This is a genomic window from Clostridioides sp. ES-S-0005-03, assembly GCF_020658455.1.
GTDB lineage: Bacteria > Bacillota > Clostridia > Peptostreptococcales > Peptostreptococcaceae > Clostridioides.
Map to the genome: position 1 here is coordinate 1 of NZ_JACVWI010000010.1, position 55,636 is coordinate 55,636.

Consider the following 55,636-nt stretch of genomic DNA (forward strand, 5'->3'; position numbering starts at 1 on the left):
TTCTTGACAAAGAGTTACTAAAAAATAGAAAGGTGATATTTTTATGTTAGAAAAACTAAACGAAAACGCAAGTTTAAGTGAACTTATAACAACCTTCGGGGATGTAAAAAACGAATTACAAATTGGTAAAAACAATATAGCTAGTACATTAGGTAATCCTTTTGCTGGAACAGATAAATTAGATGTAACTAGAACAAAAATAGTAACATTAAAAAATGCCTTTGCAACGAATTTGATAAATAAAAATGTTTCTGCTGCCGGAAGCGAGAGTATGCAAAATTTAATTAATAAAGTGTCAAGCATAAAAAATATAATAAAAACAGCAAAGAGCGAAAATAATTATGTTTCTATGGGGTCAAGTTATGTCTTGCCATATGGTCAAACGGAAGATTCAGTAAAGCGTGTCTCTCTTGAGATTAATTCGTTATCTTTTAGACCTAATTTAGTTTTTATGACTACAAAAGATAGTTATAGCAACTACACAACTATTGCTTTTGACTCTACCATGAATGTAATGCCTAATTTAATATTATGTATTAGTGAAGAGTACAGACCTAGCATTAGACAATATATTGGTAGATTTCAAAATCGCATATTTGACACAGATACTTATTCTAATTCTGTCAGTACTGGTTTTTTTACAAATGGTTTTAGAGTACCAATTTATTTAAAAGATACTGGTATATATGCAACTGTTAGTTGGTTCGCTATAAAGTACGAATAAAAAAGGAGGTCTAAAAATGGAAATAGGAAGAAGAATAATCTTTGACCAAGACGGAGAAATAATTGCAATCTTTGGAGAAATGGAAGGAGATATTATACCAAGAAAGACTATAACAAAACTAGACTATATTGATATTCCTTATAAAGCAATAGATGATGATTGCTATATAGAAAAAATAGATACAAATAATAATGTACCAATCATAAAAAAACTAAAAGTAGAATTAACAGAAGAACAACAGAGAATGCAAGAGTTAGAAAATCAATTATTGATTGCAGAAAATGAAAAAGTAGGAGGATTGTTGTAATGAATATAAACAATGTTGTAGTAAGAATATTAGCAGAGAGGATATTAAACAAAGGGATGAACCCGTTGAAAAATCGAGTTTTTAAGCTGGATGATGTAACTAACACAGAGTACAGAAAAGCTGTAGAGGATTATATAATTAGAGAAAGTGGAGTAGTAGAAGGAGAAGAACCAACAGTATAGGAGGTTCTTTTTTTTATTGGAAAGAGGTGATTTAATTTGATATACAAAGATTTACTTAAAAATCTTGATTATATAGAAAATTTAAAAGAAGTTGAAAATTTAAAATGTACTACTAATACAGGTGAATATACAATAGAAAATAGTAAGAAAGGTTATATAACTAACTTAAATATAGAAGGAAAAACACTAGTTAATTTAGCTAATCCAAACAACATAGTTATAGCAGAAGGTTTGCGATATTTAAATCCATTTAAGTACATTGAAAAAGGAAAAGAATATACATTTGTTAATTTAAGTAATAAAGAAATATACTATTTTCACAATAATGTAATTAAGTTTCAGATGAATCCTAATAGTAGAACTTTATACACTATAGACATAGATATAACTGATACTAATTGTCTTTGTATTGCTCATAGTATAAAAGGATGGGGAGAAACTGATATAGATAAACAAGAGTTTACTAAGTCAGTGATAATTTTAGAAGGTGATTATACAAGTGTAGATATTAATTATTTTGAAGGGCTACAAAGTGTTGGCCAAGGAGATAATATAGAAATTATATCTTGTAAAGAAGATATGAGTTTGTTTGATAAAAAAGTAATTCCATATACACTTAGAGGATTACCAGATGGTACAAGAGATGGAATAGTTTATAAAGATGGTTGTTATAAGCTAATACAGAGATGTGAAGAAATTACATTAGATGGTCAAAGTTTCTGGACTGAATTTACAACTAATTCAAATGATACAACTTTATTATTTAAAAATCCTATAGGTACAAGTCAATCCAATAACACAAATTTATATTGTGATATGTTTAAACCAGCGATAATATTTGATAAAACTAATACAATTGAAGGAATTTATGAAACATCAAATAATATTTGGATACGAATTTTTAAAAGCAGATTATCAGCTCCAGATTTAAATGGATTTAATTCGTGGTTAAATAATAATAAAGTTACTTTAATAAGAGCTTTGAGAGAGGATAAAGAGATAGATATTTCTTCAATAAATTTAGAACAATATGACAATCAAGCTAAATTTAGTTGTAATTCTAATGTTATTTCTAGTATTAGTTTTGAATGTACTCAAAATTTAGGGAGTCAAATAGAAGCTATTAAAAGTAGTATAAAAAATATAAATCATATCCAGTCTAGTCCTAGAATTATAGATTTATCTAATAATCTTCTTAATGGATGGAAGAGAACTGTTTCAGATAATAGTGGTTTTATAATAAGTAAGAATGGTAATCAAGTTAGTTTTCATATGCGAATAACTGGTGGAGTAACAACAGAAAGTACTGCATTATTAAAGCTTCCTGATGGATTTACACCTAAGACTTTCTATGTTTTTCCTATATTCACAACCCAGAATAATCAGTTGGTTCAAGGTTTTATGTATTTTAATTTTGCAAATGGATACCTTCAAATTACCCAATTAGGAAGCAATGTAGATGTATATAGTTATGGAACTTATTTTATTAAATAAGAAAGGAAACAAGATATGTTAAATTTAGAAGAAAAGAAAGAGATTTTAGTATTATATGGTTTTAAAAATGATTTAGATAACATAGATGATTACTTTGTTACAGATGATAAACAGTTATTTACTCCAGCAATAGAAAATGGAGAATTAATCAAAACAGGGGAACATATTTATTATGAGTGGCTAGAATTGCAAAATAATCCACCTAAACCAGAACCAAGCATAGAGGAAATAAATGCGGATAAAATTACAATTTTAATAGAAAATCAAAAACAACAAGATAGTTTATTAGTAGATAATGCTTATAGAATTGCTATGTTAGAACTTAACACAAACAATGTGTTATAAAATTATAAAAACTTGGAGGAAAGAATATGTATAATATTTTAAAAAGAATGATTGAACAAAAAAACTTTGAGACTAAAGAAGAGTTACAAACTAAGCTAGATGTATTCTATGCAATGAATAGAATAAAAGAAAGTGAATATACAGAGTTAACAAATTTATTAATTAAAGAAGAAACACCAGTAGAACCAACAGTATAGGTTCTTTTTTTATGTTTAAATTTAGAGAGTTTATTAAGTTAACTCTCTTTTAAAATTGAAAGGAGTGGTGATTTTGAATATAAAAACATTAACAGTCCATGCAGGACACAACCCAGATGGTAAGGTGGGTTCTGGAGCAGTAAAGTACATAAAAGAATCTACAGAGGCAAGAAATGTGCTAAAAGAGTTAATACCTTTAGTAAAAAAAGAATGTACGGTATATGATACTACTTGTAACAATGGAACTTCTCAAAGTGATATATTAAATAAAATTATAGATAAATGTAATTCATATAATAGTAATCTAAATGTAAGTATCCATTTTAACTCAGGTGGTGGTCGAGGTGTAGAAGTTTTAGTATATAACTTAAATGATAAAGAAACAGTTGAAATAGCATCAAGAATTTGTGAGAAAATAACAAAAACTTACCATGCTAAAGGGGATAAATCTTTTAAAAACAGAGGTGTTAAAGAAAAGAAAACTCTAGCATTTTTAAGAAGAACAAAGGCAAAGTCAATTTTAGTTGAATGTTGCTTTGTAGACACAGATGATACTAAAAATTATAATGCTAAAGATATGGCTACAGATATTGCTGAAGGTATATTTAATAAGTCTATAAATCAAACGCAGGAGGAAAAAATGAAATATACAATAGTTTATGAAGGTGAAGTTGATAAAGCTATAGCGAATGTAATGGCCATAAATTATAAATCTGATGAAGTCTATGTATGTGAGTTAAAAAATTACATACCTGGTCATTGTCAAAACCTTTATGTAATAGGGTCAGCAAGTGAAAAAATTAAGACTAGTGAAAGATTCGCTAAGTTACAAGGCGATGATAGATGGGCGACACTTCATAAAGTATTAGATTTTATAGGGAAGTAGGAGGTAATGAATTGAATATATTAGATAAACCAACCGCAACATTAGAACAGGTCTTTGTATATTTAGATACATTAAATAATAACTCTAATCCACCACACTATTTATGTAAGGCTATAGTACCAATAATATATAAAGAAGCAGAGAAAAAAGGTGTAAATCCAGTTATTGCAATTGCTCAAGCATTTGTAGAAACTGGATATTTTAATTTTGGTAGAGTTTTAAATCCTTCATATTGCAATGTATGTGGACTTAAAGGTAATAAAGGTGGTGGAGATTTAGACCCATCAGCTCATACAAGATTTAGTTGTTGGGAAGATGGAGTATCGGCATTTATAGACCATCTAGCTTTATATGCTGGAGCTAAAGGTTATCCAAAATATAGCGAATTAGTTGGTAAGGTTGAATATAAAGTCAATGGAACTACATTAGACACTAGACATTTTCCATATTTGCATGGAGAGGCTAAGACAGTTGAGAGTTTATCTGGTAAATGGTGTCCAGATATGAGCTATGGCCAAAACATAATAAATATATGCAATAAGATAAGTTCAATGAAAATAGAAAATAATGACATGAAATTAGAGCAAGTAAAAATTAAAGTAAAAGAATTAAATGAAATTCTTGGATAGGAGGAAATCATATGGATATAATGCAATTTATACCTGAAAATTTAATAATGTTAATAGGTGGACTTTACATATTAGGAACTTTTATAAAAGAATCAGATATTAAAAATAAATATATACCTTTTATATTATTAGTTATAGCAATGATAAGTAGTTGTTTATTTATGAAAGAGTTGTCAATAGAAGCTATCTTTGAAGGTATCTTATGTTGGGGAGCATCTGTTGGGATAAATCAAATACAAGTGCAAAACAGAAAGGAAAAGTAGATGTTATCTAAAGAAATGATTGAATTATTAAGCCAATATGGATATACGGCTATACTATTAACGATAGTAATGTTATGGTTTGGCAGATATTTAGAAAAGAATAGACAACTAGAGCAAGAAGATAGAGTAAAGGAAAGAGCTTATTTTTCTAGAGAGATTAGAGAGCAAAGAAAGCTTTTCGGAGATACAATAGATAAATTTGATGATAAATTAGACAAGTTTGCAGAAGCATTAAATACTAACAATAGTAGACTTGAAAGAGTAGAAACAGATATAACAGAAATAAAAGACAAATTAGAGACTAGAGATTAATTTCTTTAGTCTCTTTAAAGGAAGTGAAATATTGGCAATATTTGAAAAGAGAAGTAAAAGAATTAAAGTAGAAGGAAATATAAATAAAGATAATGAAAAGTTAATTAAAGGATTTCTTCAAGCTAAAAAGATAGCTGGTTTAAGTGAGAAAACTGTATATGTATATAAATGTGACTTATATACTTGGGCTAAATATCTGCATGATGAAATGGATGATTTATTAATCAAAGATTGTACCGAAGACGATATAATGGAATACATTTCATTTAGGATGGAGGACAATCATGTCAATAGAATCAAAGTAATATTCTCAGGAATTTCATCTCTATATGACCATCTTAGAAGGAAAAGAATCGTTACAGAGAATCCAGTATCTCTAATTGAAAGGCCTAAAAAGGGTTTACCTGTTGTAGAAAAACATTTCTTGAATATAGAACAGGCTAAAGAGCTGCAAGATAAATTGTCAAAACAAGATGATTTCCAATTAGAAGTTTATATAAACTTTGCTCTCTCAACCGCGGGTAGAGTTACGGCTACAAGTAATCTAAGATGGGATAACATAGACTTTGATAATAGAGTGTGTGAGGATATTAAAGAAAAGGGTGGGAAGATAGTAGATTTTTACTTTAGTGAGAAAGTAAAAGATTTATTATTAAGACTTAAAGAAGTTAGAGAAAAAGAAGATATAGTAAATGATTATGTTTTCTTAGTTAAATATGATAAAGAATATCATAAGGCTACGTCTAATGTATTAAGAAGCTGGGCTAAAAAAGCTGGTAAATTGATAGATATAGATAATTTAGCCCCCCATTCATTAAGAAGAAGTTTCGCAACTATAGCTAAAGCTAATAATCTACCACTTGAGGATATATCAACAATCCTGAACCATCAATCTACTGAAGTAACCAAGCTTTATATAAAAGAAGATAAAGGTAAGATTTCTAAATCTAAAGATACAGTAGGACTATAATTATAAATAAGGAAGTGATATTATGGCGTGTAAAAAAGGTAAGAAAAAGAGATAGATAATAAGCCCTCTAGGGATTACTCTTAATTGAGTTTTCTTTAGAGGGCTTTATTTTTTTTGTCTATGTATAATACTATATTTTATTTTATTGAAGGTAAGATATTTTCCATATATACGTTAGATTGTGTGTAGTTCTTAAAGATATTTTCTTCTGCTAATGCATGATTATACCATTTTTTAAGATAGTCAATTTTATTAATTTTCCATGATGGTGTGCTGAAGTTATAACCTAAAAGTTCTGTTATAGCTGTAAAATAATCTTGAATAGATGTTCTCCAATACATATTTGCTAAAATTGCACTTTCAAGCTCATATGAGCTATAAACATTATTATTTAAGGAATTCCAATATTTAATTGTTCTTATTGCAGGTTTTAACTTATTGTTTGATTCCACGTTTAATCTAGTCAATTTATTGTTAATATCATCTGGACATGTATCTATCCAGTCATTATAATCAGAGGCTTTTGCAGGTATTCTATAGTGATTTTCTTGCCAAAGATACATATTATTAGAATATGCTGGAACTAATTCAAATTTTATATGATTCAGCTCTAAGACTATTGTTGGATTAGACTGATATATTTCAGACCTAGAGTAATATGTTTCCACAAAGCCTCTAAGTTTATTTAGCAAAGTCTGTGGTGCATATAAAAAACTATTAGAAAAAACTATCATGTAATCTACATCTGAATTCTCATTTACTTTTCTGGGTAGCATAGTCCCCCTGGTATAAGAGCCAAAACAAAACGTTTCTACAATATTATTTCCAAAATATGATTTCAACCTACTCTTAATAACTTCTATTGATTTTTTTATACTTTCCTTTTCACTATCTCTTATTATTAATTCATGAGATAATTTTTCTAAATGACTATTTACGCTCAAATATTAGACACCTCTTTTATATTATATCTTTTTTTTATTTCATTCCATTCTACTGTTAATTTAGGGTTCATTTTTTTATATACTTTAGAATTTAAAAATATCTTTGAACTAGATATATTCGTTTCATAGCTTATTAAAGCTTTTATTATTTTAGACTCTACCTTGTTATTTTTTTTTGCAACTAAACCAGTCTCAAACATATCTGTTATGCTATCAAATACTGACTCTACATTTTTTAAATATCCAGAAGTATTTATTAAATCTAATATAAAATATTTTGAGAAAAATAATTGCAATATTGGCAAAGCAAAATTACTATTTGAAAACCCTATAAATGAAAATATAACTATTATCGTACATGGTATTACATTTTTTATTATTATAAATTTTCTAGTATAAGCTAAAATTTCTTTAGAGAAAAAAGCATTTTGATATACATTGACAAGGGCTTTATATAATCCATAATTTATTTCATCATTATCATAATACTCTATTGAGTTATGTGTAGAATATTTACAATCAAATGAGTTGTCAATAAAATCATTCCTTCTCTTAGATTCTCCTTTTTCTTGATAATTACAAATAGAAATATCAAGTATGTTTAGTATTATAAGAGAGATAATACTAAAACAGGTTATTAAGTTATTATTATTTTGAAAGGTGAATATTATTGATAAAATAAAAAATATCCAAAATAAAATTGTATTACAGCTTTTCAAATTAATAGCTATTTCAAAATATTTTGTTTGAGGAGAATACCTACTCAAATCACAACCTCCTTATAAAAATAGTAATCTTGTTCTACTTAAATAATATCCTTATTTTTACAAAATATCAACTTATAAATTATAATATAACAAAGTATATAGAGAGTTGACAACTAAAACAATGTACACTACCATTCATATTATGGAGATATTTTACAATATAAAATATAGAAAAACTTTAATAGGGGGGGTATGTATTATGAGAGTTTATTTAGACTTTCAAATATGGGATTATATTAATAAAAATAAATATATTAGAGAATTTTTTAATGAACAAAAAGAATGGGACTACTTGATTAGTGTAGCTCATCTTGAAGAACTATATAAAGCTCAACGAGGAGAATGTGGTGATAAGATAGGTCTAACGTATGAACTGAAAAATACGATTAAGAAAATAGCTATGGATGGTGTTATTAAACCAACAGAAAAGGGAGTAAAGTATATACCTAAATGTTTTGAAAAAACATATAGTGATATTATAAAATGTGATACTCAAGAATCTGTTTTAAAGAAATCTTTAATTAGAAGAGATATGGATAAAGAGGCATACAACCCAACAGATTTGTTTAAAGGAATAAAGTGCAATAAAAATGATGAATATAAATTAGTATGGGAAACAATAAGGGTTAAGAATGAAATAGCTGAGTTGAAAAATGATTATAAAAGACTAATTATTGAATTAAGTCGTGCTAATAATTCCCTTAGAAAAACTATGGAAAATTTATATGGAAAGTATAATTCTGATTGTATGATAAATAAATTAATAATCAGTTCAAAAATAGAAATTAAACCAGCTATTTATCCTGAAATAAGAGATGATTATCATACACTGGAGTATGTAATAGAGCGATTGTATCTATTGCTAACAAAGTGTGGTTTTAAAAGAGATAATTCTGATAAACATGCAAATTCGGGAACATATGATATTCAACATTCTATTTGTGCAACTTTGTGTGATATTTTTATTACTAATGATAATAAATTTGCAGATAAATTTAAAGCAATAGCTTATTATTTGGGGATACCTATTAATATAAAAACATGGAATGAGGATATATTACCACAAATTAATCTCAATAAGAATAATATATTTTAATTAAACCCTAAATAAACTTTTAAGGAATAGTATATAGAAATCTATTATAACTACTCTTTCTCATATTATGTAATTAGAAATAAGTTATTTTGTGCATTACGATTTGTTATATTTAATGATATAATAAGATTAAGTATGCCAATGTTGAAAGGAATGATATTATGAAAGAACATGAATTAGAGATAAATATCTCAATACCAATTTCTCTAGTTATTCTTTATTTAGCTATAGTCTCTATAGTAATGCTAGGTATGTCATCTTTGAATAATTTTACTAATATATCATCTATACCTATAAATGCTTTAGGTTCGACAGTTGGATTTGTTATGTTCCAGCTTTTAGTTAGTTTCTTCAAAAATAGAAAATCTATAGATTAAAATATTATTTACATTAAATTTTGTTTTAATATTTTTAATTTGTGGTATAATAAAAACAAGGAAACATATTTTACTTAACTTTGAGTGATGTTTCCTTCAACAAATTATTTTGAAGATTTATTTTTCTGGAACTTTATATTAAGTTCCCAACCACTCTTAGCTGCCGACTTTGAGTGGTTTTTTAATCTATCATAAATCCAACAAGCTATTAAACCTGCTATAACATTCATCATTAGATTCACCATAAGTTTTCACCTCCTCTCTAAAAGAAAGTTAAGGCGACTTTATGGAAATACCACTCTTAGATTTTCAAATATGTATTCCTTGCTATGTTTATTATATCATAAATATTAGAAATATAGAATTTCAAATATCATCTAAAATCCGACCATATATATTTAGATAAAAGTTTAATATAATCATGGTATCAATCTATACTTTGTCTGCATACAATATTGTTGAAATTCCTCTTCAAATTGTTTTTTTAATGCTTTTTCTTCAACATGTATTCTAATACTATAACATATTAGGCATATAATTAATACAGTAATGAAACTTAAAACATGTCAATATGTAAAACCTACTCCAAGTAAACTCATAATGCTTCCTGTATATGCATGGTTTCTGACAATATGATATAGTCCAGTTTTACATCTGTTGTCTGTACTGATAGTGTAAAAGCTGATTTTAAAGTTAAAACTACCCTGTAACGAATAACTATCCCTAAAATAATAAATGTTATTCCAATATAAAAAATGAAATGTGGGAATAATAAATTTCTCAATGTTTCTGGAATACTATTATCTCTAAAATACACACTAGGCATTCTACTGAACCACCAACCGAAGATAATTAACCAGAATGTGCCTTTGTCAGAACGGTTTGCTGATTTATCCTTATTACTCTTAAACATAAAAAAGTAAATAACAAATTTAGAGATAAATAATAATGCAATTGCACAATATGCAACATGATATTCTGTAATATTTGCAAAAAGATTAGGATTGTCAATTCTCATTTTTCTACACTTCCCTTCTATATTAATTAGAAACCCATTTAATTTTCTTTGAAACTAAATTTTATAAATTAAATGGATTATATTATAACTAATTAAGTATAAAGCTTACTCTTCTATCCAAAAATATTAATTTTATTTTCATGAACATCCGTTAAAATAAAAAAACAGTTATAAATTTATATTAATAATTAAGAAATACTTATAAATAATTAATCTTTATTAATGAATACTTAATAATTATTAATGAATAATTTGTTGCATGTTTTATACTATTACAATAGAATTGAGATAGATATCTAATTAAAATACTTTGGAGGTTTGATATATGAACAAAAAGTGCAAGAAAGTTATAGCTACTTCTCTAATTGGTACAACATTATTTACTACTTTGTTGCCATCAGTATCTTTTGCTGATAGCAGTTCACATCAGAAAGAAATAGAATCATACATATTAGATGAACAAAGACTAAAAGATATTGATGAGATTTCAGCATATTTTGGTTTTACTGAGCAAGAGAAAGCAGATTATATCAATGCTATTAAAGAAGTAAAGTTAGAAGCACAATCTGCACCTACTACAAGAGGAAAATTAAGTTGGGCTGTAAAAATATTAAGAGATGTTTGGACTAAAATTCCCACAAAAGTTAAAGTTGCTATAGGGGGGTATGCAACTTATAGCAAAATACTTAGTGTTTAAATACATTTACTGGTACAGTAGAATATGTATTATATAAAGGTTGTAAAAGTCTTGATATGAGTAATGACGTTGCATGGTGGGTTACTAAAGCATTCCTAGCATTTGTCTTATAAAATATAAATTAGGAGCTGATAATACTTGATTACAAGCATCGTTTTGTATATTATATGTATAATGAACATTATATGTTATACAAATAAAAAAGGAACTACTTTTTTAGCTGCTAATATAGTCATGTTGCTTTCAAATGTAGTCTTATCAATTTTAAACATAAATAAGATGCACAATAACATTATATCTGGTATTGTATTAATAGGATTTCTTCTTTCTATCATACTATTTATAGCATCATATTTTGCAAATAAAAAATCTTAGTACAAAGGTTAAGATAGAGTATACACTGTTAGGATTATAACTTATTTTTATAAAGTTATAATCCTAATATTATCTAAAACACGACGCTCTATACGCCATTTTAAGGCTTCATAAAAAGTTCCATTTATGTTTATACCTTTACATTTTATAATTAAATTTATATAAAATAAAAATATATACATTTACTGATAATAATTATTAATTAGCTTTAAATAAGTTTTCAGATATTCTATCAGAGGCTTCTTTATCCATTTCTTTAAGTACATGAGAATATACATTAAGAGTAGTATTAATATTTGAATGTCCTACCCTTTCAGATATAACCTTAATTGGTACTTTAGAATTTATAAGTAAAGTGACATGTGAATGTCTTAAGTCATGGAATCTGATATGTGGTAAATTATTGTTCTCTAAAAATTTTCTAAATTTCTTACTCATTACATCTTCAGCAATAGGATTTCCTTTTCTATCGAAAAATAGTAAGTTATATTCATTTCTAATAATACTTCTTAATAATTTTTTATTCTGCTCTAATTTATATTCTTTTAGCAAGTCAATAAGCTCTATTGGTGCAAATATTTTTCTAATTGAACTTTCTGTCTTAGGTTCTTTAAGTATAACTGAGCAATCTAATCTACTAGTTATCTTATTTATAGTTATTGTATTTTCTTCAAAATCTATATTCTCCCAAGTCAATCCTAATACTTCTGAAAGTCTCAAGCCTAGACCTGTAGCTAGGTTAATAGGCAGTTCCATATTAGTACCTTTCGCCAATTCTAATAATTTTAACATCTGCTCTTTATCATAAATATCATTTTTAAATTTTTTAACTCTAGGACTTTCTATACCATCTATAATATTTTCTTTTATTAACTTAATTCTATACGCTCTCTTTATAGCAAGTCTCAACACATTTATATGTACTTTAACTGTTTGAGGATTTAAGTTACCAGCTAAGTCATCTATATAATTTTGAATATGAATATTTCTCAATTCTTGAAGATGATATCTTCCAATAGAAGGATTAATATGATTCTTACAAATAGCAGTATAGCTTTTATATGTAGATGCTGAAATATTATCTTTATACTTGTCAAGGAAGTCTAATAAAAAATCACCTAATGTTATTTCATTTGGAATAAGAAAGCTGTCTTTGTATATACTATCTTTAACTTCAGCCAATCTTTTGTTAGCATCTCTTTTTTTATCAAATGCTCCCATATTCTTCTGCTTTCTCTTCCCTGATTCATCATCTCTAAATTCTAGGTACACTACATAGTTTTTATTTCTTTTTCTTATAAAAGCGTTCATGGCCATCCCTCCTATCTAAGTTTATATATTTATAATACCATATAGACAAGGAAAAAAATAGCCATTTTAGCTGACTTTCAACTGACTTTTTAAATTATTTTATTTATATAATTATTGAAATTGCTTAACTATAAAGAAATAAGGCATAGAATGCATCATTCTATGCCTTATACTATTAGTTTGATACTTTTTTTAAATATCAATTGTAAGGGTCTCATTTTTTGAATATGTTAAATTATAAGCACTAATTTTTACAATGGCTTAAAAACGAATATAGAAGCTCAATATTATCAGATTTAAAATATTATATTGATTATTTTAATTTGATAAATATAAATCATTACATTAATTTATATTTATATATTATTTTTTTTATATGTTTCTTGCTTTAACTTTTTATGTTATACTACTTGTATAGAATACATTTCTTAAATTATCACTCTTAAATCTATGGCTAGTCCTTTTATATAAATCATATTATCACTACAATATCATTCATAAAATCCTTTTGAATTTTAGTTAGAATTTCAAGAATATTCTAACTTTAATTAAATATACATTGAGGGGGAAAACAAATGAAAAAAACTAAATTAAAGGTATTAAGTTTAACACTAGCAACTACTTTTCTTGTATCAACAACAGTAAATTCATATGCTGTATCTGCAAAATCTTCAGATATGGATATGAACACTGTTGCAGATGTACTTACTGCATCAGAGGAATACAGTAATGCATTAAAAGATATTGGTATCTCAGTTGGTGAATTAAAAGATTTGACACCTAAAGGAAGCAATTTCATACAAAAATGTAATTCATATTTAGAAAAAAATATGGATGTCCCTAAGACTTATAGTGAAGAACCCATTAAACATACGACTAATGCAAGTCAATTATCATATGCAATGTCAGCAGCTAGAAAAAATCAAGAAGTAGGAGCACCAAAGTATAATGATGAGGTAGTATACATGTATTTATCTCACTTTGTAGATTTTGAAGGAAATAATTATGAAGAAGGTTTATGTACATATATAACTAAATATGACAGAGAAGCTTATGACAGATATTTAAGTAGAGGCTCTGCTTTTAGAAGTGCTAATTCTATGCGTTCAGTTATAACAAATTTAATAGCATTAAAAGGTGATTTACCTTCACTATATACAACGCTTACTAAGGAAAAAGCTTCAGTAGTTAAAACAATTACTGATATAAAATCATTTGAAATAGATTTACAATCTGTAAAGGCTATGGTAGAAAATGATATGTTTATATTTTTTAAAGATGCATATTCTAAACATGATACTCCTGAGGCTATAATTGAAGATGTACAAGGTAGTATGAAAATTAAATATAAGGATTATAATGAACAAATAGGATACATGGTACTTGGATTAGTATTCTCAGCATTAACATTTACTCCTCCAGTTATGACAATGTTGGCAGAAGTGAACTTATATAGCATGGTTATTAAAGATATATTTGATAAAGCTAATTATGCTGCATTACAATACTCTAGAAGTGCAAGAAAAGCAGAAAGATTTAACTTATGGATGGAAGAGAATGGAATGTATATGGAAAAAAAGGTATAAATACTTATGTATTGTGAAAACTGTGATTTAGAATTTGATGATAATACAACTATATGTCCTAAATGTAAATCAGTCTTAAAGTCTAATGAAAATATATGTCAGAAAAGTTTTGAAAATAAAGTTAATGAATTTAAATTAAAGAAAAAAATTAAACAAGGCAACATATTATCAACCATAATTCTTTCAACAGTAGCAATTCATGTACTTGTAGAGCTTTTTATTCAAATCCATATTGAGGATTATTATGATATTTATATTAAATATTCTCCTTCTGCGATATCTGTATTAGTTTTAGTTCTTTCTCTAAAGAGAGGAGAAAAAAGACACAAGTTCTTGAACAATATATTATTTATATCAATTATGATATTAATATCTATATTTGGAACTCTTTATTTTTCAGCACCTCTTGTAAATAGAATTTTTAATGGAAATTATTTATTTAAAGAGTATTGGACTATATATGGAATCGGAAATTTTATAATAATTTTAGAATGTATATTAATTATTTTTGATGATAGTTATTATTTAGCCCATATTAATAAAAAAGAAAATCCCAACAAATAATAAAATAAGGCTTTATTCTAATTAGAGTAAAGTCTTATTTTATTTCAATATATAAATGTATTATTTTCTAGTGTATTTGCATTTTGGAAATTCACTACAGCCCCAAAATTCACCATACTGTCCTTTCCTTTTTGTCAGGTTCCCTTTTTGACATCTTGGACATTTATCTTCCTCAGTAATATTTTTTAAATTTCTAACATGCTCTCCAGTATTTTGATTAATAGCTTTCATACAATCAAAAATTTTATCTCTGATTATTTTTATTTCCTCTCTATTAATAGTCATATCTTTGTATTTACTTATTGTACTTAATATTTCACTTTCATTTATGACTATAACATTATTGCCATTTATAGTTACATTTTTTAAAGTAGCTTTGTCTGAAAAAACAATTATTGAATATATATTATATTCATCTCCTATTATGTTTTCTATTGCTTTGATATGAGCATAGTTTTGTCTTACTGGATTATAGAATGTATTTTTAGCCTTTCCTACAATTTGAGTCCATACTTTATCTTTATCATTTCCATAAATATAGCCACTAAAATTTTTACATTCTATAACAAATATTCCATATACAGAAATTGCAATACTATCAATTTGTGTGGTTTTATTTGAGCCTGGTATAATAATATCTTTAATTATTATGTAATCCTTGTCTAATTTGCTAAGTATAAAATCTAATCTAAGTTCTCCAAATCCACCCTTTACTTGTATCTCAGTATCCTTCACAATATTACTAACTTCCTTTACAGTTTGACTAATTTCTTCTGACATAAATACTTTTTCAAATATTTCCTTAAACATCCTCACCATCTACCTTTCGACATATACTTTAACTATAACAGCTATATATGCCTTAAGTGATTAAACCTTACTATAATAAATTTACTATTTAAAATAAAATCAACTACCTATTAAAGTAGTTGATTAATTGCTTTATTCAGTATATGTATATTTTGATATTTCACCTGTATAAATATTTACTAAATATGGCGTATATCCACCTGCATTATGCTCTATACCATTCATATCTACATATGTATTAAATGGACGAACATATATATACATATCATCTTCCATATTTTGAGCTTCTATATGATTTGGTAAAAATCCATGCTCTTTCATAAATAAGTCTCTAACTAAATCCTCAGCATTTTTGAATGAAATCACTTTTTCCATATGTAAATCTTCATATAAAAGTTTATAATCTGATATGTCATTTTTATTTATACACAAACGTTCAGAATACTCTTGCCCAGCAGACACATAACTAAAAACATAATAATAATTACTTCCATTTTTATAATTATCATCAACTAAGTATACTCCATCATATGGTATATTGTTTATATCTCCTACTTCATAACAATTATACCAATCTTTAGCTAATTCTTTAGCTTCTTCAAGTCTAGTTTTTTTAATTACTCCAGTGTTAGAGTCTCCTATTCCATTAGTGACATTCAAACATTCTTCTAGTAACTCCTCTGTTATATCTCCAACTGTTGTAATTTTAGTGGCATTTTTTAATATTGATTTATTACTATTATTATCAACTAAAACAACTGGACTCTTTAAAGAAGATGCTAGAAGTGCATTAGTTAAGTTCCTAGAACCAGCTATGTAAAACTCTTTTATACCATTATAAAATTGATTTATTATTTTTTTATTTGTATCAAATCTGTCAGAACCTCCCAATCTTGTTGAGTTTGTATTTTTAACTAATGTATCATCCATTGTAGCTGTACCTCCAATTGCATATGATTTTACTTCATTAGTTGAAAATGGTATACTTTTTCCATCTGTTAATATTATTGCTGCCTTATCTCTTGCGGCTACAGAAGCTATACTTATTGCGTCTGCCTCTCCTTTATATGCATTTGTTAGCATTACAGTATTAATTTTTTGTTTAGAGTTTATTTCTTTTGCAACATTATAACTAGTTTTTATTCTATCATCTCCATCAATTCTTTTTACATTAAATCCTTTTGACATTAATGTATTCTCTACAGATTTATTTATTGATTTTATCCCACCTATCAAATAAACTGTTTTTACTTTACTTAATCTCTTAATTGTCTCATTTGGTATGCTACTATTTTCAGATAAAAGCAATGGTGCATTTAATGTTCCTGATAATCCACTAGCACTCAACCCATCTGCTATGGAATCACTTAAATTAACTAGTATCGCAGTGTCATAGCTTTGTTTATCTGCTATAAGACCTGCTGTTTCGTATATTGTAGATACTTCAATCTCATCTACTGAATTAAGTGCATAAGATTGTTTTGGAAAACTAACTATTAACATTGTTATAACTAATCCTAGTGATAATATTTTTTTTGGTAACTTCATTGTATATCCCCCTCATTCATTTAAAATAACCTTTACTTAAATAGTAGTACATAAATACAAAAAAGTCACCTAAATTAATAGATGACTTAATCATTTTATGCTACTTTTTCAATATATTTTTCATTAACAACATAAGTTTTAAACTTATGTACTACCATAATATCCTGCATGTTTTCTAGTGTCATTATAACTCTAACACATTTATTCCTAATTTCTTTTGGTAATTCTAAGTCATTTATTAAATTTACATAATCATCATATCTGTACATTTAATATTCCTCCCAAAGTTAGTCTAGCATATATTATAGTACTCTAACTTCATTTTTTCAATAGAAAATCTTAATCCTGTATAGATATTTTCTAAATGATATAAAGTGTGACACTTGTCATCATAGTAATAATTATATTTTTCTAGTATTATATATTTATTCACCTTTCTTTATACCAGTACTTCCAAATCCATCATTTCCTCTTTCAGAAATATTCAATTCATCTACAACTTTTAAAACAGCTCTTGGTACTTGTTGAAATACACCTTGAGCCAACTTAGTATGTTTAGGAATTAAAATGTTAAATTTTTCTTCATTGTATGTAATTATTTTAATTTCACCTCTATAGCCTGAATCCACTGTGCCAAATCTTATAGTTGGGTATACTCTATTATTTTCTTCTTCATTGAAAATAATAATATCGTTTTTTATTTTATTTCCAGTACAAGATACTTTCTCATCTTTTATATATTCTATACCATTTAAACTTATGCCACTTCTTGGTCTAACTTGCATTTCATATCCATATGGAATTTCTAGTGCTATACCTGTAGAAATTGCTACTGCTGATTTAGCATGAATTATTGTATCTTCTATCGTATATAAATCAATACCACTATCACCATTTTTTGCATAAGATGGGACTATTGAATTTTGACTTAATTTTTTTATTTTGATATTTATACTCATCAATTACTTCTCCTTTTATTTAAAATTTATTTTATTTAAATAAGCTATTCCAAGAGCTATAGCATCATATATATCGCTTGTCTTTACCTTACAATTCCTATCAATGTATTCTCCAACATCAATTATATTTTTTCTTATATATGTAGCCACTTCTTCTTTTTTAGCCTTACCATTATTCATAAGATATTTTCTAATAGAAACTGGATACATATATTCAATCTCTATATTATTTAATTTAACAGTTCTCATTATTGCTCCTAAGAGTTTTCTTAAACTAAGAATTGTTTTAGAATTTCTGGAAGTGAATTGGTCTTCAACTAAGGCTATTTGAATATTATAAGTTATAATTAACTCTTGAATAGTATTACATATATAGCACATTCGCTCATCTTCAGACTTGAATTTATCTTTTTTGGTTGTTATTTTTCCATATTCTAATACTTTTTTATTTCTATTTATAACTGCCCATCCAGTTGAGGACATGGATACATCTAAGGCTAAAACCATTCGATTCCCTCTTTCATATGTATTTTAACTTGTTCTACTGCATTAATTAGGTTAGTATTGTTTGGTATTGCAATATAATTTTCATTATTTAGAAAATCTTTAAATTTAAACTTATCATCTTTTAATCTTCTCTCAATTTCCTTAAAATTATCACCTCTACTAATAAGCCTTTTTCTTAATACAATTTCATCTGTATTTATAAAAAATGGTACTAACTTAGTTTTTGTTCCCATAAAATATTTTTCTAGTGCCTTATATCCACTTGCATCTACTATAGTCAAAGCATATTTTTTATTCTTTAATTCAGACTTATGTATACCATATAACCAAGTGCTGCCATCATGAACTATATATTTTCTCATTTCAATAAAGTTACTTTTTTCTTCCTTAAAGAAATTATTATCTACAAAATGATATGCTTTATTGATGATTTCTAAGTAATTGCGAGGAGGTCTTGTTGTATGTGATATTAGAATTGGAATATTGAATTGCTTTGAGATTTCACTTACTATACTGTCTTTGCCTGAACCTGAATATCCTAAAAATACAAACATATTTTTTAATTTTTTCATATTTATAGTTCTACCTTACATTCAAACACATTAGGATTATCAATAATCACTTGATGAAGCCCTTTACTTAATACATCTACTAAATATTCCTCATCTTCACTCTCTATACATCTATCTCTAAATATACAATGAAATAACTCATGTAAAAATGTAGCTTCTTTTACTCTTTGTGATTGTAGATTATTAGATAACTTTATTGTTTCAGTTCCATAATCTGCTAATCCATAACATAATTGATTGTTTACTAGAATAGGCTCTTCAGTCTCCTCTATTTTGTAAAACAATCCCCCTACTTTTACTTCTTTTGGTATATTCATTGAGTACTCTCCAATCTTATTAAAATTCATATTTTATTGTGATTTAGATTTTCTAAAACCTTTATTTACATTATATTTGCAACCTTTTCCATAATGAGAACATAGGGTTTTACAAAAAAACTGATTACTTTTGTCATCGTTTTTGCACCAAACACTCTCATCGTTGAAATCTAGCTGTTTTATCTGTTTAACTGTATCAGTAACAAAGGCAATTAATTGTTGTTCTAATGCTTTAGTGTATTTAATTTTCACTATAGCTCTTTCGTAATTTCTTATATTATCAATCTTATTTCTTTCAATTAATACTCCTTTTTCATTTTTAATGTACTTGCACATATCAAAAGCTACATATTCAATCATTTTATCTGGATATTTTTCTTTAAGATACATTGCGTATAAGATAAGCTGCTTTGATTTTTTAGGTAAGTCTTTTTTAGAAAATTTACTACTCGATTTGTAATCTATAACATAAACTTTATTACCTATTATATAATATAAATCTATGTATCCCCTCATTGTAATTCCATTAATATAATACTCAAAGTATTCTTCTATACAGTATTTATCACACTCAATTGGTACAAAATATTCTAGATAATGTAAGATACATTCTAAATAATTAATTCTTGAATTTGGTGTAGGAAAGTTGTAATCCATTAGATTTGCATATTCTATAACTTCATTATATTTTTGAATAGCTTCTTGATTTGTCATTTTTCTTTGTTGTAATTCTTCTAGTAATCTATGTAATTCATTACCATAATAACCATAGCAATTTTGTTCTCGATCTAAATTTTTAATATATGTAAGATAATATTGAAATGGACATGTATAGAATGTATTTAATTTACTAAAACTATATAATTCTCTAGACATCTATTTTACCTTTCTAGTTTCCTTTTCTATCTGACTTTTAATTTCTTTATATAATTCCTCAGATATGCTAGCATTTATATCTATACTTTCTTCTTTTATAGCTTCTTTGAACTTATTTATAAATTTATTAGTTATATCAAATCCTGCCAACATCATAGAAAAGAAAATCCCCACAGAAATTATTATTTTCATTACATTTTCAAATATACAATATGAACTTAAGTAATATTCAACATTTACATTTTTTGCAAAATATACATTACAAATAAAATTAAGAATTAAAAAAAGAGTTAATAAATACAATGCCCTATACTTATTATTAATCATACTATTCATTTTTATCACTTATCCTTCCAATTGACTTTAACTCCCAAGAATATATCATTATTTCAGATGCTTTATATCTCTTACTTGTATCTAATTTAATGAATAGTTCTTCTACATCCTTAATTTTTCCTGTACAACATTTCATTTTTTCATCTTCATCCAACTTATATTCTATTTCTACTAAATCACCTGTATATAATATCTCCCCATTTTTTAATAATATTTCTTGCCTAACTTCTTGTATCATATAATCATCTCCTATTAATATAATTTGCTATTTTCATTTACTAATAAAGTTATCTATATCAATCCTACTCTTTAATAATTTTTCAAATATATGTTTTCCCAAATCACTAGGACTATCTTTATACTCCAATAGATTATCTTCATCCCAAATTACACTTATTTTCATCACATCCCTAATATCTTGAACTAACTTATATATCTTAGCTCTCCATGCAATATATTCTTCATCTCCTTTAATTTTAAATTGCCTATCAAAAGCTATGATTAATTCTTCAATACCTAAATCTATTAACATCTTTTTTTGCTCTCTACTAAAATTACTTCCACATATAGCTACAGAAGGATTATTTTTATAAATAGTTGCCATCTGCAATACTGATTTTTCACCTTCAAATACTATTACTTTTTTGGAATTTTTGATAGATTCTTTATTTACACCTAGTCCATATAAATTAAGACTTAATTTATGATTATAACACTTATTGTCATACCACAATGGGATGTATTTACCAAAACTTTTAGCTTTATCTTCATCTAAATTTCTAACTCTAATACCAATTGGTCTATCTTTGTCATGCCAACAGAAATGTGGAATTACTATTTGATTTTCATATGGATTATAATGTATTTGATATGTTTTAAGAACTTCAAAAGATATGTTTTCATTTTCCCACTCTTCGATTGGGACTTGTTGAAAAGTTTTATATATATATGGCTTTTTAGGGGTAGGAAGTAATTCTATTTGTATATCTCTAATATTATCTATTTGTTTTACTTTTTTCCTTATTCTAAATCCTTTTCTTAGCATTGGTTGATTTGAAATACCAAAGAAATCTTTTATTTCGCTAACAGCATCTTTAAACTCATATTTATTTATGTGTATTAATAAATCTATTAAGCTCCCTATATGACCACAAGAACTATAGCAATGAAATGTTTTGCTTTCTGTATAATAAAATAATTTATATGAATCACCATTATGACATAAACAAGTATTAAATATTAACTGTCTATCGTTGCTTTTAGGAGATAAGTCCGAACCTAAATATTCCATAAAATTTATCACCTCTTCATTAGTCAAATCCTTTATTTCCATAGTCATCACCTAGTATGACAATTGTCCTCTATAGACTTTTTCACACCTTCCTATTTCTTCAAATCTACCAGTCTTACCATAAAATCTTAGTAGAATCACATCTCCATCTTGACCTCTTCTTGACTTATTTAAAAATAGTAATCTGTATTCTTTTTGTAAATCTTTTATATCAAACTGGATATACTCTCTTTCAGTAGTCTTTTTTAGCTTATTATATTTTAGCCTATATGGTTTTAAAAAGAATTTTTTATTGGTTGAATCTAACTCTAAATCATTAACCACTTTTCTCATAAGCATCAATAGACCACAAACATTTTTAACAGCTTTAGCTTCTGCTAAATCCGAAGCTGATAGATAGGAACTTTTATTTTCTTGAGCTGTTACTAATTGCATAGATAGAAGTGTTATTACATTGTATTTATTTCCAAAGTTGTCTAGTAACTTAGAGTTTTCTATTAACCTTCCTGTATAATTTGCATCTGATGAATTCTCTGACTTGAATGTATCAACTGCTATTACAGTAAATCCTTCATGTGCCACAAGCTCTTTACTTTTTCTTAATATTTCAGATATCTCAAACTCTTCCATATATATAAATTTTAGACTTTCTTCAAATCCTCTGTCTTTTAAGAACATTTCTATCTTTTCCATAAGCTCTTCTTCGAACTCTGTGAAGTCTCCATTGTCAATTTTATTTCTATCTAAATCATGATAATTAAATATGTTGTATGCTATAAATGACACTAACATACTTTTAAAATATTGAGATTTTTGTTCATTCGCAAATATAACTACTTTTTCACCTTGATATATCATAGCTAATATATAATTAAAGAACAATAATGTAGTTTTTCCTATTCCTGAAAATCCAGATATTATATTTATACCCCCACCTTTACCAAGGCCATTAGTTCGATTTGACAATACTGGTAAACCATATATATACTTAGATTCTTCATTCTCATTTAATCCTATTTCATTTTCATTATATTCAAAGATAATATTATAAGGTGTTCCTGCTTCAGTTTTTTGTTTTAACTTTTCTCTATCATCTTTAGTAAGTAAAAGATTTTCGACTTTCATATTATTCTTTATAGAATTTACACTACAGGAAGATATTAATCCCTCATAGAATTCTTCCACTTCTCTACAGCTTATAGATTGGAATAATTCAAATGGAGTAAACTTTTCTCCCTTATGATCCATCTCTTTTGTTATACTAAAACCCCTTTTATCTAAAGCTATTAGTAGATTGTTCTTAGCCAAATCATCAATATATGCTGATATATTAGTTTCTTTTCCATACTCCATAGCAGATGATAAACTATTCCAACCGCCATATTTTTCATATTCAGATTTGAGTTTATTTGAAGATACAAATTTAGCGATACTTGCTTCATCAAGCTCACTATGAGTTTTAGACATTGTTCTTCCTAATGAGAAAAAGAATTTTACTTTATCTATTATAAAATCACTTTCACTAATTTTATATTCACTAAAAAGAGTTAATGATTTTAACATTGTTCCTAAAACTAAAGTCTCTATAATGCCTCTATCTTTTGTTATTTTTTCATATGCACTCATTAATTCACCTCTTTAATTTTTTCAAATAAACTTTTTCTTTTATTTGTTTTTACTTTATTAAGAGTAACTAATGTGTAACCCTCATCCAATTCCTCATAATTATTTTTGTTGTCTATTTTTTCTTTAACACTTTTATTTCTGATTGTTATATCTCTAATACTTCCTTTTAATATAGTAAATACATAGCATAATTTAGGATATTCTCCTTCTACATCTTTTCTGTAATTAAGTAATTCTATGATTTCATCTTTTTTTTCAAGCATACAGTCATATAATTCTTCTCTTGTATAACCACTTTTTATTATCTCTTGTAACATCTTATTTTTTTGATTATTTATAACCGTATATCCCATAATAGAATCTATGCCAAGTTGACATTGTTTCCAGAAATATATACCCTGTTGCTCTTTTCTATATTCCTGTTCATTACAATAATATATATTTCGTTTTTTTCCTCCAGATGTAATATGTTCTACTTTATAAGCATCTTTTGTATTTAATTTCTTTTTACAAACATTACATTTACAGTTCAAACTTTCCCCTCCTTATGCTATGTATTTATTGCTACCCCATTAAGAGGTAGCATTTTTTTACTTACACTCTACTTTTCTTAACAGTTGAATTTTCTTCCTCTGATTTGCCCTTTGATTTGTTTGTTAAAGAATTTCCATCATCGTCTTCCTCGAATGATAATGCTAATACTGATTGAACTGCGTATCTTCTTAAGTAAGTTTCCAATGCTCCTCTAGCTTGTATATCATTAGTTTTAGCTGGTTTAAATGGTGCAGAATTTGACTCTATGTATTCGCCTGATGAATGCTTAAGTTTAGTTTTTATATATACTTTATCATTACCTGCATCTTCTGCTGATTGCATTAGTATTAAATCATGTTTTGCTAATAATGGATTTACTACTTTAAGAATTGTATCCAGATTTGCATATTTAGACCTAAAAAATGGATTTGTATTGTCTTTTTGAATTGACTCTATCTCTAAATGGAAAGCTATTAATGCTTTTGTTATTTCAATTTGGCTATCACTTTCTTTTAATCCTTCAATCTTATCTGAATATAAATTTGATATATTCTTTTTTATTTCCTCATTCACTACTTTTTTAATATCATCCATAATTATAGTTTCTTTATTTTCCATTTAATCTCTCCTTTTAAATAAATTATTTAATATTTATCACAATTATATTTATTAAATATTAAAAAGGTACATCATCATCACTTATTTCAACTGTCTTACCATTTTTATCAATATCTCTTTGTTTTTCTTTTTCATCTTTTTCTTTTATTTTTTCTCTCATTGCCTCTATATTTTTATCCGTGAAAGGATAGTTTTTATCACTTAATATTTCATCGCCATCTTTCAAAGGCTCATCCCCACCTTCTATTTCTAAAAATATAAATGCGCTTTTTTTAATTCTTGAACCAAACCCTGCTGATTTACTAGTAACCATAGATTTTACTGTACCTTCAAGAAGACCAACATCTCCTATTTTATATAAACTTTTAAATCCTTCTATCATATATTCATTATGTATTCTAAATATCATATTACAACCTTGCTTACCATATTTATTAATTAGACCCTTAATCTCTAAATATTTACCTAAGTCATCTTCTTTTTCTTCTATATTTTCAATTAATGTATATGCTCTCCAAACTTGACTTGCCTTTATTGGTTTTACTACTTCGCCCTTGTCATCAATTGGATTACCTTTGTCATCATATTTTTCTCTATTGCAAAAAGTTCCTGATATCTGGAATCGCTCTTTCTTTTCACCATCTTTATAATATAAGCTATTGTCTAATGAACAAACACATCTAACAATATCTCCTTTTCCATCTTCTGCTCTAGTTTTTATTTCATTAGCTATTGTCTCTATCCCTAAAAACATTTGATTTGGTGAACCATCTGACTTAAACATTGATGTAAAATAGTCTACATTCACTGATTCATTTGGTGCCGTTTCAACTTTTAAGGTAAATCTTATTGCTTCTTGGCTAGTTCCTTGATTCATTCTAGCTATATTTAAAATGTCTAAAACTTCTCCTGATACAAATACTTGATTATAATTTATTCTTTTTTCTGCCATTTACCCTTCTCCTTTATATTTAAAATTTAATTGCTAACAAAACTTGCTACATCATTAATTCTTTATATTTTGGTAATGTTTTAAAAAAATCACATAAGAATCTCCATTCTTCCATTTTATGATTCTCTCTTTGATTTATCATAGATTTGATTTGTAGATAATTTAATGTAACTCTTGCAGTTAACATTAATCCTGATGGACAATTCGATATTATTATTTTCCAGAGATTTTCTTTCGTGGCCTCGATATTTTCCCCATTCCTAAGTGTCACTTTATCAGATGCGGATAATTTTAATTCATCAAAATTATTGTAATCATAAATTAATTCATTTAAGAAATTTATTGTATTTTTATCAACATATTTGTTACACATATTATCAAGGTTAAATTTAGTTAATCTATGCATTTTACTTTGACTTGAGACATAATCGTTATGATGGTATCTGTCCCATTGTCTCCACATATATTCTGACCATTGCAAATCCATCTGTACAATAATTCCTTTAGAGAAGCAATCATGACCTGAACCTTGCTTTGACTTGCCTAATTGATTTGCTCGTTTTAAATCTTTTTCTGAAATGTTTATTTCTTTCATATCTATTACTTGTTGTTCATACATTGGGTATCCACTTGCTATTATACTTTCTTCAATTCCATATACATATACATTTGATACATTAATAATTTCTGTCACTTTTATTCCATTTACTTTCAACTTACCAACTCCTATTCTTCAATTATAATATAACCTTCTTGATAGTGTCTTCCCATATTATTTACTCTCTTATAATATTTATAATCACTCTCCCTATCTAATCTTGGTACAAATACATCTATAGCATTAGAAGTACCAAAATATCTATTAGAACCTCTATCTTTAACCACCTTTAAATTTCCATCAACTAATATTTTAGTTCCAAATTTAAGATGATTATTGGCCACAAACCCATATTGTAAATTTTCTCCTGTAGCTGTCACAGCTCCATGTTTACTATTTTCACAATTCAAAGAAGTATAGTAACTTACTTCCCATGTTATAGGAATCAATTTTTCTATTTTGATATTAAGTTCTTTTTCTAAGTTCATTTTTTTTATTTCCAACTTATATTCTTTGCTATTTCTATATTTATTCCATTCATATTCATACATTAAATTTATATTTTTTGTTATATAGGTTATAAGACTTCTTTCCATATTACTAGTATTGAACACTTCTTCATGACTATAAAAGACTTGAACACCACTAGCCACCATTAAAATACTTATTACTATCGTACTTATCCATCTCATAAACTCCTCCAAGTTATATTTAAACCATCTTCAATTGACTTAATTAGATTCTTTGAAAGCTTTGCATTATCAAATATTTTTATAGATTTCTAAAATTTATATACTTATCTTTATATCCCTTAGAATTTCTTGTATTCATTATATCTTTTATAGATTCCCTGTAAGATATATCATCTGATATTCTTATCAGACTTTCAAGAAAATACATTGAATAACTTCGTGGTATCTTTTTTTTAATAGCTAAATCAATTGCAGTTTTAGCAGCATTATAACACTTAAGATGTGTATGACCTTCTCCAAATATCTTATTAGTATTATAGACAATATATCCATTTCGGACTTTAATAATAATGTATTCATTTTTTTCATATATTTTATTTGTTTTCATTACAAATCCTCAATTTTATGCCATATCATTTCTAACTTTCCATGTTTTCTATTTAATCTTCTTCTAATTTCATATGCAGATTTAATTTCTTCTTTTACATTTTGCCACTTCTCCAAAACTTCTTTATACTCTTTATTTTCTTCTTGTAAAAAGAGTATTTCTTCATTTAATTCATCAATTTTAGTGTTTAATTCTCTATTTTTCTCTAATAAATCATAATGTCTTTGTTCATCTATAAGTATTGAAATCACTACCTTTCACTGATCTTATATATGTTGTTTTAAGATTGTAATGTATAAAACTAAGCAATATTTTATATGAGGTCTTAGAAAGGCATACATGAGGTCATATTTTTAATTTTCTAGTTTCCAATATTCTTGTATCCACCATTCAGACTCGGAATTGCTCTTAATCCACTTTCCATCTATTTTTTTACTTTTAGCTTTTTCCTTAGTTGATTTTAAATAAACTAAGTCATAAATATCAATTTTATTATCATCAAAAATAGATTTACTTACCTTAAAAATCTTTATATTGCTTGATTTTAGATTGTATAGTGTAATTTTAGGAGAATATTTAGTATCTATATCTATTACTAAACAATACCTTGGATTTGAATTGTCATCTTTTATATTACATGATCCTACAAATTCAAAATGAGCTTGTATTTTTTCACTGATTGGTATATCAGTATTTTCGATTTGGCTTTCGAGATATGAACATAATTTTTTTGTATCAACTTCTTTAAATATTTTTTCTGTTTCTTTATTAGAATATCTTCTCATAATTTCCATATTGCATGGTAAACTATCTTTTTTAAATTGTTTTTTACTATAGATTGAATTATAGATATCATAAGTCTCTAAAAGTTTGTTAGACTTTCCAAACTCCTCAAAGAAATCTAGTTTAATTAGTATAGATAATTGTTTAGAGTTTATATGCCCTTGTAAATCTATTAATAGTTCTAAAAATGAATCATATTTATTATCTTTAAGAGAATATAGGTACTCTCCTATATCAGAATTTAAAAATTTAATGGATTCAATTCCCTTGTAAATACTATTTTTATCTCTATTAAAAAAGTATTCAGATTTTGAGAATCTAAATTTAGGATTTTCTAACTTAATATCAAAATACTTTATTTCATCTGTTAATTTTCTTGTTCTTTCTGTATCTTCATTATATAAGTTGAATGCTACAGTATAATATTCTAATGGATAATGTGACTTAAGGTATGCACAATATAAGCTGTCATATGCATATGAAAGACTATGTGAAGCATTAAAGGAATACGAGGTGGCATCATTTACAACTTGCCATGTGTCCTCGAAATTATTTTCAGTTCCGACTTTTTTAATCCAGTTATTTTTTAGTTTAGTATGCAATTCTTTTAACTCTTTTTCTTTAAATTTCTTTTTTGCTACTTTCTTTATAATATCATAGCTCTCAGATTCCTCTATCCCTAACCATATTAGATACTTCATTATAGACTCTTGATACATAAGGTAATGGTAACTATCCTCTAATAATATATCTAGTTCTTTAACATTAGTTGTATATGGCTTTCTTTTAATGAAATTGTCTAATAAAGATGTGAAACCTGGTCTAATGCTCGCTACAAACGCACTTGTTTCAGCCACACTTGATATTTTGTATTTAGATGCTAGGTTTGTCGCATAGTCTGAGTCTACTTGATTTATAGTACAAGTTAATTTATTCTTGTATATCTCATAGGTTTTACTATTTAATAAACTATTCAATTCTTCAATTGTAGGAATATTAATATTTGCTAATTCACAAGTTTTTCTGATTAGTGACCATACTTTCACTGTTAAATAATCATTTTTTAAATACTTATACTTATCACAATAATATCCATCTATATTACAACATATCCCATCCTTAGTTTTTAATAGTCCTACTTCTTCATCAATTGGTTTGTCGTATATAAGCATAGAGCATGGTGAGAAAGAAACACTTTCTACTACTCCTACAAATACCTTTGATTCCTTTATTATATCTCTCCAAGAATCATCATTTATATATTTATCTAGGTTTTTAGCCACTTCATCATACTCTGATAATTTCATATCATTTGCTTTACACCATAATCTAAATGCTGATGCATCTTGTAACGGCTTATAACTTATCATCCAAGCACAATTTTCTTCTCCCAGCAAGTCTCTAGTTGCTTGTATAAATGGCTCTGCGTCTTCAGCATTTAAATCTATATCTGGTAAAGATTTCGCTGATAGTATTCTTTCAACACTCATAAATCTAGTAGGGAATAATGGTACTGGAGCATTTAATCTGTCTATTTCAGTAAGCCCTAAAAGGTTAGTTATTATAAATGAAGGTGCTGAACCTCTCCCCGTTTTAGTAAGAAGACCATTATATTCTTGTTTGGCTCTTTGAACTATTTTATAATCTATAATAAAGTAATCCTCCATATGGGTTTTCTCTATAATATCAAATTCATATCTTATAGCATCTAAGTATTCATTCCATCTATTTTCAGGTATATTTTTTCTTTTCTCTAACCATTCTTTATTTAATATCTCTTTCAGTTCTTTATTTGGATTTTTAGATATTGATGGTAACTTTATATCTTCATTTATCAGTGTAACTTCTTCACACTCATCAAATATTAGAGTATTTTTTAATGCTATTTCAATTTCTTGCTTTGTTAATACATTTTGTTTTTCATATCTTTTAAATATATCATCTGAATTTGGATAATCTAAAATAAATCCATCTTCTTCAGGATAATTTATACCTTTAGCTTTAAGAAATTTAGTTCTATATTTTGATTCTTCTGGATAAATATAATGGCTATCATTGGCATGTATTATGTCTATATTGTATTTTTTACTTAATTCTAAGACATCCACATTATGTAAAACTTGAGTTTTATGAGGATGAGATTGCACTTCAAGAAAGAAATTATCTTTGAAATGATTCTTTAGTTTTATTATTAGTTCTTCTCTATTTTCAAGTTTTAATACTCCAGCTACACATGCAGTAGTAATAACCACATCTTCTGGTTTAAATATCTCAAATAGTATCTTTTCATCTATTCTAGGTTTATAGTAATACCCATTTGTATTAGCTAAACTTAAAGCTTTATTTATTTGCTTATAGCCATTATTATTTTTAGCAATTATTATTAGATGATAATTTCCTCTATCTTTCTCATTTATATTATTTACATAGTAAAATTCTGCTCCAACAATCATTTTTAAATTGCTTTTATCACATAAAGTTTTTGCTTCATGTACATTTCCCTGATATCCATGTTCTGTTGTAAAATATGTAGTATGACCAAGCTCTATTGTCCTATCTATATATTGTTGTGGCTTGGTAATTACATCTAAGGTTCTAATATTTGAGTATATTTTATGGCTATGATAATTATTATATCTCAATTAATCACCTCTACCTCAAAGTCTCTTTTAACAAATTCTATCTCCACTTAAATATTTTAATGTTTTTTATTCTTTTTCCATTCACTAAATCTTCTATTCATTTTGAAATTTTCAAATTCATAATCTAAAAATTTCTTTTTTTTGAATTGCTCCTTTAGAAATTTATTTGTGAATTCTTTTTTAGTCAAATCAATCACCTCCAAAGAGGGAAAGATATCCCTCTTACTTATATAATACTATCTGATTTTCTTTTAATGATTTTTGAACCTCTATAACTCTTTGATTTGATGAGCCTCTATATTTTAATGAAATGTCTCTTTTTGAAATGTCAAATTTACCATCTATTAAAACATCAATATAATCTAAAAATATTTTTCTTGATAGATCTCTTAATATTTCTTCAAACAAGTAACCTGACCAAAGCCAGATATTTTTATTCGTCTCTATTTTAACTCTTTTTAAAAAATCAATTAAATCATTATCCTTTATTTGTTGCAATGGTTCTCCACCTAATATATTTAAACCTACTATATTATCATTTTTTAGATATGAAATAATCTTATCTTCCACTTTATTAGACCATACATCTCCGTAATTAAAATCTTGTAAATCTTTATTAAAACATCCCTTACAATTATGGGTACATCCAGATACAAAGAGTGTTGTTCTTACTCCTGGTGCATTTGATACATCAAACTTTCTTATTTCAGCATATTTCATATTCATAACCCTTTCTTATAAATGAAGTACTCTGTCTCCTATTTCTTGAGTACGACCTTTATTCCAAAAGTTAGTTCCTATATAACCACAAGTCCTTCTCATAACCTGCATTTCAGTCTCATCTCTATTTCCACATGATGGACAATACCAAGTTAAATTTTCATCTAGTTTTATTTCTCCAGTGTATCCACACTTATAACATATGTCTGGCTTTGTATTTATCTCTGCATATTGAATATTATGATATATGTAATTTATGATTTGTTCAACTGCTTCAAGATTTCTGCTCATATCAGGAACTTCCACATATGAAATACATCCCCCTGAACTTATACTATGAAACTGAGATTCAAATTTTAATTTACTAAAAGCATCTATTTCTTCACAAACATGAACATGATAACTATTTGTATAATATAATTTATCTGTTACATTTTTTATCTCACCAAACTTTTGTTTATCTATCCTACAAAATCTATATACTAAATTTTCTGCGGGAGACCCATATAAACCAAATCCTAATTTAGTTTCCTCTTTCCATTCCTCACATTTATTTTTCATGTATTTCATAACATCTAATGCAAATTTTTCTCCTTCTTCTTCTGTATGACTTATACCTAGCATAGCTTGAACCATTTCATATATTCCTACATATCCAAGGCTTAAAGTTGAGTATCCATTTTCTAAAAGTCTATCTATCTTCTCTCCTTTTTCAAGTCTAGCTATAGCTCCGTGTTGCCAATGTATAGGTGATACATCTGAGAGTGTTCCTTTTAGCATGTTATGTCTAGTTAAAAGAGCTTCTTTGCACAATTCTAATCTTTGGTCTAATATCTTCCAAAATAAATCCATATTCTTATCAGCTACTATTGCAATTTGAGGTAAATTTAAAGATATTACACCTTGATTGAATCTTCCATACCATTTATAATTTTCATTTTTATCTTTATATGTGCTAAGATGACTTCTACAACCCATAGGTGGGAATGTATTTCCTTCATAATTAGTACGCATAATTTTAGCTGATTGATAGTCTGGCACTAACCTTTTGGTTGTGCATTCAGCAGCTAATTTTGTGATGTAGTCATATTTGCCACCTTCTAAACAATTATCCTCATCAAGAAGATAAACTAGTTTAGGGAAAGCCTCCCCTATTTCTTGTCCTTTGTAATTTTTCATTCCTTCTAATCTTTGTTTTATCATTTCCTCACAAATAAGAGCCATCTCTTCTTCGTATTCATTTCCACTTTCTACTTCAAGATAAATTGTTGCAAATGGTGCTTGGCCATTCGTTGTCATCAAAGTTGAAAGCTGATATCTAATCGTTTGAACTCCTGCTTTTAAATCATCTAATTTTCTATCATCAGCCAATTCTTTAGCTAAATTTTCGTCTTTATATTTATCTAAATATTTCTTATAGTATTTATCATATGTTTTTCTTAGATAGGGTGCTAAATGCTTTACTGTGATACTCTGCCCACCATATTGATTACTAGCCACTTGAGCCATTATTTGAGTAGTTACAGTACAAGCAGTACTAAATGACTTTGGAGATTCTACTAATTTTTCATTTATTACTGTTCCATTATCTAACATATCTTGAATATTTATTAAGCAACAATTAAATATTGATTGTAATGTATAATCCATGTCATGCCAGTGTATAACTCCTTCATCATGAGCTTGAACTATATGAGGTGGTATCAATTTTCTTCTAGTTATATCTTTAGAAACCTCTCCAGCAATTAAATCTCTTTGAGTTGATGCGATTATTGAATTTTTATTTGAATTTTCTCTTAAAATATCCTCATTCGTCTTGCTTATTAAACCTAATATGCTTTCATCTGTTGTATTAATCTGTTTTTTGAACGATTGAACAGCTCTATAACCTTCATATGCTTTAGCTGTATCTTTTTGACCATAATGTATAAGTCTATCATATACAAAATCTTCTATTTGATGAATCGTAGGAATATTTTTCTTATTATTAAATTCAAATTCAGCATCATTTGCTATTAATTTTGAGATATCCTCTATGTAAATTCCACTTCCATTTTTCATTGCCTTTTCTATCGCAATCTGTATCTTTGTATTATCAAAAGGTACCTTGCTCCCATCCCTTTTAATTATTTCCATTAAATCACTCTCTTTCTAATATTTATTTTCAACCTTTAAATAATACCCTTTTTACATACATGTTATCAATAATATTCTGTTTCCATAAGTGGTAAATATTTGACTATATAAAAATTATATTATACTGGTAAGATTCTTTGAGTTGAAATTTGATATGTACTTGATTCTTTTCCTGTTGTAAACAATATAATCGCTAAAATAATACATAATGCTAAATAAATCACTTTTTTTATTATTTAATCCCCCTTACTTAAAAATTAATTTATAATATATCAATATACTGAACCATCTAAAAATTTATATCACTTTCCTTCAATATGTATTTATTAATTATTTTTATTATTGTAATCAGACCTTTATTAGTTATATCAATCTTAGTTGATATTGAGTTTTTATATGAAAAAATATGAAGTAAATGTTTATTTTCACTTTTATATATTGATATTTCTGTGTCATCTACATATTTTATAAATTTATTTTTATTATAATTAAATCTACATATCCTTAAATAATCATCTATTTCTTTACTGATCATAAGTTCAGATTGTTTTATACACATATCTTTAAACTCATTTTTTACTCTGTCATTTTCTTTTTTTACAATTTCTTTATATCTATTTAAATCAATTTTTTGAAAAGCTATGTCTTTTATATAGTCTTCACATTTATCTATAAACCTCTTAAATATAGCTATTTTCATTGTTCCATTCACAAATGCAACTACTTCATTTCCTTCTTCTAGTTTTTTAATCTCTGTTCTAAAAATCATTTCCTCTTCATCTACACTAGCTACTATTATCATACTCATATATACACTCTCCCTTCCATTGCAAAATCTACTTTATTTTTTAATTAACATTTTTAATGTTCCTTTATTAAACCTGGCATAATTTTATTTACAGTTTTACAAGAAATCCCTAATTTAATTGTTTTTGTAGCTATACCAATTATAAATTCTTCAAGTTCTTTATTTTTTTCTAAAAATAATTGTATTGTTTTTATATCAACATCTCTTCCAGAATTATTTTCAGATAGATAATCAATCATATCATATATGCTATATATTTTTTTACACTCAATATTCCCTATTTTTTTAGATAGTTTCTTTTTAGATAACCCAGTTAAAATACCTGTATCTAAAAGAAATTGTAAACAGGTTACAAACATACCATTATTTTTATTTTTTTCTAATATATTTATTTTTTCTTTTCTGCTTGATGTACTTTTTAGTTTTTTGAAGATGTTTTTTACAAATAATGCTTCTTGCATTTTTTCCTCCTTAAATCTACTGGGTATATTATTCGTCATATCATCTATTTTATTTACTTTTTTATTACTTGAAATTTTTATTTATACATTTCTCCACATTTTTTACATTGATAAATAAATCCTATTTTCGTACTTAATTTAAATATATCTCCACCACATTCACATTTTTTTATTCTTATCATTTTCTTCTTCATATTTATACTCCTCAAAAGAAATTGTTAGCTAAATGTTGTATCTAATAATCTTGATACTTTTTTTATTTTCCAATCTACAGGCAATATTCCATTATCAATTAATTCTGATAGTAAACAATTATATTCATCAATTTTTACCATATGTCCAATTGGGCAGTTTTTGCAGTGCTTAGACTTGATACAAACATATTTTATAGTATTTAAAGCAACTATAGTATTTTTTATATCATCTTGTGTTAATTCTATTTCTTTATTATCCATTTTTCATCATTCCTTTAAATTTACTAAATTTTAATATTTACAAGGCTTCTACTGCTTCTTGAAATTTTAAATCTAATACATATTTTAATAACTCTTTATCATATTTATAATTTAAATACTCATCTATAGAGGCTGTATAAGCATTTTCTTTTTTGTATTTTTTTATATACCATTTTTGAAATTTAATATAATCTTGCTCTGTGAGATATTCACTTGATAAGTTCAAAAGACTTCCTTTTTTATTTAATATTTCTCTGATCATATGATTCTCCTATTTTTGATATATTCATTTCATTTACTAATGAATCTTTTTATTCTGGCACTTAATCTTATTATACTTATGACATTCTATATCTTTTCTATTTGATATAATTTCCAAAGATAATTTATAAACCAAACTTTGATTTATATTTTTCAATTTTTTAAATAAAGACAACATTTTTATTAATTCTTTATGTTTTTCATCAACCATAACTCGCCTCTTTCTTGACTTTGTATATTTTTATATTTACTTTGTTATAATTACATTGTATATCTTATACTATACAATGTCAATATATTTTATACTTTGTTTACCTAATATACTGAATATATTGACTTTGTCAACATCGAATTGTATAATTTAATTAATGGAGGTGATATATTGAACACAATGATATATAATCTAAAAAAATTAAGAAAAGAATTAGGATTATCACAAAAAGAATTTGGTGATAAATTAAAATTAACATCTGCGTCAATATCAAAACTTGAAAATGGAGAGAGAAATATCACTGAAAGACATATTTACCAAATATGTGAGGTTTTTAATGTAAATGAAGATTGGTTACGAAATGGAAATGGAAAAATATTTAAAAATATAGATGATATTGAATTAGCAGCAATGATGGGTAAGACATTTTCAAGTAATGATGAATTCTTGAAAAAAGTCTTTTTAACATTTGCAGAACTTACAGATGATGAAAGAGAAGTTGTACAAAAAATAATAAATAAACTAAGTAAATAGCCCTAGAAGGGCTATTTTATTTTAGATATAAAACTTTTAATTATGAGTAAAGAAGATAAATCCATTTTTTTGAGCATCTTAAGTATTTCTTCTGTAACTTGCTTTTTCATTAAATCCCCCCATATAATAAATAAAATAATTATAAAGTTAATACTTTTTACCCAATCATCTCCTCACTCTATTCCCATTTCAGGAACATTTGTTCTTAAAAAAACTAAAATCCCTCAGCATTTAGTAAAATTGAAGTTATCTGCATCTGAAACGAATATTTCATATATGTATTTTTTTAATAAATACCTACTCTATTAAAGTAGATTGCTTGATTAAATAATAAGATTTTTTTTAGAAAAGTTCAATACTAAAATCGCAAATGATAACAAAAAATACAAAAATATTAATTTTTTTCCTATTTTCCTACATAATAATATTATAACTCTTTCTCTATAAATCATCAAGAACATACATTCGATTCTTTTAAACAAATTATTTACCAAATTCTATCTCTCAATATATTTGATAAATAAAATTTTAATTCTTTTGCTTTTCTAGGAGCTACCTTAATTTTTATATTATTTTCTGTTAAATATACAAAATTATAGTTCAAATTATTAACTTGCAACAAATTTATAAGATAGCTTTTGTGACATCTAAAAAAAATCCCTTCTTTTAGCTTTTCTTCAAATATATCAAGTTTTTCATTTATTATATATTCATCTGTTTTTGTTATAACCTTTAATTTTCTTTTAACAATCTCTGCAAATAAAATATCTCTTTCTTCTATTATTATGATTTTTTTCTTTTTTTTTATATAAATAACAGCCTCTCTTTTTCTCCAATCAATAGCAAAATCAATCATTATTTTTTCAAAATTTTTGTAGTATATTGGTTTTATTAGGTATCTAAATGCATTTATTTCATATTCTTTAACAACATCTTCATTAGATTCAGTAGTAAATATAATCTTAACATTTTTATTTCTTTTTCTAATTTCTTTTGATATTTCAAATTCATTTTTATCTTCTAAGTTTAGATCCATTAAAACTAAATCTACTTTTTTAGAATCTTTTTCTAAAAGTTCTTCTACATTTTTAAATAATAAAACTTCATATTGTTTTATTTTTATTTTCTTTAAAAAAATCTTAATAAAGTCATGAATGATATCTCTTTGCATATCATCATTTTCACAAATAATTATTACCATAATAATCACTCCTCAAAATATATATTTAATAAATATTATATATTTTTGATATCTGAGTTTTGGTAATTATTGTAATTTGTTGTATTATAAATACTTTTTTTATCATTTTATGTCTGTAGAGCTAATTTTTATATTAATATAATTTTGTTAATTCTTTACTTATAAATTGTCATTCAAATATAATTTTTAAGTTATTGTTATATCCTTAAAAAATAAATTGATAAATGAGCAAGAAAATTTAGAAGAGTAAAGTTGTTATTATATTTTTATAATTAGTTAAATAGATGTTAAATGGATACTGTTCATTGATTAAAACAGAAATTAATAATAACAATTAAAACAGAAATTTAAATCAATAATTAGAAAATAATAATAAGCTACTAATTATAGTAATTGCAATTAGTACAATAAAATATAAATTTTAATAATAATATATTGTTGATGTATTGTTGTTTTTTTAGAATAAGTTTCTTAAGAAATTGAATAATTATATATTCTTATTGGAAAATTAAGTTATTAATATGCATAAAAAACTTTCTATTGTGTATATAATTTAATTAAAATAAGCATAAAAAAATAGAGCTAATAGAGATTTTACACTCTTTATAGCTCTATTTAAGTATTTTATTATTTGAATACAAACACTAATAGGAGTAGTCAAAATCAATTTTTTTGAACTACTCCATATATTAAATTGCTATTGCTAAACTTCCATTCTTATTTATGCTCTGAACAATCAATGTTCTTATAAATGCTCCTGGATTACGTATCTCATTATAGTTTGTATCTTCTTCGTCAACTGTATATTTATTAAACATATAATCTAATGCTGCTAGTACTCTATTAATTCCATATTGTACTGCTAATCCAACTAAGTCATTTATAATAATATCTTTTTCCATTTCTAATTTATTTCTTAAATCTTCTTCAAATAAATTATATCTATCTAAATTTATCTGAGATAATACTTTACTATAATTAGAACTCAAGGAGCATCCTGTATCATCAAAGAATTTTAATATTTTTATTTTTACAGATTCTGTATATTTCTCTGAGATGCTTTCTTTCGTCTCATAACGTTTTGTATCTATTGTATCATTACTTACATTGAATAAAGTTTTAGTGCTTCTTAGAAAGGTATCTATACGCTTGTTTGATTTCTTTATGTACTCTGGAAGTATAGAGATAAGATTATCTTTTTTAAATCGTATTCTTTTACCTAATTTACTTCCTTTAGCATCAGCCCAAACTAACTTTTTAATTTCAAGTTTTAACTCATTTACATTTTCAAAACTTAATAGGTGATTTAAAGTATCTAATGACATAGTTAAGTAACCTTTTCCACCATCTTCTTTTTTAAGATGATTTTTATACTCTTCATCTATGACTATATCAAATTTACCTCTTTTTATTTCTGTAGAATAAACTAATCCAACTTGTAATAATACATTATGATTATGTCTTGCTGTAACAACAGAGGTATTGCATATATCAGCTATGTTTTGAAATGATATTGATTTTCTAACATAGTTTTTATTAGATACTATAAAATGATATGCTAGATATTGCTTTATAGCACTCTTACTTAAAGTAATATGTTTATTTACATTAGTTACAATCTCTATTGTACCGATTTCTGTTTCTTTTTCTGTAACATAAGAAAACTCTGATATAGTGTTTAATTTAGGACAATTTGAGCAGAAGTCATTTAATTTATTACTATCAAAAGAAGGATTATTTTTTATTGCACAAGAATTACAAGCAGAATAGTCTATTTTTTCTACTTTTCTTATAGAAGTTTTAAAAACATCTAAGATATCTTTTAATTTTGATTTTGATATTCTAGCAACTGGTTTTAATTCTTGCATATTATAATCCTCCTTTCTTAGTAATATTTCTATAAAATTATTATAACACATATGGTTACATGTTGTAAGAATGTGTAACATTAGTACTCATTTTTTTTGATTTTCATGATAGTATTTCTGCCGCAGTTATACTTTTGCTCTGCTTTTCTTATACTCAATCCATTATCTAAATCATTTTTTATTTTTTTTACCTGCTGATCATTAAATCTTTTGTTTCTCCTACCTTGCTGGACTACATAATAATTTTCATTTTCTAAAGTCTCATATTCAATTCCAGCTTTATCTAGCTTCTCTTTTTTCGAACTATCTACAATAAAGACTACTTTATCTTTATATTTAATACTCATATTGTGATAACTCCTTATATAAATATGTTTTATTTTTGTATTAATAAATTATCTACCAAATCAATAATTAAATTAGCATTTATTAAAAAGTCTAATCCTAATAAACCATTTACTTTTTCTTCTGGGTCAATCTCTCCAAAATCTAACTTTATATTTTCAAGAGTTATATCACCACAAGCAACCTTATTAACTAATTTCCTTACTGAATATTGAACAGTCCCACCATAACCAGAAGCCTTTACAATTGTATCATCATCATTAAATCCAATATCTGATTCCTCTAAATAAGAAGAAGATATTATAGTATGAGATGCTCCAGTATCAATGATCATATCTTTTACAAGGATACTTTTATTTTCAATTAAGATTTCTATATCTGTATATAATAGTCCATTTTTATATTTGAAATTTTTCATACTACAAACCTCTTCTTATACCAATATGTTTTATGATATCTATTACAAATTCTTTATTCTTGGTGTTATATACAATTTCTTTATCTTTACATCTGTTGAATTCTTTTAAAGCCTCTTTATTGTTAGGAATAACTTTTATAAGAGCTACTTCATCTACATACTCCTTTTCATTTTGTATATGCGATTCCAAAATTTCTAATTTTACAAATGAATTAGGATATAAGTTTCTAACCTCTGACCATTTCATAGAAATCAACTCCTTTATAGTATAAGAATATTATAATATTAGTGAGGTAAAATGTAAATGTTACCTCGTTAGTACTTATTTTGTTTTATATCTTGTATGGTTCTTGTACTACAATTCCATTTCTCAGCACATTTTCTTAAACTCATACCATTATTTAAGTCTTTTTTTATTTCACTCACATCTTCATTATTAAATCTCTTACTTCTTCTACCTTGTGTAACTACATAGTACTGCTTGTCCTTCAGGTCAATATATTTTATATTAGAGTTGTCTAATTCATTTACATTCTTTTTTTCTACAAGCACAAATTCTTTATCTTTATATTTAATACTCATAATTCTCTCCTTATATAAGATTAATTACTACGGAGTAGAGACCATTATTTTTTTATGGATTATTATTAAAAATATATTATTATAAAAATAATCTAAAAATTTTACATTTATATAAACTTATCTTAACCAAATTAAAAGTTTTTGTCTATTTGAATTACTACGGAGCGCAGACCATTATTCATATTGGAGAATAGTAATTTCAATACTTCTAAATTACTACGGAGCTGAGACCATTATTCATATTAGAGAGCAGCAATTTCAAGGGATGTAAAAGCTGAATTTTAGAATAAAAAAAATTTTTCGACATTATTCTCATACCAAAAAACAGCTTTTTTAGTGGTTTTTTGAATTACTACGGAGTACAGACCATTATTCATGTTTTTTGAAAAATACCAAAAAACAATTACTACGGAGTACAGACCATTATTCATGTTTTTAAATTTTTAAATTTGATTAATAAGAAATACATAAGATTAATTACTACGGAGTACAGACCATTATTTTTTAATCTACTATATAAGATGGTAAAGATAAAACTGTATTATTTATTAAACATTTTCTTTTTTCAACGTCTTCATAGAACCAAATATCAAAATATCCATATCCTACATCATATTTTTTTATTATAAATTGATTTTCCATAATTTCTTTAAGTCCATCTTCAATATATTTCATATTATCTTTTAGTTTATTTTTATTATTTAAATGTACATACCATTTTAGTTGTTCTATATCAAATGTATATTTTTTATCTACTATGTTTACTCCCTGACTAATTTCAAAACTTCTTCTACCTTCAAGTAAGTAAGCTAAGTTGATAGACTGTGGTAGTTTTAATTTTTTTAATTCATTTTTATACATTAATTCAGTTGAGACTCTTTCAATTTCTTCAACAAATGCTTTTGTAACTTGAACAGCATTTCTTCCATTTATTTCTTCTATATGGATTCTTGAAAATAGGTTGAAACTTGTTTGAGATTTTAAGCTACCATCTTTCTCATATGTTTCAGTATAAAAAGTATAAAATGGTAACTTCATTAATTTATCTCTTACCTTCTGATAATTTGCTTTAGCATCTGTTAATCCTAGATACTTTAATAAATCTGACAAGAAAAAGGTATATGAATTTAAATAACTATATGAATAAGCAAATCTAATTATATCTAAGTCTTGTTTATCCAAGAATAATTTACTAATAGCTTTTTTTTCTGTTGTTTGATTAGTAAGTTCTAATTTTAATCCATCAATGTTTTTAATATCACTTGAATTAGGGTCTAAATTAAATTCATAAAACATATCTATCTGTGTACCAGAGTCGTTTATAGCATCATATGGATGTGATTGATATAAATTTTCATCTTTTCTTGCTACATTTAAATGATTTATTTTTCTGCCTCTAGTGTGAGGTATAAATATGCCAGGAGCTAATTGTGATGGACTTTTAATAATTATCTTGTTAATATCAAATTCATATTCATCTTGTAAGATTTTAGTGACACATAGAATCAAATCATGTGAAAAGGCTGAATTAATTTTACTATCACTTAGTTCTTCAAGATAAATATAGTCAGATATTTTATAAGATAAATTTGAAGACCATTGTTCAAGAAAATCTTGTCTTATTTCAAGTAATTCTTCAGGACTATCTACAGCGGCAGTAATAATCCTACCAGTTTTTATAAATTCACCCTTAACAATTCCATATTCTTTTTTTAATAATTTATTTGCTGTTTTATTCATAGATTCTAATGTCATTCTCATCCATCTCTTTTTTAAGTCCCATGCATTTTTACTATGTTTTTTTCTTAATCGTTTAGCCTTGGTAGGAGTGTCCAATTCATCAATCTTATCAGCAATTGTAGAATATACAAAATCTTCAAAAATAGGCTTTACTTTTTCAGTGGGTAAATCATTACGTATTCTAAAAATTTCAAAAAACTTTTTTGTTAATAATTTAAATGTTTCTGTATCATAAATAGCATGTATAATTAAGTCTATTTTGTTTAGATTTATGTTATTCTCTTTTATATCTTTACTCATAATTTACTCCTTTTTAGCATATTTTTGCTTATAAATAGATAGAACTTCTTGTATCTTAAAGTTCAAATCATTGTATTCTTTGAACTCTTTTAAGCTTTTATTAGTCCAATAGCCAGATTTAGTATATTTTTTTTCATTTAGTTGCATTTGATGCATAATACCAGAAATTTTTAAATTAGTGAAATTTAACTGTACTTTATTATCTAAATAATCATTAATTATAAGTAATCTTTTACGAATTGTTGAATATCCCATCTCTTTTAATCCATTTCCATATCTAGCATCTGGTTTAGTTTTAATTAAGTATTCAGAATTAGAATTAAATAAATAAAATTCAGTAGCATTACTATCTTGCTCCAAATATTGTTTATACTCTTTCTGCTTTAATGTATCTTTGATAAAATTGAACAAGAACTTGTCCAATTTAAACTCTGTATCATTTAACTTTATTATTCTTTTTTCTAAATCTATGTCTTTTATTTTTATACCCCTTATGTCTTCAGCATCTTTACCAATAAGCCCACAAAAAGCTGCATAGATAATAAATTTATCTTGTGCATTAGTCAATTTACTACATACAGAAATAACTTCATTATGTGTAAGATATTTTGATAGGTCAAACTCAGCAACTAAATTTTTAGGCTTCGAAAAGTGAATGTCATAATTTAAAGTTTTAAATATTTTATTAACTTTAAAAATTATAGCCATTATAGCATTATATGTTTTATTCTCACTCATATCTTTTACAATTTTTTCTTTATCACTATCTAACATTTCAACAATATAGTCATTTTCTTTCTCAATAAGCTTTCCTTCTTTAGCAAACCAAAGTATTAATACTCTATAAACCTTTAGAACACCAATTCTTGTTTTTTCAACTTCATCTTGAAGTAATTCTGATAATACATTTTCATTTTTTAAATTATAATCCATATATTCAAACATCCCTTTTTTAGTATATATATACAGTATAACACAATACCTTCTCTGCTTTAAATAAAAAATAAAAAAATAACCTCATTATTTTGAGATTATTTATATTAAAACTATGATTTTATTGTCATTTTTATTTATCGTACTTTTTTATGTATTCTAATAAAGCCATGCTCATTAAATCAGACTTATTAAACTCTCTATATTTTTCACAAAACTTATCAAATAAATTCCAAGCGTCTTTATTTAATCTAACAGTAGTCCTTATAGCGTCTTTAGATGGTAAATCAATTTTAATTCCATCTTGTATAACTTCTATAACATTTGTATCATCTTTTTTATCAAACCAATTCAAAACATCTTGTATCTTGTCATAGTCTTTTGCTAAAGAAATTATATTATTTTTAAATTGATTGTCAATTACTATGTTGTGACTGTTGTCATCTTCTATTGTCATATTAAATATATTATCATTATTACTCTGTGGTTTATTATTTACTACCTTTGTCATACCATTGTCACCAATAAATATATACTCATCATTTATACGCTTATAACCTCTTTTAGTAAGATATTTTCTTATACTACTTTCAGACACACCAAGCTCTATGGCAACTTTAGTCAAGCTCTTACTATTATTTAACTTATTATTAATATATTTGACTATATATGTTATATCATTATTTTTCAAATCATTCCAAGTCATGTAATCACCTCAACTTAAGTATACTATATGAGATTATGATTGTCATACTATGTTAATCTTTTAATTCTATCTTTTATCTACATATATTTTTAAACTATATCATTTTTTTACAATATTATTTCTATCAAACAAGAGATAATTAAACTAAATATAACTAAAATAAGCCAACCAATAAAACTTTCTTTCTTATTATCAAACATATTCAAAAACTTTAGTGAATCTTTAAATATTGAAATAGATAATCCTATAATTACACAAATTTCTAATGCAAAAAATAATGTTTTAAACATTTTTTCTCCTTTTAAAATGGTTATTTTAATCACTATTAACTAATTTGATGATATTCTCTCCAATTAAAATTATCACCTTCTTTTTTAAGCCACCAATAGTCTTCATGTGAACAACCATGACATTTTTTACATATCTCCCAAGGGTCATAGAAATCTAATCCAAGACCTTCCAAGATACTATTCAATCCGTGTCTCTCTTCTGGCATAACTCTATCCCCTATAAAATCTCTTATATTTTTATCATTAGGCTGATAATCTAGTCTCAAATCTGTGTAATCATATAACAGTGGTGGCAAATAATTTATATTATCTACTGTATCATACAATTTAAAACTAAATTTATCTTTGCCTTCATCATAAATAAAATCACCTATAGGAATATCTTTAAACATTAGCGTATATTTGTCTAACATAATGTAATCTCTCCTTAACTAAATCAAATATCACTTCTATTCTAGTTTTTGAAATAACATCTTTATATTTTAATAATATTTTTTCTATATCTGAGTCATTAAAATCTAAATTTATTTGTGGAAGTTCTTTTATCAATTTTATTTGTGAATAATGTTTATTCATAAATGGTTTAGCTTTATCATACTTTTTTTTATTAAAAGGTTTAGTTTTTAATGTTTTTAATGTTTTTAATGTCTCGATATCTAACATAGAATATAAACTCAATCCATTATCAAATATTGGTGCAAATCTAATTTCATTCGTTTTAATATTTTTTATATATCCAAAATTATTATAATGTCTATCAATATTGTTGACAATGAAATCAAATATTAACATTTGATTTAAAAACTCTTTAAAGTTTGGGAAATCATCTATAATTGTATCATAATCCACTTTTCTATTATAATGTTTTCTCATAGTTATAAATTGTTCTTCATTGTCATTTAAAAAATTTAAACTTCTACATACCAGTATATCTTGTTCTTCAAAATCTGAATTTCCCTTTGTATGAATTTTTACTAAATCATACTGTATATTATTTACATTTAATAAACTTCCTATGTCACTACATATACATTCAGTAATAGGTTCTAATGAACTAAATTCTCCAAAAAATAAAGTCCCTATTTTATAATAATAATTTGAATTTTTCCATTTATAATAAACACCCTTAGAACTTCCAATACCTGCAAAAGTATTTAAATCTTCCGTTCTGTAAAGCATAGTTTTCACTTCCATTCATTTGTTTAATTATGGGTTAAAAGTTCCACAAATCTTTATTTTTTTCTTTGTAGTCATCTAAACTTTCAAAATATTGTTCTAAAGGTCTATAATATTCATTAGAACAACTTTTTAAAGCGTGTCTATAATCATCTACAGTATCACTTGATACTATAATTAATTTCAAATTATTCTCAAGTATTTGTTTAAGTAATATAAATCTTCCTATTCTTCCATTACCATCTTGAAAAGGATGAATGATTTCAAATCTATAATGAAATTCTACTAAATCTTTTACTGTAATATCTTTTAAATTATTATACCATTCAATAAGTTCTAACATCTTTGGTTCTACTTCAAATGGTTGGGCTAATACACTATTAGTTCCTATTATTCTATTTGGTATTTTTTTATATACACCAGATAGTCCCATATTATGGATACTTGAGTTATACATAAGTTGACCATGTAAATCTTTTATATACTTTTCTGTCAAACATTCTCCTAAAGTATCTATTACAGTTTCAAATACATAACTTGAATTTACTGTTGTTATAACATCATCTAAAGTATGGTCACCTTTTACAATGTTGTACTCAATTAAATCTTGCAAACTTTCACTTGTGAACGTACTTCCTTCTATTTTATTTGAATGAAATAAAAAATTATGCCTTAAGTCTTTATATAAAGCATTTGGTATGTTTTTAGTATATTTTAATTTTTCTATAAACTTATTTTCAATCAATATATTCATCTCCATTTTTTACTTTATTTTATATTAATAATATTAACAAAAAGTATTATCTTTTACACTATCTTTTGAACTTTATTTGTTAGTAATGATATTTAATTGAGAAAAAAATACTATTATTCTTTTCTCAATCATTCAATCACATAATGAATTAATTTTTTAGGAATTCTATACTTACGAGATATAGAGTTCCTTTTTACATTCATTAGATATTATATCTAGTAATGTTCTCACCTTATCTCATTATTTACCATATTCTTTAGAATATCTAAATTATCATATACATATATAATACCATTTAAAAATTGAGTTTGTTGTTTTATATATCTTCTTATATCTCTGCTCTTTGGATATTTAACCAATAAGTCTTTAAATTTCTCAATAATTTCATTTCTTGCATTAATGTCTTTTTCTATGTATTCTAATTGATTTAATATTGATAACTTATCACAACGATTCATTTACGCACCTCCAGTTGACAAATAATATTTCATAATAGAAAAGACACCTTAATTTTAAGATGTCTTTTTATGTACTACTATTTAATTGCCTTAAGTTTAGCTATTTCATTCCAATTTTTAGATGTGGCTACTTATACAAAGTTTATGTCACTTTTTAGAGAGTCTATTTTTTCACTAGCTTCTGTTATACCTTCCATGTTTCTAGCAACTTGGTTATAAGTTAAGTCTAGTTTATTCTTAATTTCTTCTTGTCCTTCTTTTAGGTCAATAAGTTGATTGTCAATACTGTCAAATCTACTTTGCATTTCCTGTAATAATTCTAATATTTTTTCATCCATAACGTTCGCACTCCTATCTTACAGACTTAAGTTTCGCTATGTCTGTCCAATTACTTGATGTAACTATTTCAACTTTATTTAAATCCTTTTTTATATCTGTTGTATCTTCTACTAATTTAGATGTATGTTTAATGACTGCATCTAATGTATTTCTATTAATTTTTACATCTGATTTAATTTCTGTAATATCATCTTGCATTGTATCAAGTCTGTTTTCAATACTACTAAATCTAGTATCTATATCTTTTTTCATTTCTGTAATGCTACCTTGCATTTCTTGTAATAATTCTAATATCTTTTCATCCATCACGACCACACTCCTATCTATTATTATAACATAATTTTAAGTGTTGTATTCTAACACTTACTAAAATAATCTAAGATAAAGACCTTAAATTATCTTAGTAAATATTAGATAGTTTATGACCACATAGGTGTTAAGCAGTACAAACTATAATTTTAATGCTCAATCTTTAGTACTTTTGATAATGCAGTACCTTACAACTGCTATGTCATATTAAATTGTATTGAGTGCCATTATAGAAGCAACTAAGTTGATACCTCAATTTTTTATAGGCTTTAATTGGAAACCTTTATTAATCTTATTTATTTAATATTACTTATAGCTAGAGTTTTAAGAAGGTTCTTTGCCTGTTACTTCATTTGAGAGATGGCTTTGTGTTTTCTTGCACTTCCTTGCTATGATTTAATTATATTACACTTAGAACAATGTTACAAGTAAAAATGTTCTAAAAAATATAAAAAATATTGGAATCTACTCTAAGTCAAGTAATTCCAATGGCTCTACATTTAAAAATTTTAAGATATTTTCGACTTCTGAAATGGAAAATTCCCTTTTTCCTGCTTCTTTATAACTGTATGCTCTTTGAGATATATTTATATAAGTAGCAAACTGTTGCTGACTGTATCCTTTTTCTATTCTTAATTCTTTTAATTTATCAAGTTTCATTTTATCACTCCTTTTTACTACATATATTATATAATATTTTAAGAATAGTATTTTGTCAAATTTGACAATATTGTAAGAATAAACAAATTACTATAAATTAGAATTATATATTTTAGCTTATTTTTCATATTCGATTCTAAAAACTAAATGTTATAAACAAGGCGAGTGTATTGGAACGTGCTTAGAATGGATTCAAATGGCTTGTACAATATATTGTTGTAATAAAATAGACTAGCTATAAACTAGTCCATTTTTCTATGTGGTTCTAATAATTCATTTGCATTTATATCTAAATAATATAGTATTTGTTCTAGTTCCTCTACTGAAAAATCTCTATGACCATTTTCCTTATAAGCATATGCTCTTATGCTCATACCCATTTTAGTACTTAATGTTTGTTGAGTATAACCTTTTTGTTCTCTTAACTCTTTTAACTTATTAAGTTTCATTATATCACCTCTTGTACTTTTAATATTGGGTGTGTTACAATATACCTATAATATACTACTTATAAGTATATTGTATCTTGTTATTAGTTATTAATCATGTTCATTAATATGTATAACAAGCCTATAAATGAGATTAAAGCAAAAACTATTTGTTCAGCCGATTTAATCATCTGAACTACGAGCTTTTCAAGTTGTGCGACCAACTCGATTAGCTCTTTTATTTTGTCTTTGGTTATCATTTAAGACACCCCCAATATTAAATTGTATAAGGTAGTGTTAATTACTACCTTAATTATATTATACTGTTTCAGGTAAAAATATGCAAGTAAAAAATTGCTTATTATTCGAATCCTTTAAGTTCAAGAAGTTCCTTCCAATTATTTATAATTATACTTTCTAAAATAGATAACTTATTATTGAATTTATTTGTATTACTTTCCATTTTTAATATAGCAGTTTCAACTGATTTCATGCTAATATTATCATCTGAATTACTAGTACTTTGAACAAGTTTCAATAAGTCAATTTGATTTACTATTTTATCTTGATTACTTTTTAATTCAATAATATCCGTACTTATTTTATTTTGTGAAGTTTTAATTTCTTTAATATCAGTTTTTAATTCTTCTAATAAATTGATTATACCAGTATCCATAGTTAACCCTCTTTTCTGTATATTTTAGTTATGTTTTAATATTATAACATGGATTCCTGTGGATAACTTATACAAAAAAAGAACTACTATATGTCAAGTAGTTCATTTGGGTTTATATCTAAGTAGTTACATATTTTCTCAAGTTCGCTTACTGTAAATTGATTTTCTCCTTTTTCTTTTCTGTGGTAATTTCTTAAAGATATGTCTAACATTCTAGCAATATCCTCTTGAGAATATTTTTTTTCTTTTCTTATATCAATTAATTTTTCTAATTTCATGCTATCACCTCATTAGTATTATAACAAAAAGGAGTTACTTAATGTATAAGGAACTCAATAAAGATATTAAAGATAAACAATATACATTGCTTTAAGTGCGAAATATAAGAAGAACAATAAACCTAGTATCCTTACTATTTGCAATGTAGTTTTAATATGTTGACTCATGTAATCACCTCATTTACTTTTGATATTAGGTGTGTTACAATATACCTATAAGAATGTATCTATATAGGTATATTGTATTGGTTATTAATTGTTAATTATGTATGTAAGTATTAATAGCCAACCGATACAAGAACATAAAGAAATCAAAATATGTTCAAGTGATTTAAATACTTGGACAAAGAGCTTTTCAAGTTGTGCTACCAACTCGATTAGCTCTTTTATTTTGTCTTTAGTTATTCTCATAACATCACCCCCTAATATTAAATTGTATAGATAAGGTTTAAATCTTATCTTAATTACATTATACAAATAAGTGACTTATTTGTCAAGACTTATATATCATAAAAATTAAGACTAAAATTTAGGGAAAATATTGCAATATAAAAATAGACTAGATTTATTTCAATCTAGTCTATCAATAATTAAAGTTCATTGTCTGTGAACTCATCATATTTTTTTATTGTTATAGTTTGATTGTGTTCATCATATTCAACTACAACAGTTCTATCGTCTTGGGTTAATCCCATATCACGAACCCATATTATTGGTATAGATAACTTAGTTGTTTCATAACCATTGCCACTTTTTGAAAAATTAATGTTTAATTTACGCTTTGTATTTGACACTTAATCACTTCCTTTTTTAAATTGTAAAAATATATAGCAAATAAATATTATTAAGACTACAGTAAAGATAATATTATGTTTAAATATTATTTGTATAATTAAAGTTAATATTGATATTATTAATGCCAATGATAATATATATTTTTTATTCATATTTATTTAAGAATGTAGTATAATAAAAGATGATAAAACTAGATAGAGAATTGCGAGTTCTCTATCTAGTAAAGACTAAAAGAACAATTTTATCAAGTCTTTAATTATAACAAAGAGTTCTTTAATGGTGTTAAGAACTGCTATATAAAGAAGGAGTTTAGTTGTTTTATATTCAACTATTTCCTTCTTTATATTTGTTTTTTGGCGTTTTCTTTTATTAGCCTTCATTCTTTTAACCTCCTTTCTAAAATTTATATATTTCTCACCTCCTTGACATATTTATATTGTATATTACTTACCGTAATAAGCCAATAGAAAAAGACTAGAATTATAATATATCTAGTCTATTGAGTGTTATTAAATTATTTTATTTAATGTTAAGTATTTCCCTTGCTTCTATATCATAAAGATTTATAAGCTTTTCAATTTCTGATGCTGTAAACTCTGTTTTGCCTTTTTCTTTATTTTGATAACTTCTTACGGACATATTTAAATGATATGCTAGTTCGGTTGGAGTTAATTTATTATCTTTTCTTAATTGTGAAACTTTGTCTAGTTTCATTCTATCACCTACTTTACAAATAAACTATATACATGGCTTTTAATGCGAGATAAAGGAATATACATAATCCTAAAAATCGAAGTATTTTAAAGATTGTATTTGTATGTTGGTTCATTAAATCACCTCTTGTATAATTAATATTGGGTGTGTTACAATATACCTATATAATGTACTTATAGGTATATTGTAAGGGTTTTATGTTATCTTTAATTAAATATAATATAGATAAAAATAAAAACCCAGCCTAATAAAGATATTAAAGATATAAAAATATGTTCAGCAGATTGAATTATCTGAACTATGAGCTTTTCAAGTTGTCCTACCAACTCGATTAGCTCTTTTATTTTGTCTTTAGTGAACTTCATCAAGACACCCCCAATATTAAATTATTTAGTAAGTTTTTCTTACTATGATTAGATAATATCATAAATGGAAAAATATGTAAATAAATTTCGGTAAAATATTTCTGAAATATATTAGCACATTAAAATAGACTAGATATATTACAACCTAGTCTATTGAGTGTTACACTATACATTTTTTCTGTCTAACAAACTTAATATTTCCTTATCACTTAAATTTAGTACGTCAAATATCTTTTCTAAATCTCCAATATAAAAAGGATTCTTACCACTTTCCTTACTTGAATAAGTTCGATATGACATATTAATATAAGTAGACAACTGTTGTTGTGTTAGTCCTCTTTCAAGCCTATATTGTTTTAATAAATCTAATTTCATTAATCAGTACTCACCTCCTAAAATAAACGTTTAATGTTTATTATTAATGCAATAATAACTATTAAACAACCAATACCATATAATATAGATGTCTTTGTATCTCTTTTCATAGCTTGTTTAAATGTGTTATAATATATAGTAGACGTATCACCCATACAAGAGGGTGCGACCTCTTGTATAGGCTTATTGTTTTACTTATTAATAAAACAATAGATAGTTATTAAAGAGCTTAATACACTCGCTATGTTAAAGATGATAATGAGAACATTCTTTAACAATAAAACTTTGTTGATACGTCTACTATGCTTACCCACATTATTGTACCTCCTTTCTGTTAAATTTTGGTACAAGTTTATTATACCATTAACTACTATAATATTGCAAGTTGAATTATAGAATATATTATAGGAGAGTTGTTCTAACTGTTAAAACAACTAAAAAAGGTAGTAGATTATACAATCCACTACCTTAGTAATTAAAGTTCATTGTCTGCAAACTCATCATATTTTTTAATTGTTATAGTTTGATTATACTCGTCGTATTCAACTACAACGGCTCTATCTTCTTGAGTTATACCCATATCACGAACCCATGTAAATGGTAATGTAATTCTATTTGTTATATTACCACGACCACTTTTATTATATATAATATTTAATTTACGTTTTGTATTCTCCATATTATCATCTCCTTTACAACAAAAAAGTTATTACTAATATTAAAGTTATAATACTTATTACAAGCGATATTATGCTGATTATAAGGGTTAATTTATTACTGTTCATAAACATAAGAATATGGTAAAATAAAAGAAGATAGTACAGATAAGAGGGTGCCACCTCTTATCTGCTTATGTATTATCTGTTAGTAATTACTAATATAGCAGTTACTAAGTTGATTATAGAAGTTATTAAGCTAATTATTAATGCAATGTTTGGTATATTAGCTTTTGACTTCTTTTTTTGTTTTCTTCTTTCTTTTTTACTCATTTCTTTTACTCCTTTCTTCCTCAATTATCTATCTTGAAGATATTTATATTATACATGTAAGTTACGTGTGTTGTCAATACAAAACAAATATTTTTGGTTTTGTCTGAGTATAGTAATATAAACTGCTTTAATAGTTTAATCATGATTGATATAACAACTAAAAAAGGTAGTAGATTATACAATCCACTACCTTAATAATTAAAGTTCATTGTCTGCAAACTCATCATATTTTTTAATTGTTATAGTTTGATTGTGTTCGTCATATTCAACTACAACAGTCTTGTCTTCTTGAGTTAATCCCATATCACGAACCCATGTAATAGGCAAACTTATCCTTGTATACATTGAGCCTGAACCACTTTTTGAAAACGACATGTTTAATTTTCTTTTATTATCCATTTTAAAAACTCCTTTATTATTTATTTATTTTAATGAATATATATATAATTAATATTAAAAATATAATTTTTATTAATAACTTTGTAATATTTAGAAAAAGTTTCAATATTTTATTTTTCATTGTATAATTAGTCACAAAAATGATATAATTTAGTTACTAGAAGGTAGGTGTGAACTACCTTCTAGTAAAGTATTAAAATAGTTTGCTTAATAAAGTTATTATTGCAACTATTTTAGCAATAAGCTTAATGATTGAATTAAGTGTTAGATTAAGCTTATCTATTATTTTGTTAAGTTCGTCAAGTGCATTGACGAACTTTTCAAGTTTTTGTGACATCTCATCACCTCCTATAATTACATTATATATATCGTGATGATTAAAGTCAATATAAAAATGGAAAATAAAGTTATTTTTTTGTTTTTTCTTATCATATTTGTAACTTCAATCCTTAGAATATCATAAAAATTCTACTCAATAAAAAATATTGCTTATCATGGTTATTTAAAAGGCTTACCTATCCATAATTAAAAAATTTATAAAGTGAATGAAAAAAATAATTATAAAAAATAAAACATTCAATTATACAATGTAACAGTATTAGAATATGGCATAATTATATTGTTAACTGACGTATTGCTGACAAAAATATAAAAAATATTGTTAAAATTATTGAAAATACTGGGTTTTATAAAAATAGGCATAGAATAGTTTGTTTTATGCTATATATAATAGTGTTGCTTAAAAGTTTAGTGAAAAGTAATATTTTATTTAAAAAAATAATATTTATATGATTTTAATTAATAAAGTAAAGTAAAAATAGCATAGGGGTATTTTTAGGAAAGGCTTTGTGTTGTCAGTGAAAATTTTCGACTAGTTCTTTCATTTCCACATTTAAATATTTATATAAATTACAGACGACTTTACAGAAGAAATGACTCCATAGATTGCATGCAAAATTAAAACACATAAAATCTTTTTATTGAAACTTCTTATTCTAAAATTAAGTTTTAATATAGAAAATATAAAATAGAAATGTATGTATTGATTATTATAAAAACTACTAGAATAAATAGAAATAATATTATAAGTAATAACTTTAGATATACAGGATAATTTACTCTACTATATCAAAGCATTGTCTGTAAGAAAATGAATTTCAAAAGAGTATTAAAAGTTTACTATTACATTGTAAATAATCATGAAAAATAGACTTAAATACTATGAAAAAAATAAACTATATTTAAACTAAAAACAAGTTAAATATAAACTAATAAAAGTTTATGTAAATGTAATAGTGTATATTTAAACTAAAAATGAATTAAAATAAGTTCTAATTTAAACTTAAAAACAAAAAATGTCAATTTATAGTTGAATTTTTGTTTATAATTAATTCAAATATTAATTAATTATATGATATAATATAATTAGCAAATATTTACTTAGGAGGAATTAAAATGGAAGAAAATTACCAAGTTATAGGGTTAGATATAGGAAGAGGTTATGTAAAAGGATTTAGTAAGTATAATGGTATGGTTAAAGAATGTTTATTTAAATCTGTATTTGGCGATGGCAGAAATATAGATTTTGAAAAATATACAGACCCTATATATATAGATTTTGAAAGTGTTAGTTACTTTGTAGGATCTCTAGCAGAAAAAGAAAGTATAACTCCTATTAGAAATTCTGATGATTCAAAAACATCTTTTACAATGAGAATATTAGTTGCAGCCGCTCTTAATGAAATAGCTGTAGCTGATGAAGTAAAAATAATGATGGGTGTTCCATATAAATCATTTAGAAAAACTACATTAAAAGAAGTAATAGATACATATAAAGGTAAAACATTTAAAGTAAAAGA

The 55,636-nt window shown here is 25.5% G+C and carries 83 protein-coding genes (1 of these 83 cut by a window edge); 18 read left to right on the plus strand and 65 right to left on the minus strand.

The window, feature by feature from the left end; genetic code table 11:
• Positions 1 to 43 precede the first annotated feature (43 nt).
• From IC218_RS19750 to IC218_RS19800, 11 genes are all read left to right on the plus strand, one after another.
• Positions 44 to 724: a hypothetical protein gene (locus IC218_RS19750; protein WP_227825297.1), complete on the plus strand. Its 681-nt coding sequence runs from the start codon at positions 44 to 46 to the stop codon at positions 722 to 724.
• 16 nt (positions 725 to 740) lie between these two features.
• A complete protein-coding gene (locus IC218_RS19755) occupies positions 741 to 1,031 on the plus strand; it encodes a hypothetical protein (RefSeq protein ID WP_227825298.1) in 291 nt (96 codons plus the stop codon).
• A complete protein-coding gene (locus IC218_RS19760; protein WP_227825299.1) occupies positions 1,031 to 1,213 on the plus strand; it encodes a hypothetical protein in 183 nt (60 codons plus the stop codon). Before IC218_RS19755 ends, IC218_RS19760 begins: the two co-directional genes overlap by 1 nt.
• 36 nt (positions 1,214 to 1,249) lie before the next feature.
• Positions 1,250 to 2,707 carry a hypothetical protein gene (locus tag IC218_RS19765; protein ID WP_227825300.1) on the plus strand — a complete coding sequence of 486 codons (1,458 nt, stop codon included), beginning with the start codon at positions 1,250 to 1,252 and terminating at the stop codon, positions 2,705 to 2,707.
• A gap of 15 nt (positions 2,708 to 2,722) precedes the next feature.
• Positions 2,723 to 3,052, plus strand: coding sequence for a hypothetical protein (locus IC218_RS19770; protein ID WP_227825301.1), 330 nt, complete (start codon positions 2,723 to 2,725; stop codon positions 3,050 to 3,052).
• Between the two features lie 26 nt (positions 3,053 to 3,078).
• Positions 3,079 to 3,249 carry a hypothetical protein gene (locus tag IC218_RS19775; protein ID WP_227825302.1) on the plus strand — a complete coding sequence of 57 codons (171 nt, stop codon included), beginning with the start codon at positions 3,079 to 3,081 and terminating at the stop codon, positions 3,247 to 3,249.
• Positions 3,250 to 3,316: 67 nt separating this feature from the next.
• Complete coding sequence (locus IC218_RS19780; protein WP_227825303.1) at positions 3,317 to 4,135, plus strand: N-acetylmuramoyl-L-alanine amidase; 819 nt, start codon at positions 3,317 to 3,319, stop codon at positions 4,133 to 4,135.
• Positions 4,136 to 4,146: 11 nt separating this feature from the next.
• Entirely contained in the window at positions 4,147 to 4,764 is a 618-nt protein-coding gene (locus tag IC218_RS19785; protein ID WP_227825304.1) for a glucosaminidase domain-containing protein, read from the plus strand.
• Between the two features lie 11 nt (positions 4,765 to 4,775).
• Positions 4,776 to 5,027, plus strand: a complete 252-nt coding sequence (locus IC218_RS19790; protein ID WP_227436791.1) for a phage holin family protein — start codon at positions 4,776 to 4,778, stop codon at positions 5,025 to 5,027.
• Positions 5,028 to 5,339 (plus strand): hypothetical protein, encoded by a 312-nt coding sequence (locus IC218_RS19795; RefSeq protein ID WP_227825305.1) that lies wholly within the window; start codon positions 5,028 to 5,030, stop codon positions 5,337 to 5,339.
• Positions 5,340 to 5,370: 31 nt separating this feature from the next.
• On the plus strand, positions 5,371 to 6,309 hold the full coding sequence (locus IC218_RS19800) for a site-specific integrase (RefSeq protein WP_227825306.1): 939 nt from the start codon (positions 5,371 to 5,373) through the stop codon (positions 6,307 to 6,309).
• Positions 6,310 to 6,446: 137 nt separating this feature from the next.
• Here the strand turns inward: IC218_RS19800 and IC218_RS19805 are convergent, their stop codons facing one another.
• Both IC218_RS19805 and IC218_RS19810 read right to left on the minus strand, forming a co-directional pair.
• The gene (locus tag IC218_RS19805) at positions 6,447 to 7,253 is read right to left on the minus strand and encodes an SMODS domain-containing nucleotidyltransferase (protein WP_227825307.1); all 807 of its coding nucleotides are present in this window, start codon (positions 7,251 to 7,253) and stop codon (positions 6,447 to 6,449) included.
• Entirely contained in the window at positions 7,250 to 8,020 is a 771-nt protein-coding gene (locus IC218_RS19810) for a hypothetical protein (protein WP_219674408.1), read from the minus strand. Before IC218_RS19810 ends, IC218_RS19805 begins: the two co-directional genes overlap by 4 nt.
• Positions 8,021 to 8,219: 199 nt before the next feature.
• Here IC218_RS19810 and IC218_RS19815 point away from each other — a divergent pair, with 199 nt between their 5' ends.
• On the plus strand, positions 8,220 to 9,116 hold the full coding sequence (locus IC218_RS19815) for a hypothetical protein (protein ID WP_227825308.1): 897 nt from the start codon (positions 8,220 to 8,222) through the stop codon (positions 9,114 to 9,116).
• 161 nt (positions 9,117 to 9,277) lie between these two features.
• Positions 9,278 to 9,493, plus strand: coding sequence for a hypothetical protein (locus tag IC218_RS19820; protein WP_227825309.1), 216 nt, complete (start codon positions 9,278 to 9,280; stop codon positions 9,491 to 9,493).
• 104 nt (positions 9,494 to 9,597) lie between these two features.
• Here IC218_RS19820 and IC218_RS19825 read toward each other — a convergent pair whose 3' ends face one another.
• Together IC218_RS19825 and IC218_RS19830 are read right to left on the minus strand one after the other, a co-directional pair.
• Positions 9,598 to 9,738: a hypothetical protein gene (locus IC218_RS19825; RefSeq protein WP_021383152.1), complete on the minus strand. Its 141-nt coding sequence runs from the start codon at positions 9,736 to 9,738 to the stop codon at positions 9,598 to 9,600.
• Between the two features lie 350 nt (positions 9,739 to 10,088).
• Positions 10,089 to 10,511, minus strand: a complete 423-nt coding sequence (locus IC218_RS19830; protein WP_227825310.1) for a hypothetical protein — start codon at positions 10,509 to 10,511, stop codon at positions 10,089 to 10,091.
• Positions 10,512 to 10,836: 325 nt separating this feature from the next.
• On the opposite strand from IC218_RS19830, the gene IC218_RS19835 reads away from it, so the two are divergent.
• A complete protein-coding gene (locus IC218_RS19835) occupies positions 10,837 to 11,208 on the plus strand; it encodes a hypothetical protein (protein ID WP_227825311.1) in 372 nt (123 codons plus the stop codon).
• Positions 11,209 to 11,396: 188 nt separating this feature from the next.
• Here IC218_RS19835 and IC218_RS19840 read toward each other — a convergent pair whose 3' ends face one another.
• Together IC218_RS19840 and IC218_RS19845 are read right to left on the minus strand one after the other, a co-directional pair.
• Positions 11,397 to 11,543, minus strand: a complete 147-nt coding sequence (locus tag IC218_RS19840) for a hypothetical protein (protein WP_227825312.1) — start codon at positions 11,541 to 11,543, stop codon at positions 11,397 to 11,399.
• A gap of 238 nt (positions 11,544 to 11,781) precedes the next feature.
• Positions 11,782 to 12,894: a tyrosine-type recombinase/integrase gene (locus IC218_RS19845; RefSeq protein WP_227825313.1), complete on the minus strand. Its 1,113-nt coding sequence runs from the start codon at positions 12,892 to 12,894 to the stop codon at positions 11,782 to 11,784.
• 575 nt (positions 12,895 to 13,469) lie between these two features.
• Between IC218_RS19845 and IC218_RS19850 the strand changes: the two genes are divergently transcribed.
• Together IC218_RS19850 and IC218_RS19855 are read left to right on the plus strand one after the other, a co-directional pair.
• Positions 13,470 to 14,480, plus strand: a complete 1,011-nt coding sequence (locus tag IC218_RS19850) for a hypothetical protein (protein ID WP_227825314.1) — start codon at positions 13,470 to 13,472, stop codon at positions 14,478 to 14,480.
• Positions 14,481 to 14,486: 6 nt separating this feature from the next.
• Complete coding sequence (locus IC218_RS19855) at positions 14,487 to 15,044, plus strand: hypothetical protein (RefSeq protein ID WP_227825315.1); 558 nt, start codon at positions 14,487 to 14,489, stop codon at positions 15,042 to 15,044.
• Positions 15,045 to 15,104: 60 nt separating this feature from the next.
• Here the strand turns inward: IC218_RS19855 and IC218_RS19860 are convergent, their stop codons facing one another.
• The 28 genes from IC218_RS19860 to IC218_RS19990 form a co-directional block, all read right to left on the minus strand.
• A complete protein-coding gene (locus tag IC218_RS19860; protein ID WP_227825316.1) occupies positions 15,105 to 15,854 on the minus strand; it encodes an NERD domain-containing protein in 750 nt (249 codons plus the stop codon).
• 132 nt (positions 15,855 to 15,986) lie between these two features.
• Complete coding sequence (locus IC218_RS19865) at positions 15,987 to 17,402, minus strand: cell wall-binding repeat-containing protein (RefSeq protein WP_285894592.1); 1,416 nt, start codon at positions 17,400 to 17,402, stop codon at positions 15,987 to 15,989.
• A 95-nt stretch (positions 17,403 to 17,497) separates the two neighbouring features.
• On the minus strand, positions 17,498 to 17,671 hold the full coding sequence (locus IC218_RS19870) for a hypothetical protein (RefSeq protein WP_021369998.1): 174 nt from the start codon (positions 17,669 to 17,671) through the stop codon (positions 17,498 to 17,500).
• 156 nt (positions 17,672 to 17,827) lie between these two features.
• A complete protein-coding gene (locus IC218_RS19875) occupies positions 17,828 to 18,361 on the minus strand; it encodes a deoxyuridine 5'-triphosphate nucleotidohydrolase (RefSeq protein WP_223153080.1) in 534 nt (177 codons plus the stop codon).
• Positions 18,362 to 18,376: 15 nt separating this feature from the next.
• Entirely contained in the window at positions 18,377 to 18,868 is a 492-nt protein-coding gene (locus IC218_RS19880) for a crossover junction endodeoxyribonuclease RuvC (RefSeq protein ID WP_227825317.1), read from the minus strand.
• Positions 18,859 to 19,440 (minus strand): guanylate kinase, encoded by a 582-nt coding sequence (locus IC218_RS19885; RefSeq protein WP_227825318.1) that lies wholly within the window; start codon positions 19,438 to 19,440, stop codon positions 18,859 to 18,861. The genes IC218_RS19880 and IC218_RS19885 overlap by 10 nt, the downstream gene beginning before the upstream one ends.
• Before the next feature lie 2 nt (positions 19,441 to 19,442).
• Positions 19,443 to 19,757, minus strand: a complete 315-nt coding sequence (locus IC218_RS19890) for a hypothetical protein (protein WP_021383081.1) — start codon at positions 19,755 to 19,757, stop codon at positions 19,443 to 19,445.
• A 33-nt stretch (positions 19,758 to 19,790) separates the two neighbouring features.
• Entirely contained in the window at positions 19,791 to 20,633 is an 843-nt protein-coding gene (locus tag IC218_RS19895) for a PD-(D/E)XK nuclease family protein (RefSeq protein ID WP_227825319.1), read from the minus strand.
• Positions 20,634 to 20,969: a hypothetical protein gene (locus tag IC218_RS19900; RefSeq protein WP_227825320.1), complete on the minus strand. Its 336-nt coding sequence runs from the start codon at positions 20,967 to 20,969 to the stop codon at positions 20,634 to 20,636.
• Positions 20,962 to 21,207 (minus strand): hypothetical protein, encoded by a 246-nt coding sequence (locus IC218_RS19905; RefSeq protein WP_227825321.1) that lies wholly within the window; start codon positions 21,205 to 21,207, stop codon positions 20,962 to 20,964. The genes IC218_RS19900 and IC218_RS19905 overlap by 8 nt, the downstream gene beginning before the upstream one ends.
• A gap of 33 nt (positions 21,208 to 21,240) precedes the next feature.
• On the minus strand, positions 21,241 to 22,302 hold the full coding sequence (locus IC218_RS19910) for a CHC2 zinc finger domain-containing protein (RefSeq protein WP_227825322.1): 1,062 nt from the start codon (positions 22,300 to 22,302) through the stop codon (positions 21,241 to 21,243).
• A 9-nt stretch (positions 22,303 to 22,311) separates the two neighbouring features.
• Entirely contained in the window at positions 22,312 to 23,886 is a 1,575-nt protein-coding gene (locus IC218_RS19915; RefSeq protein WP_227825323.1) for a DnaB-like helicase C-terminal domain-containing protein, read from the minus strand.
• Positions 23,886 to 24,419, minus strand: a complete 534-nt coding sequence (locus tag IC218_RS19920; RefSeq protein WP_227825324.1) for a hypothetical protein — start codon at positions 24,417 to 24,419, stop codon at positions 23,886 to 23,888. The genes IC218_RS19915 and IC218_RS19920 overlap by 1 nt, the downstream gene beginning before the upstream one ends.
• Before the next feature lie 61 nt (positions 24,420 to 24,480).
• The gene (locus IC218_RS19925; RefSeq protein ID WP_227825325.1) at positions 24,481 to 25,038 is read right to left on the minus strand and encodes an ERF family protein; all 558 of its coding nucleotides are present in this window, start codon (positions 25,036 to 25,038) and stop codon (positions 24,481 to 24,483) included.
• 58 nt (positions 25,039 to 25,096) lie between these two features.
• Positions 25,097 to 25,990 (minus strand): hypothetical protein, encoded by an 894-nt coding sequence (locus IC218_RS19930; protein WP_227825326.1) that lies wholly within the window; start codon positions 25,988 to 25,990, stop codon positions 25,097 to 25,099.
• Between the two features lie 46 nt (positions 25,991 to 26,036).
• Positions 26,037 to 26,705 carry a hypothetical protein gene (locus IC218_RS19935; RefSeq protein ID WP_227825327.1) on the minus strand — a complete coding sequence of 223 codons (669 nt, stop codon included), beginning with the start codon at positions 26,703 to 26,705 and terminating at the stop codon, positions 26,037 to 26,039.
• Between the two features lie 11 nt (positions 26,706 to 26,716).
• Entirely contained in the window at positions 26,717 to 27,280 is a 564-nt protein-coding gene (locus tag IC218_RS19940; protein WP_227825328.1) for a hypothetical protein, read from the minus strand.
• Positions 27,281 to 27,359: 79 nt separating this feature from the next.
• Positions 27,360 to 27,668 carry a hypothetical protein gene (locus IC218_RS19945; RefSeq protein ID WP_227825329.1) on the minus strand — a complete coding sequence of 103 codons (309 nt, stop codon included), beginning with the start codon at positions 27,666 to 27,668 and terminating at the stop codon, positions 27,360 to 27,362.
• The gene (locus IC218_RS19950; RefSeq protein ID WP_227825330.1) at positions 27,668 to 27,919 is read right to left on the minus strand and encodes a hypothetical protein; all 252 of its coding nucleotides are present in this window, start codon (positions 27,917 to 27,919) and stop codon (positions 27,668 to 27,670) included. The genes IC218_RS19945 and IC218_RS19950 overlap by 1 nt, the downstream gene beginning before the upstream one ends.
• 102 nt (positions 27,920 to 28,021) lie before the next feature.
• A complete protein-coding gene (locus IC218_RS19955) occupies positions 28,022 to 31,093 on the minus strand; it encodes a PHP domain-containing protein (protein WP_227825331.1) in 3,072 nt (1,023 codons plus the stop codon).
• A 56-nt stretch (positions 31,094 to 31,149) separates the two neighbouring features.
• Positions 31,150 to 31,281 carry a hypothetical protein gene (locus IC218_RS22045; RefSeq protein ID WP_021383042.1) on the minus strand — a complete coding sequence of 44 codons (132 nt, stop codon included), beginning with the start codon at positions 31,279 to 31,281 and terminating at the stop codon, positions 31,150 to 31,152.
• 34 nt (positions 31,282 to 31,315) lie between these two features.
• The gene (gene nrdG / locus IC218_RS19960) at positions 31,316 to 31,813 is read right to left on the minus strand and encodes an anaerobic ribonucleoside-triphosphate reductase activating protein (RefSeq protein WP_227825332.1); all 498 of its coding nucleotides are present in this window, start codon (positions 31,811 to 31,813) and stop codon (positions 31,316 to 31,318) included.
• Positions 31,814 to 31,828: 15 nt separating this feature from the next.
• Positions 31,829 to 33,949 carry an anaerobic ribonucleoside-triphosphate reductase gene (gene nrdD, locus IC218_RS19965; RefSeq protein ID WP_227825333.1) on the minus strand — a complete coding sequence of 707 codons (2,121 nt, stop codon included), beginning with the start codon at positions 33,947 to 33,949 and terminating at the stop codon, positions 31,829 to 31,831.
• A gap of 289 nt (positions 33,950 to 34,238) precedes the next feature.
• Entirely contained in the window at positions 34,239 to 34,757 is a 519-nt protein-coding gene (locus IC218_RS19970) for a hypothetical protein (RefSeq protein ID WP_227825334.1), read from the minus strand.
• A gap of 53 nt (positions 34,758 to 34,810) precedes the next feature.
• The gene (locus tag IC218_RS19975) at positions 34,811 to 35,218 is read right to left on the minus strand and encodes a DNA ligase (RefSeq protein WP_227825335.1); all 408 of its coding nucleotides are present in this window, start codon (positions 35,216 to 35,218) and stop codon (positions 34,811 to 34,813) included.
• 218 nt (positions 35,219 to 35,436) lie between these two features.
• Positions 35,437 to 35,673, minus strand: coding sequence for a hypothetical protein (locus tag IC218_RS19980; RefSeq protein WP_223153065.1), 237 nt, complete (start codon positions 35,671 to 35,673; stop codon positions 35,437 to 35,439).
• A 37-nt stretch (positions 35,674 to 35,710) separates the two neighbouring features.
• A complete protein-coding gene (locus tag IC218_RS19985; protein ID WP_021383150.1) occupies positions 35,711 to 35,935 on the minus strand; it encodes a hypothetical protein in 225 nt (74 codons plus the stop codon).
• 36 nt (positions 35,936 to 35,971) lie between these two features.
• Complete coding sequence (locus IC218_RS19990; RefSeq protein ID WP_227825336.1) at positions 35,972 to 36,145, minus strand: hypothetical protein; 174 nt, start codon at positions 36,143 to 36,145, stop codon at positions 35,972 to 35,974.
• A gap of 180 nt (positions 36,146 to 36,325) precedes the next feature.
• Between IC218_RS19990 and IC218_RS19995 the strand changes: the two genes are divergently transcribed.
• Positions 36,326 to 36,679: a helix-turn-helix domain-containing protein gene (locus IC218_RS19995; protein WP_044212557.1), complete on the plus strand. Its 354-nt coding sequence runs from the start codon at positions 36,326 to 36,328 to the stop codon at positions 36,677 to 36,679.
• Positions 36,680 to 37,166: 487 nt separating this feature from the next.
• Here IC218_RS19995 and IC218_RS20000 read toward each other — a convergent pair whose 3' ends face one another.
• The 31 genes from IC218_RS20000 to IC218_RS20145 all read right to left on the minus strand — a co-directional run bounded on the left by IC218_RS20000 (position 37,167) and on the right by IC218_RS20145 (position 54,114).
• Positions 37,167 to 37,880, minus strand: coding sequence for a LytR/AlgR family response regulator transcription factor (locus tag IC218_RS20000; RefSeq protein ID WP_021383099.1), 714 nt, complete (start codon positions 37,878 to 37,880; stop codon positions 37,167 to 37,169).
• 689 nt (positions 37,881 to 38,569) lie between these two features.
• Positions 38,570 to 39,748: a hypothetical protein gene (locus IC218_RS20005; protein ID WP_227825337.1), complete on the minus strand. Its 1,179-nt coding sequence runs from the start codon at positions 39,746 to 39,748 to the stop codon at positions 38,570 to 38,572.
• A gap of 80 nt (positions 39,749 to 39,828) precedes the next feature.
• On the minus strand, positions 39,829 to 40,095 hold the full coding sequence (locus IC218_RS20010) for a helix-turn-helix domain containing protein (protein WP_227825338.1): 267 nt from the start codon (positions 40,093 to 40,095) through the stop codon (positions 39,829 to 39,831).
• Between the two features lie 29 nt (positions 40,096 to 40,124).
• Positions 40,125 to 40,511 carry a retropepsin-like aspartic protease gene (locus IC218_RS20015; RefSeq protein WP_021383052.1) on the minus strand — a complete coding sequence of 129 codons (387 nt, stop codon included), beginning with the start codon at positions 40,509 to 40,511 and terminating at the stop codon, positions 40,125 to 40,127.
• 1 nt (position 40,512) lies between these two features.
• A complete protein-coding gene (locus IC218_RS20020; RefSeq protein WP_021383056.1) occupies positions 40,513 to 40,758 on the minus strand; it encodes a hypothetical protein in 246 nt (81 codons plus the stop codon).
• Between the two features lie 68 nt (positions 40,759 to 40,826).
• Complete coding sequence (locus tag IC218_RS20025; RefSeq protein ID WP_227825339.1) at positions 40,827 to 41,093, minus strand: helix-turn-helix domain containing protein; 267 nt, start codon at positions 41,091 to 41,093, stop codon at positions 40,827 to 40,829.
• Between the two features lie 504 nt (positions 41,094 to 41,597).
• Positions 41,598 to 43,133 (minus strand): hypothetical protein, encoded by a 1,536-nt coding sequence (locus tag IC218_RS20030; protein ID WP_227825340.1) that lies wholly within the window; start codon positions 43,131 to 43,133, stop codon positions 41,598 to 41,600.
• 3 nt (positions 43,134 to 43,136) lie between these two features.
• Positions 43,137 to 44,066 carry a hypothetical protein gene (locus tag IC218_RS20035; protein WP_227825341.1) on the minus strand — a complete coding sequence of 310 codons (930 nt, stop codon included), beginning with the start codon at positions 44,064 to 44,066 and terminating at the stop codon, positions 43,137 to 43,139.
• Between the two features lie 133 nt (positions 44,067 to 44,199).
• Positions 44,200 to 44,772: an integrase gene (locus IC218_RS20040; RefSeq protein ID WP_227825342.1), complete on the minus strand. Its 573-nt coding sequence runs from the start codon at positions 44,770 to 44,772 to the stop codon at positions 44,200 to 44,202.
• Between the two features lie 107 nt (positions 44,773 to 44,879).
• Positions 44,880 to 45,062, minus strand: a complete 183-nt coding sequence (locus IC218_RS20045) for a hypothetical protein (protein WP_167641044.1) — start codon at positions 45,060 to 45,062, stop codon at positions 44,880 to 44,882.
• Positions 45,063 to 45,097: 35 nt separating this feature from the next.
• Entirely contained in the window at positions 45,098 to 45,475 is a 378-nt protein-coding gene (locus IC218_RS20050; protein ID WP_227825343.1) for a hypothetical protein, read from the minus strand.
• Positions 45,447 to 46,241, minus strand: a complete 795-nt coding sequence (locus IC218_RS20055; protein ID WP_227825344.1) for a hypothetical protein — start codon at positions 46,239 to 46,241, stop codon at positions 45,447 to 45,449. Before IC218_RS20055 ends, IC218_RS20050 begins: the two co-directional genes overlap by 29 nt.
• Before the next feature lie 34 nt (positions 46,242 to 46,275).
• Positions 46,276 to 46,983, minus strand: coding sequence for a Fic family protein (locus tag IC218_RS20060; RefSeq protein WP_255613153.1), 708 nt, complete (start codon positions 46,981 to 46,983; stop codon positions 46,276 to 46,278).
• 236 nt (positions 46,984 to 47,219) lie between these two features.
• Positions 47,220 to 47,450 (minus strand): hypothetical protein, encoded by a 231-nt coding sequence (locus IC218_RS20065; protein ID WP_227825345.1) that lies wholly within the window; start codon positions 47,448 to 47,450, stop codon positions 47,220 to 47,222.
• A gap of 131 nt (positions 47,451 to 47,581) precedes the next feature.
• Positions 47,582 to 47,788 carry a hypothetical protein gene (locus tag IC218_RS20070; RefSeq protein ID WP_227825346.1) on the minus strand — a complete coding sequence of 69 codons (207 nt, stop codon included), beginning with the start codon at positions 47,786 to 47,788 and terminating at the stop codon, positions 47,582 to 47,584.
• Between the two features lie 13 nt (positions 47,789 to 47,801).
• Positions 47,802 to 48,095, minus strand: coding sequence for a hypothetical protein (locus IC218_RS20075; protein ID WP_227825347.1), 294 nt, complete (start codon positions 48,093 to 48,095; stop codon positions 47,802 to 47,804).
• Positions 48,096 to 48,563: 468 nt separating this feature from the next.
• The gene (locus IC218_RS20080; protein ID WP_227825348.1) at positions 48,564 to 48,758 is read right to left on the minus strand and encodes a helix-turn-helix domain-containing protein; all 195 of its coding nucleotides are present in this window, start codon (positions 48,756 to 48,758) and stop codon (positions 48,564 to 48,566) included.
• Between the two features lie 242 nt (positions 48,759 to 49,000).
• On the minus strand, positions 49,001 to 49,207 hold the full coding sequence (locus tag IC218_RS20085; RefSeq protein WP_021383090.1) for a helix-turn-helix domain-containing protein: 207 nt from the start codon (positions 49,205 to 49,207) through the stop codon (positions 49,001 to 49,003).
• An 83-nt stretch (positions 49,208 to 49,290) separates the two neighbouring features.
• Positions 49,291 to 49,446, minus strand: a complete 156-nt coding sequence (locus IC218_RS20090; RefSeq protein ID WP_154106815.1) for a hypothetical protein — start codon at positions 49,444 to 49,446, stop codon at positions 49,291 to 49,293.
• Between the two features lie 101 nt (positions 49,447 to 49,547).
• On the minus strand, positions 49,548 to 49,862 hold the full coding sequence (locus IC218_RS20095; RefSeq protein ID WP_167640927.1) for a hypothetical protein: 315 nt from the start codon (positions 49,860 to 49,862) through the stop codon (positions 49,548 to 49,550).
• An 86-nt stretch (positions 49,863 to 49,948) separates the two neighbouring features.
• On the minus strand, positions 49,949 to 50,140 hold the full coding sequence (locus IC218_RS20100; protein WP_219673426.1) for a helix-turn-helix domain-containing protein: 192 nt from the start codon (positions 50,138 to 50,140) through the stop codon (positions 49,949 to 49,951).
• A gap of 252 nt (positions 50,141 to 50,392) precedes the next feature.
• Complete coding sequence (locus IC218_RS20105) at positions 50,393 to 50,551, minus strand: hypothetical protein (RefSeq protein WP_227825349.1); 159 nt, start codon at positions 50,549 to 50,551, stop codon at positions 50,393 to 50,395.
• Between the two features lie 179 nt (positions 50,552 to 50,730).
• Positions 50,731 to 50,934, minus strand: a complete 204-nt coding sequence (locus tag IC218_RS20110) for an AbrB/MazE/SpoVT family DNA-binding domain-containing protein (RefSeq protein WP_227825350.1) — start codon at positions 50,932 to 50,934, stop codon at positions 50,731 to 50,733.
• A gap of 228 nt (positions 50,935 to 51,162) precedes the next feature.
• Positions 51,163 to 51,315, minus strand: coding sequence for a hypothetical protein (locus IC218_RS20115; protein WP_167640925.1), 153 nt, complete (start codon positions 51,313 to 51,315; stop codon positions 51,163 to 51,165).
• Between the two features lie 139 nt (positions 51,316 to 51,454).
• A complete protein-coding gene (locus tag IC218_RS20120; RefSeq protein WP_167641004.1) occupies positions 51,455 to 51,649 on the minus strand; it encodes a helix-turn-helix domain-containing protein in 195 nt (64 codons plus the stop codon).
• A 206-nt stretch (positions 51,650 to 51,855) separates the two neighbouring features.
• The gene (locus IC218_RS20125) at positions 51,856 to 52,014 is read right to left on the minus strand and encodes a hypothetical protein (RefSeq protein ID WP_167641003.1); all 159 of its coding nucleotides are present in this window, start codon (positions 52,012 to 52,014) and stop codon (positions 51,856 to 51,858) included.
• 165 nt (positions 52,015 to 52,179) lie between these two features.
• A complete protein-coding gene (locus IC218_RS20130) occupies positions 52,180 to 52,389 on the minus strand; it encodes a helix-turn-helix domain-containing protein (protein WP_167640924.1) in 210 nt (69 codons plus the stop codon).
• 475 nt (positions 52,390 to 52,864) lie between these two features.
• Positions 52,865 to 53,068 (minus strand): AbrB/MazE/SpoVT family DNA-binding domain-containing protein, encoded by a 204-nt coding sequence (locus IC218_RS20135; RefSeq protein ID WP_167640923.1) that lies wholly within the window; start codon positions 53,066 to 53,068, stop codon positions 52,865 to 52,867.
• A gap of 178 nt (positions 53,069 to 53,246) precedes the next feature.
• A complete protein-coding gene (locus tag IC218_RS22050) occupies positions 53,247 to 53,378 on the minus strand; it encodes a hypothetical protein (protein ID WP_255616465.1) in 132 nt (43 codons plus the stop codon).
• Between the two features lie 198 nt (positions 53,379 to 53,576).
• Complete coding sequence (locus tag IC218_RS20140) at positions 53,577 to 53,777, minus strand: AbrB/MazE/SpoVT family DNA-binding domain-containing protein (RefSeq protein ID WP_227825351.1); 201 nt, start codon at positions 53,775 to 53,777, stop codon at positions 53,577 to 53,579.
• A gap of 193 nt (positions 53,778 to 53,970) precedes the next feature.
• Positions 53,971 to 54,114: a hypothetical protein gene (locus tag IC218_RS20145; RefSeq protein WP_227825352.1), complete on the minus strand. Its 144-nt coding sequence runs from the start codon at positions 54,112 to 54,114 to the stop codon at positions 53,971 to 53,973.
• Positions 54,115 to 55,232: 1,118 nt separating this feature from the next.
• On the opposite strand from IC218_RS20145, the gene IC218_RS20150 reads away from it, so the two are divergent.
• Positions 55,233 to 55,636: the 5' end (the start) of a ParM/StbA family protein gene (locus IC218_RS20150; RefSeq protein ID WP_021383103.1), read on the plus strand. 511 nt of this gene lie beyond the right edge of the window; the window shows 404 of its 915 coding nt (coding positions 1-404); it begins with the start codon at positions 55,233 to 55,235; its stop codon lies off the right edge, out of view.

Excerpts from the sequence above, each read along its gene's own strand:
- IC218_RS19750 (WP_227825297.1), top strand. The coding sequence starts at position 44 with ATGTTAGAAAAACTAAACGAAAACGCAAGTTTAAGTGAACTTATAACA.
- IC218_RS19755 (WP_227825298.1), top strand. The coding sequence starts at position 741 with ATGGAAATAGGAAGAAGAATAATCTTTGACCAAGACGGAGAAATAATT.
- IC218_RS19760 (WP_227825299.1), top strand. The coding sequence starts at position 1,031 with ATGAATATAAACAATGTTGTAGTAAGAATATTAGCAGAGAGGATATTA.
- IC218_RS19770 (WP_227825301.1), top strand. The coding sequence starts at position 2,723 with ATGTTAAATTTAGAAGAAAAGAAAGAGATTTTAGTATTATATGGTTTT.
- IC218_RS19775 (WP_227825302.1), top strand. The coding sequence starts at position 3,079 with ATGTATAATATTTTAAAAAGAATGATTGAACAAAAAAACTTTGAGACT.
- IC218_RS19790 (WP_227436791.1), top strand. The coding sequence starts at position 4,776 with ATGGATATAATGCAATTTATACCTGAAAATTTAATAATGTTAATAGGT.
- IC218_RS19795 (WP_227825305.1), top strand. The coding sequence starts at position 5,028 with ATGTTATCTAAAGAAATGATTGAATTATTAAGCCAATATGGATATACG.
- IC218_RS19815 (WP_227825308.1), top strand. The coding sequence starts at position 8,220 with ATGAGAGTTTATTTAGACTTTCAAATATGGGATTATATTAATAAAAAT.
- IC218_RS19820 (WP_227825309.1), top strand. The coding sequence starts at position 9,278 with ATGAAAGAACATGAATTAGAGATAAATATCTCAATACCAATTTCTCTA.
- IC218_RS19825 (WP_021383152.1), bottom strand. The coding sequence starts at position 9,738 with ATGGTGAATCTAATGATGAATGTTATAGCAGGTTTAATAGCTTGTTGG.
- IC218_RS19830 (WP_227825310.1), bottom strand. The coding sequence starts at position 10,511 with ATGAGAATTGACAATCCTAATCTTTTTGCAAATATTACAGAATATCAT.
- IC218_RS19835 (WP_227825311.1), top strand. The coding sequence starts at position 10,837 with ATGAACAAAAAGTGCAAGAAAGTTATAGCTACTTCTCTAATTGGTACA.
- IC218_RS19840 (WP_227825312.1), bottom strand. The coding sequence starts at position 11,543 with ATGATAGAAAGAAGAAATCCTATTAATACAATACCAGATATAATGTTA.
- IC218_RS19845 (WP_227825313.1), bottom strand. The coding sequence starts at position 12,894 with ATGAACGCTTTTATAAGAAAAAGAAATAAAAACTATGTAGTGTACCTA.
- IC218_RS19850 (WP_227825314.1), top strand. The coding sequence starts at position 13,470 with ATGAAAAAAACTAAATTAAAGGTATTAAGTTTAACACTAGCAACTACT.
- IC218_RS19855 (WP_227825315.1), top strand. The coding sequence starts at position 14,487 with ATGTATTGTGAAAACTGTGATTTAGAATTTGATGATAATACAACTATA.
- IC218_RS19860 (WP_227825316.1), bottom strand. The coding sequence starts at position 15,854 with ATGTTTAAGGAAATATTTGAAAAAGTATTTATGTCAGAAGAAATTAGT.
- IC218_RS19865 (WP_285894592.1), bottom strand. The coding sequence starts at position 17,402 with ATGAAGTTACCAAAAAAAATATTATCACTAGGATTAGTTATAACAATG.
- IC218_RS19870 (WP_021369998.1), bottom strand. The coding sequence starts at position 17,671 with ATGTACAGATATGATGATTATGTAAATTTAATAAATGACTTAGAATTA.
- IC218_RS19875 (WP_223153080.1), bottom strand. The coding sequence starts at position 18,361 with ATGAGTATAAATATCAAAATAAAAAAATTAAGTCAAAATTCAATAGTC.
- IC218_RS19880 (WP_227825317.1), bottom strand. The coding sequence starts at position 18,868 with ATGGTTTTAGCCTTAGATGTATCCATGTCCTCAACTGGATGGGCAGTT.
- IC218_RS19885 (WP_227825318.1), bottom strand. The coding sequence starts at position 19,440 with ATGAAAAAATTAAAAAATATGTTTGTATTTTTAGGATATTCAGGTTCA.
- IC218_RS19890 (WP_021383081.1), bottom strand. The coding sequence starts at position 19,757 with ATGAATATACCAAAAGAAGTAAAAGTAGGGGGATTGTTTTACAAAATA.
- IC218_RS19895 (WP_227825319.1), bottom strand. The coding sequence starts at position 20,633 with ATGTCTAGAGAATTATATAGTTTTAGTAAATTAAATACATTCTATACA.
- IC218_RS19900 (WP_227825320.1), bottom strand. The coding sequence starts at position 20,969 with ATGAATAGTATGATTAATAATAAGTATAGGGCATTGTATTTATTAACT.
- IC218_RS19905 (WP_227825321.1), bottom strand. The coding sequence starts at position 21,207 with ATGATACAAGAAGTTAGGCAAGAAATATTATTAAAAAATGGGGAGATA.
- IC218_RS19910 (WP_227825322.1), bottom strand. The coding sequence starts at position 22,302 with ATGGAAATAAAGGATTTGACTAATGAAGAGGTGATAAATTTTATGGAA.
- IC218_RS19915 (WP_227825323.1), bottom strand. The coding sequence starts at position 23,886 with ATGAGTGCATATGAAAAAATAACAAAAGATAGAGGCATTATAGAGACT.
- IC218_RS19925 (WP_227825325.1), bottom strand. The coding sequence starts at position 25,038 with ATGGAAAATAAAGAAACTATAATTATGGATGATATTAAAAAAGTAGTG.
- IC218_RS19930 (WP_227825326.1), bottom strand. The coding sequence starts at position 25,990 with ATGGCAGAAAAAAGAATAAATTATAATCAAGTATTTGTATCAGGAGAA.
- IC218_RS19940 (WP_227825328.1), bottom strand. The coding sequence starts at position 27,280 with ATGAGATGGATAAGTACGATAGTAATAAGTATTTTAATGGTGGCTAGT.
- IC218_RS19945 (WP_227825329.1), bottom strand. The coding sequence starts at position 27,668 with ATGAAAACAAATAAAATATATGAAAAAAATGAATACATTATTATTAAA.
- nrdG (WP_227825332.1), bottom strand. The coding sequence starts at position 31,813 with ATGAAATATGCTGAAATAAGAAAGTTTGATGTATCAAATGCACCAGGA.
- nrdD (WP_227825333.1), bottom strand. The coding sequence starts at position 33,949 with ATGGAAATAATTAAAAGGGATGGGAGCAAGGTACCTTTTGATAATACA.
- IC218_RS19970 (WP_227825334.1), bottom strand. The coding sequence starts at position 34,757 with ATGAGTATGATAATAGTAGCTAGTGTAGATGAAGAGGAAATGATTTTT.
- IC218_RS19975 (WP_227825335.1), bottom strand. The coding sequence starts at position 35,218 with ATGCAAGAAGCATTATTTGTAAAAAACATCTTCAAAAAACTAAAAAGT.
- IC218_RS19980 (WP_223153065.1), bottom strand. The coding sequence starts at position 35,673 with ATGGATAATAAAGAAATAGAATTAACACAAGATGATATAAAAAATACT.
- IC218_RS19985 (WP_021383150.1), bottom strand. The coding sequence starts at position 35,935 with ATGATCAGAGAAATATTAAATAAAAAAGGAAGTCTTTTGAACTTATCA.
- IC218_RS19990 (WP_227825336.1), bottom strand. The coding sequence starts at position 36,145 with ATGGTTGATGAAAAACATAAAGAATTAATAAAAATGTTGTCTTTATTT.
- IC218_RS19995 (WP_044212557.1), top strand. The coding sequence starts at position 36,326 with ATGATATATAATCTAAAAAAATTAAGAAAAGAATTAGGATTATCACAA.
- IC218_RS20000 (WP_021383099.1), bottom strand. The coding sequence starts at position 37,880 with ATGGTAATAATTATTTGTGAAAATGATGATATGCAAAGAGATATCATT.
- IC218_RS20005 (WP_227825337.1), bottom strand. The coding sequence starts at position 39,748 with ATGCAAGAATTAAAACCAGTTGCTAGAATATCAAAATCAAAATTAAAA.
- IC218_RS20010 (WP_227825338.1), bottom strand. The coding sequence starts at position 40,095 with ATGAGTATTAAATATAAAGATAAAGTAGTCTTTATTGTAGATAGTTCG.
- IC218_RS20015 (WP_021383052.1), bottom strand. The coding sequence starts at position 40,511 with ATGAAAAATTTCAAATATAAAAATGGACTATTATATACAGATATAGAA.
- IC218_RS20020 (WP_021383056.1), bottom strand. The coding sequence starts at position 40,758 with ATGAAATGGTCAGAGGTTAGAAACTTATATCCTAATTCATTTGTAAAA.
- IC218_RS20025 (WP_227825339.1), bottom strand. The coding sequence starts at position 41,093 with ATGAGTATTAAATATAAAGATAAAGAATTTGTGCTTGTAGAAAAAAAG.
- IC218_RS20030 (WP_227825340.1), bottom strand. The coding sequence starts at position 43,133 with ATGAGTAAAGATATAAAAGAGAATAACATAAATCTAAACAAAATAGAC.
- IC218_RS20035 (WP_227825341.1), bottom strand. The coding sequence starts at position 44,066 with ATGGATTATAATTTAAAAAATGAAAATGTATTATCAGAATTACTTCAA.
- IC218_RS20040 (WP_227825342.1), bottom strand. The coding sequence starts at position 44,772 with ATGACTTGGAATGATTTGAAAAATAATGATATAACATATATAGTCAAA.
- IC218_RS20045 (WP_167641044.1), bottom strand. The coding sequence starts at position 45,062 with ATGTTTAAAACATTATTTTTTGCATTAGAAATTTGTGTAATTATAGGA.
- IC218_RS20050 (WP_227825343.1), bottom strand. The coding sequence starts at position 45,475 with ATGTTAGACAAATATACGCTAATGTTTAAAGATATTCCTATAGGTGAT.
- IC218_RS20055 (WP_227825344.1), bottom strand. The coding sequence starts at position 46,241 with ATGCTTTACAGAACGGAAGATTTAAATACTTTTGCAGGTATTGGAAGT.
- IC218_RS20065 (WP_227825345.1), bottom strand. The coding sequence starts at position 47,450 with ATGAATCGTTGTGATAAGTTATCAATATTAAATCAATTAGAATACATA.
- IC218_RS20070 (WP_227825346.1), bottom strand. The coding sequence starts at position 47,788 with ATGGATGAAAAAATATTAGAATTATTACAGGAAATGCAAAGTAGATTT.
- IC218_RS20075 (WP_227825347.1), bottom strand. The coding sequence starts at position 48,095 with ATGGATGAAAAGATATTAGAATTATTACAAGAAATGCAAGGTAGCATT.
- IC218_RS20080 (WP_227825348.1), bottom strand. The coding sequence starts at position 48,758 with ATGAAACTTGATAAATTAAAAGAATTAAGAATAGAAAAAGGATACAGT.
- IC218_RS20085 (WP_021383090.1), bottom strand. The coding sequence starts at position 49,207 with ATGAAACTTAATAAGTTAAAAGAGTTAAGAGAACAAAAAGGTTATACT.
- IC218_RS20090 (WP_154106815.1), bottom strand. The coding sequence starts at position 49,446 with ATGATAACCAAAGACAAAATAAAAGAGCTAATCGAGTTGGTCGCACAA.
- IC218_RS20095 (WP_167640927.1), bottom strand. The coding sequence starts at position 49,862 with ATGGATACTGGTATAATCAATTTATTAGAAGAATTAAAAACTGATATT.
- IC218_RS20100 (WP_219673426.1), bottom strand. The coding sequence starts at position 50,140 with ATGAAATTAGAAAAATTAATTGATATAAGAAAAGAAAAAAAATATTCT.
- IC218_RS20105 (WP_227825349.1), bottom strand. The coding sequence starts at position 50,551 with ATGAGAATAACTAAAGACAAAATAAAAGAGCTAATCGAGTTGGTAGCA.
- IC218_RS20115 (WP_167640925.1), bottom strand. The coding sequence starts at position 51,315 with ATGAAGGCTAATAAAAGAAAACGCCAAAAAACAAATATAAAGAAGGAA.
- IC218_RS20120 (WP_167641004.1), bottom strand. The coding sequence starts at position 51,649 with ATGAAACTAGACAAAGTTTCACAATTAAGAAAAGATAATAAATTAACT.
- IC218_RS20125 (WP_167641003.1), bottom strand. The coding sequence starts at position 52,014 with ATGAAGTTCACTAAAGACAAAATAAAAGAGCTAATCGAGTTGGTAGGA.
- IC218_RS20130 (WP_167640924.1), bottom strand. The coding sequence starts at position 52,389 with ATGAAATTAGATTTATTAAAACAATATAGGCTTGAAAGAGGACTAACA.
- IC218_RS20135 (WP_167640923.1), bottom strand. The coding sequence starts at position 53,068 with ATGGAGAATACAAAACGTAAATTAAATATTATATATAATAAAAGTGGT.
- IC218_RS22050 (WP_255616465.1), bottom strand. The coding sequence starts at position 53,378 with ATGAGTAAAAAAGAAAGAAGAAAACAAAAAAAGAAGTCAAAAGCTAAT.
- IC218_RS20140 (WP_227825351.1), bottom strand. The coding sequence starts at position 53,777 with ATGGATAATAAAAGAAAATTAAACATGTCGTTTTCAAAAAGTGGTTCA.
- IC218_RS20145 (WP_227825352.1), bottom strand. The coding sequence starts at position 54,114 with ATGTCACAAAAACTTGAAAAGTTCGTCAATGCACTTGACGAACTTAAC.